This window comes from Luteibacter sp. 621 (assembly GCF_050435445.1).
Classification (GTDB): Bacteria; Pseudomonadota; Gammaproteobacteria; order Xanthomonadales; family Rhodanobacteraceae; genus Luteibacter.
The window spans coordinates 1-54,354 of record NZ_JBNDKI010000003.1; the positions used below are offsets into that span (position 1 = coordinate 1).

Consider the following 54,354-nt stretch of genomic DNA (forward strand, 5'->3'; position numbering starts at 1 on the left):
CGTCATTTTCTAATTCTCCCATTCCACCCGCCCTCCCACGGGCGCGTGGGTTTGGGGGGGGGTGTGGGGGGGGGGGTGGGGGTGCTCCCCCCCCCCCCCCCCCCCCCCCCCCCGCTCCTACGCGTTAAACCACCGGTGTTGAGCGCACGAGGTACTGCACGCTGAAGCGCTTGTCCTCGTCCATCCATACCTTGGCGACGGAAAGTCCGGCCTTGCTCGCCATCTGGGCGAAATCATCCAGCGAATACTTGCAGCTGTACTCCACCTGCATGGCTTCGTCCTCGCGGAACGCGAACACATCGTGGCCCACGTGTACTTCCTGCCGCTTCGTGCTCACCAGTGTCGTTTCGATGCGGCCCGCCAGCGCGTTGTAACGCGCACGGTGGCGGAATGCATCCACGTCAAAGTCGGTGCCGATTTCCCGGTTCAGACGCACCAGCATGTTGAGGGTGAAATCGCGGGTGACGCCCGCGGCATCGTTGTACGCCGCCTCGATCTGGGCCGGGTCCTTCTTGAGGTCCACGCCCACGATGATGCCGCCACCATCACTCATCTCCGCGCGCATCTGGCGGAGGATCTTGATCGCATCCTTCGTTTCGAAGTTGCCAATGGTGGAACCGGGGAAATAAATAACGGTGCGTCGCGGCGAGCGTGCCGCCACCGGCAGGCGTAGCGGTTGCGTAAAATCAGCGCACACCGGCTGCATAGGTACGTTGGGAAATTCCGCAGCCAGGTCCGCCACGCTCTCCATCAATGCGGTGCGAGAGATTTCCACGGGCACATAAGCGACGGGTGACTCAAGGTGCTCGAGCAACATGCGCGTCTTGATGCCACTACCACTACCGTACTCGACAAGGCGCACATCGGGGCCGAGCGTTTCGGCCATATCGCCCGCGTGATCGCGCATGATCGCGATCTCCGTACGGGTGAGGTAGTACTCGGGTTGTTCGCAAATCGCCTCGAACAGCGCCGAACCGCGTTCGTCATAGAACAACCGGGAAGGAAGTTTTTTTGGCTTCGCGGCAAGGCCGCGACGAACCGTATGCAGGGTATCTTCGATATCCGGGTGGCGATCATCCAGGCGGATGTCTTTCGGTTGAGCGCTCATCGATCGTTTCCAAGTCGTAGCCCCGAAAACTGCCAACGGGCGTGGGGCGGAAAAAAGTTGCGATAGGTCGCACGCACATGATCAGCGGGCGTGGCGCAGGAACCTCCGCGGAGGATCCACTGCCCATTCATAAACTTTCCGTTGTATTCACCCAGCGCACCATCGAGCGGACGAAACCCCGGGTAACTGACATAGGGGCTCATTGTCCATTCCCAACAGTCGCCGTACATCTGGCCAAGCTCTGTTTCGAATGATGTGGCACGGGGTTGGAACACCCCGCTGTCCTGAAGGTTCCCGCGTACCGGTAATGCCGCAGCCATGGTTTCCCATTCAGTCTCGGTCGGCAGGCGTGCGCCGGCCCAGCGCGCAAACGCATCTGCTTCGAAATAGCTGATATGGCATACCGGCGCGTGCGGATCGATCGCATGGCGACCCTGCAACGTGAATTCGGTTTCGCATGCGTCATCCCAATACAAGGGCCGCTGCCAGTGTTCGGCTTGCACCGTGGCCCATCCGTCGGAAAGCCAAAGCGTCGGTGAGCGATAGCCGCCATCATCGACAAAAGCACGATACTCCGCGTTCGTGACAGGACGATTAGCGATCGATCCTGACTGCCGGTACGTGCGATGCCGCGGGCCTTCATTATCAAAATGAAATCCGTCACCGTCGTATCCGATTTCGACAATGCCTTCGTCAAACGGAACAAAGCGCAATGCCGGTGCGGCGACAGAAAGTGTGCGTGGTGCATCGGCCGCGTACGCTGGCTCAAGCGGGTTCAGGGCGAACGCATGCTTTATGTCGGTGAGCAACAATTCCTGGTGCTGCTGTTCATGCTGAACACCTAACTCGACCAGGGCAGCCATTGCATCGTCGTCCGCCCGCGCGATACGTTCGACAACTGCGTCATCAATACGCGCCCGGTAGTCGAGTACGTCGTCCAGCGATGGGCGGGTCAACATGCCGCGTCGAGGGCGCGCGTGCATCGGCCCGACAGACTGGTAATAGCTATTGAACAGATAGAACCATTCGGGATGGGGCGATACATATGCATCGTCACGGCCCAGGATGAATTGCTCGAAGAACCACGTCGTATGCGCGAGGTGCCATTTAGTAGGACTGGCATCGGGCATCGACTGGATCACCGTGTCCTCGGGCTGCAGCCGCGCTGCTAGCTCGCTGGTGCGCCGACGGATGCGGAGGAAGCGTTCGGCAAGGGCCACGGCACGTGGCGCGGAGGGGACGATGCCGAGCGATCGTGCGGTCATACGCTTGCTTCCATGGGCAGCCGACGATCCGTCAGCCATGACGCATGACGATGCCCTAGGAAACGTTCAATGGGTGTGAGTGGTTGCGTCCCCGGCCTTAACGGAAGATGGACCAACCCCCTGCCCCCTCTCGTTTTTTACTGCGACTGGGCTTAACGTGGTATTCCCAACCAACGAGGGTTTCGCCATGAATGCCCGTTACCTGACTGCCGCTTGCCTGCTCTTCGTCTCAGTGGCCGCCAGCGCCGCTGATGGCCCGGCCCCCGCCCGGCACGAGCTCGAGTTCAACAGCTGCATGCGCACGGACCGGATCTCGAACTATTCAGTCGTCGATGACCAGACCGTCATCGTTGCCAATGGTCCTAACTTCTTCAAGATCGGTACGGACGTCGCCTGCCCACGCATGGGTATCGGTGGTGGCGTTCGCTTCAAATCGTCACCGGCCAACCAGGCCATGGGCGGGGGGCGTATCTGCGGCAGCATCAGCGAGCAGATCGTTCGTCGCGACGATCCGCCGTGCCAGATCATCTCGGTCGAAGAGATCGACAAGGCGACGTACAAACAGCTGGAAAAGAAGGCGAAGCAGAAGGGCGCCGGCCCAGGGATTAGCGGCGCCGCGAAATAAGCCCTTGCAGGAGCGCGCTTTCGCGTGATGGGCGTGCCGCAAACCCCATCGCGCGCAAGCGCGCTTCTACATAAAGCAAAAAAGCCCGGCTTGAGAGCCGGGCTTTTTCGTGTTCAGGTTACGCCGCGATCAATAACCGTCGTCACGCACGTAGCGGGTCGAATAGCCATCGTCGTACGTGGTGGTCGTGGTGGTGACGCGGCGGGTGACCACCGGGCCATCGTCATAGACCACCGTACGCGGCTGGCTGTAGTAGACCGGGGCGCGATCGACGACGACCGTGCGCGGCTGCGTGGCGTTGTAAACCAGGGCGCCCACCGTGCCGGCGACAATCGCGCCAGCGATCCAACGGCCGCTGTGGTCGTAGTAGCCACCGCGGTGGTAACCACCGTAGTAACCACCACCGTGGTAATAGCCACCACCCCGGTAACCGCCATGGCCCCAGCCACCCGCGAACGAGGCTGGCGCAAACGCCATAAGGCCCACGGCAGCAAGGGCGACGGCGGACTTAACGAACTTGGCTTTCATGACAGTTACCTCCTCAGGTGAGCGCAGATTCGCGCCCGGCCACTGAATCCGGACTGAAGTTTTCTGCACTTCCCATTCACGTTTTCCACGGATTCACGAACGGCTTCCGAAGCAGCCAGCAGCCATGGATGTCGTGGCGGCGGGCGAAGTCGAACGGGATGCTCGGTGCGCTCCAGTCTTCAATAGTGAAATGGGGTTCCAGGGCCGCCCGATCAAGCTGGAAGCGGCGGAAATTGTTTGAGAAAACAATCACCCCTTCAGGCAGCAGACGGTCAGCGCAAAGCTGCAGCAGCTTCACATGGTCGCGCTGGACATCGAAGTCGTCCGCCTTCTTGGAGTTGGAGAAGGTCGGCGGATCGACGTAGATGAGGCCGTACTGCATCGAACGCGTCTCCAGGAACTTCAGCGCGTCTTCCTGGATCAGGCGATGGCGATTGCCCGTGAAGCCGTTCAGGGCCAGGTTCTTCGACGCCCAGTCCAGGTAGGTTCCGGACAGATCCACCGTGGTGGTATCGCGGGCGTCGCCAGCGGCGGCATACACACTGGCCGTGCCGGTGTACGCAAACAGGTTCAGGAAATGCTTGCCGGCGGCAAGTTCCCGGATCTTGGCGCGAACCAGCCGGTGATCAAGGAACAGGCCGGTATCGAGGTAGTCCGTCGGGTTGATCAGGAACTTCAGCCCACCCTCGTGCACCTCGACAAACTGGCCCTGCTGGTCGAACTGGCCGTACTTGGAACCGCCCTTGCCGCGCTCGCGGGTTTTCACCGCGATACGGTCGCGCGGTACCTCGAGGACTTCGGCAGCCACCCGCACCACTTCGCGCAGCCGGTTGCGGGCCACATCGACGGGAATGTCCTGCGGCGCCTTGTATTCCTGGATGTGCAGCCAGCCTTCGTAGACGTCGATGGCCGCCGCGTACTCCGGCAGGTCCTGGTCGTAGGCGCGCCAGCAGGTGATCCCTTCCCGGGCGAGCCGCTTGCGAAGGTGGCGAACGTTCTTCTCCAGCCGGTTCTTCAGCATCTGCGCGCCATCGGAGAGCGGCTTCGGCTCACGGGCCGGCGCTTCGCCCGCGGCACGCAGGCTGAACGTAAGCAGCGGTGTTTCGAGTGCGCCGTTATAGAGCGCATAGCGCTTGTCCGGCGACAGTCGCATGGCCCGGCCCAGCTCTTCATCGCCGGCGAGCACCGCGGCGCGCCAGCCCGGGAAACGATCCTTGAGGGCCTGGCCCAGTGCGCGGTACAGATGCGGCAACTCAGCGCGATCGCCAAGGCGCTCGCCGTACGGCGGGTTGGTGATGACCAGGCCCAGCGGCGTTTCCGGCGGCGGCTCCACGTGCACGGCATCGCGGCGGTCGAGGTGGATGAACCCGGCCACGCCCGCAGTCTGCGCGTTGCGCTTGGCGGTCTGCACCATGTGCGCATCGGTATCGCTGCCGAAGAACACCGGGCGCAGGTTGCGCATGCCCTCGTCCGTAGCGGTCTTGGCCTCTTCCCACAGCTGCTTCCACAGCGAGTAATCGTGTTTGCGCCAGCCCAGGAAGCCGAAGTAACCACGACGCAGGCCCGGCGCGGCGCCCGCTGCCATGAGGGCGCCTTCGATCAACAGGGTGCCGGAGCCGCACATGGGATCCACCAGCGCCCCGCCTTCGGCGTAAATGCGTGGCCACTGCGCACGCACCAGCATCGCGGCGGCGAGGTTTTCCTTAAGCGGCGCCTCGCCCTGGCGCTCGCGCCAGCCACGCCGGTGCAGCGGCGAGCCCGAAAGATCGATCGAGAGCGTGGCGCGGTCACGGCGCACACGCACGTTCACCTGCACATCCGGCTCGTCGGTTTCCACGTCAGGGCGAGCCCCGCTGGCAGCGCGGAACTGATCGACGATCGCGTCCTTGGTCTTCAGCGCGATGAACTGGCTATGGGTGAGCTTGCTCAGCGCCGTGTTGGCATCCACGGCCAGCGTGCCGTGCGGTGCCAGGTGCTCGGCCCAGGCGATGGACTGCACGCCCTGGTACAGGTCTTCCGGCGTCTCGGCAGCGAACTCGGCCAGTGGCAACAGCACGCGACTGGCCATGCGCGACCACAGGCAGGCGCGGTAGGCCGTCTCCATGCCGCCGGAGAAGGCAACACCCGCGAGGGCTTCCTTCACATCGGTGGCGCCGATGGCGATCAGCTCATCCTTGAGCAGGTATTCCAGGCCCTTCGGGCAGGTGGCGAAGAAGTTCATGCCAGGCTATCCAGGAAGCGGCGGAATTCGGCGTCGATGTCGCCAAGGGTGTCGGAAAGGCGGTGGTCATCCTGCACCAGCAGCAGCGGAGCGCCCTGGCCGCGCGCAAACGCGATGGCGCCCTCGACCGGGCACACGTCATCGGCGTAGCCATGGACGAGGAAGGTGGGCACGTCCGCCTTCGCGCTGAACGCACGCGGGTAACCGGGGATCTCCGCTGGCAGGGCCAGCAGGAACAGCCCGGCGACCGGGGCATCGAGCGAGGCCAGGCCGGAGACGAAGGCGCCCATGCTGGAGCCCACCAGCACCGGTGGCACGGGCGAGGCCTTGATCGCGGCGGCCAGCCGGGCCAGCCGCGGCTCGATGGAGCCGGCATGGCCTTTCAGGTCGTCATCCCGGTAATCGGGGCGGTGGGTGGTCCAGCCGAGACGCTCGGCCGTGGCCGCCAGTGCGCTGACCTTGGTGGCGTCAGGGCCGGAATCGGACCCGTGGGAAAGAATGATGTGGCCGCGCATCGCGGTCTCCGTACGCGGATCGACTGGCTATGTTATCAAAGCGGCATGATCGACATCCTGTACGCCCCCCTGCCCTATGAAAACCGGCTGCCCGAGCGCGCGGCCGATACCGTCGACCTGGTGGTCATCCACTGCACCGAGCTGCCCGACCTGGCCATGGCCCGCGAATACGGCGAGCGGGTGCTGTATGAGGACCGCGGCACCGGGGCCAGCGGGCATTACTACATCGACCGCGATGGCTCGATCTTCTGTTACGTCGATCCGAAACGGGTGGCGAACCACACCCGGGGCTACAACCCACGCTCCATCGGCATTGAACTGGTGAACCTGGGCCGTTACCCGGACTGGTTCCACACGGCGAAGCAGGAGATGACCGAGCCGTACCCGGAAGCCCAGATCACCGCACTGCGCGCTCTGCTTGACGACCTGGTCCGGCGTTTCCCCGCCCTGCGCCACATCGCCGGCCATGAGGACCTGGATACCGCCATGGTCCCTTCCAGCGACGACCCGGAAAACGAAGTGCCACGCAAGCGCGACCCCGGCCCCCAGTTTCCCTGGGCGCGGGCCTATGACGACGGGCGGCTGGGCCGGATCAAGGCCTGATTCCCTATAATCGACGGCTAACGCATCACGGTCCGAAAGGGGGACCCATGCAGGACAACCACGTCGGCGAGCTCGTCGATCTGCTCGAACTCGAACGCCTCGAAGACAACCTGTTCCGCGGCCAGAGCCGCGATATCGGCACACGCTTCGTCTTCGGCGGCCAGGTACTGGGCCAGGCGCTCTCTGCCGCCCAGCGCACCGTGCCCGATGACCGCGTCGCCCATTCGTTGCACGCCTATTTCCTGCGCGCCGGCGATATCGACGCGCCGATCGTGTACAGCGTGGAGCGCACCCGCGATGGCGGCTCGTTTTCCGCCCGCCGCGTGGTGGCCATCCAGCACGGCCAGCCGATCCTGAACGGCTCCATCTCGTTCCAGGTGCCCGAGACCGGCTACGAGCACCAGATGTCGATGCCCGAGGTACCGGCGCCGGAAGATGTGGAGACCACGCCTGCCCTTTCGGAAGATCAGCTCGCGCGCCTGCCGGAGAAGACCCAACGCTGGCTCGGCAAGGATGGCCCGTTCGAGTTCCGCCACGTGTGGCCGCGTGATGAGCTGCGCCCGGCCAAGCGCCCGCCCTACCAGCACATCTGGTTCCGCCTGACCGCGCCGATCGCCGATACGCTTTCGCTGCACCAGGCCCTGCTCGCCTACGCCTCGGATTTCCACCTGATCGGCACGGCCACGCTGCCACACGGCATCTCGTACCTGACGCGCAACATGCAGATGGCGAGCCTGGACCACGCCTTGTGGTTCCACCGCGAGTTCCGTATCGACGACTGGCTGCTCTATTCGTTCGATAGCCCGACCTCGCAAGGCGGCCGCGGCCTGGCGCGCGGCATGATCTACACGCGTGATGGCCGGCTTATCGCCAGCACCGCGCAGGAAGGTCTGATCCGCGTGCGCCCCGACTGATGGCATGAACATCGAGCTGCGGCACCTGCGTTACTTCATCGCCGTGGCCGATGAGCTGCACTTCAGCCGTGCCGCCGAGCGGCTGGGGATCTCCCAGCCGCCGCTAAGCCAGCAGATCCGCGACCTGGAAGCACAACTTGGCGTGCGCCTGCTGCGGCGTACCAATCGCCGCGTCGAATTGACTGACGCCGGCCGCGTGTACCTTGATGCGGCCCGCGACATCATTGCGCGTGTGGATGAAGCCGGCGACCTTGCACGCCGTGCCGAACGCGGCGAGATCGGTGAGCTGCATGTGGGCTTCACTCAAAGCACGCCGTTGATCGAGCGTTTTCCGCGAGCGGTGCGTGCGTTCCGCGAGGCGTACCCTGCGGTGCGGCTGGTATTGAAGGAGCACAACACGCTGCAGCAGATCGAGCGTTTGCTGGAAGGCGCGCAGCAGGTGGGGTTGATTCGAGGCACCACCCTGCCGCCTCCGCTGGTCGCACGCAAGCTCGTCGACGATCCGCTCGTCGCCGTGCTACGCGCCGATCATCCCCTGGCGAAAGGCCGCCGCCCGCGTGTTCGCGTGGAACAGCTCGCTGAAGAACCCTTCGTCATCTTTAGCCGCAACGCGGGCACCGGCGTCGCGGCGCAGGTGCAGGCGATGTGCCGCAACGCGGGCTTCGCACCACGCGTGGCGCAGGAGGCTGGTGAATCCGCGACGATGGTTGGCCTCGTCGCCGCCGGGCTTGGCGTAGCCGTACTGCCCGAATCCATGCGTCTCTTGCACGTGGAAGGGGTGGCCTACGTCCCGATCGATTCACCCGATGCCGCAAGTGCGCTGCATCTGGTCCACCGCCGCTCCGACAATTCTCCGCTGGTTGCCGCCTTCATGCAGCTCATGCTGAAGGCCTGAACGTTCCTTTGTGTAGGAGCTCGCTTGCGCGCGATGGAGCCTGCCGCGAGCACCCATCGCGCTCAAGCGCTCTCCTACAGTGTCAGGATGCTGCTGGCTGCGGTTTGAGACCGCGCAGCTTTATCGCGATAGCCAGTCCAACCGTCACCAGCACGGCAACGTAAATGGCCACGCCACGCCAGCCGTCATGCGTCCAGAAAACGCCACCCAGGGAGCCGGCGATGCTGGAACCCATGTAGTACGAAAACAGATACATGGACGACGCATGTGCCTTGGCCTTCTTCGCCCGCATGCCCACCCAGCCGCTGGCGATGGAATGCCCACCGAAGAAGCCGAACGTGATCATGGCGATGCCAAGGACGATGGCCCAGAGCGAACTGCTGGAAGTGAGTGCGGCACCTGCGAGCAGGATGACCAGCGCCGTCCACATTACCTTTCCACGGCCCAGCTTGCCGGCCAGCGCACCCATCCACGCCGATGCACCGACGCCGACCAGGTAGACCATGAAGATGGCGCCCACGTGTGATTGCGACAGCGAAAACGGTGGCGCAAGCAGGCGAAACGATACGTAGTTGTAGATGGTGACGAACGCACCCATGAGCAGGAAGCCTTCGGCGAAAAGCCACGGCAGGCCCTTGTCCTTGAGCAGTTCGCCAAATACAGACACAAGGGCACGCGGATGCGCCTTGCGCTTTTCGAAATGCAGTGACGGCGGAAGGCCCTTCGCCACGAGGAATGCGGCGAGAAGGCCCAGCGCGCCGATCACACCCACGGCAACGCGCCACGAGGCGTGATCGGCCGTAAACCCCGAGATAAGGCGGCCGCTCATGCCACCGATGGCGTTACCACCGATGTACAGGCCCATCGCAAAGCCCAGCGATTCGCCGTGCACCTCCTCGCTGAGGTAGGTCATGGCAACCGCGGGCAGGCCCGCGAGGGTCACACCCAGCAACGCACGCGCCGCGAGCAACAGGCCCCAGCTCGGCGTTACAGCCGTAAGCAGCACCAGGATCGACGAGGACAGCAGCGACGCCAGCATGATCGGCTTACGCCCGAACGCATCGGAGATAGCGCCAGCGAACAACATGCCGACGGCCATCACCGCCGTCGTCAACGAAAGCGACAACGAACTGGTCGCGGCATCCACGCCGAAGTCGCGCGAGAACGCGGGCATGAGCGGCTGTACGCAATACAGCAGGCCGAAGGTAGCGAAACCCGACGAGAACAACGCAAGGTTGGTGCGCCGGAAAGCCGGCGTGCCATGGCGGATGCGCCGATCAACAACCGCCGGCGCAGCGGGGGACGAGCCGTCCACGGGAACCTCCAGGGGATAACCTGATGCTTAAGCTAAACCCTGAATTGAGTCGAATCGATATCGCAAAACCTCCGGTTCGATACGCCTAACGACTCAATCGGCCGAACGCCCTGTAGGAGCGCGCTTGCGCGCGATCCGGGGTTGCGGCAAGCACCCATCGCGCGCAAGCGCGCTCCTACAGGGGCCGTGTCAGCGGACGGCGGTGCCGGCCTGCTGCCCATCCCATTGCACTGCCTGCGCCAGTTCGTCGTCCGTCAGGGCCAGGTCGCCCGAATCCGTCGCCGCATGCACGGCCACGATGTGGCCGTCGTGGCGCGACAGTTCCCGGTTGCCGGCATCGGTCACCGCTTTTGCCCGTTCATCATCCGAAGCCAGCAGCACCAGCAAGGTCTTCGTACCAGCGACGAACTTCACCCCGCTGGTGGCACCCGACTTCGCGAGTTCAGCCGAAGCCAGTGGCACGGCTTTCACCTTCCCCGCCCAGCGAGGTGGCGCCACGAAGGTGTACCCCGCAGCTTCGTCGCGCCACTGGAAGCGCTTCATCGGCTCAGCGGCCGGGGCTTTTTGCCCATGGGTAACCGGCGGCGGCTCGGCCATGGCGGTGAGTGGCAAGGCGAGAAGCAGCAGCGCAGCGGCGGTTTTCATAGCAAGGGCTCCGTTATGCGGGCCAGCCTACGCGGTCCGCCTGTTGGCATGGCGTCAAGCCCCACGGTCACCCGCGTCCTCGGAAACCCCTTCCCGCCCGCTCACCCACGCAAACAACACGATGCCCACGATGATCCCGACGGCACCCAGGCCCGATACCGCATCCGGAAAGGATTCGTGCAGGAACAACACCCCGATGACGGTGGCGAACAGGAGCTCAGCTGCCTGCATCGCCTCCACCGCGGCCAATGCGGTGGGCTGGCGCCCGACCAGCTCCGTGGCGTGGAAGAACAAAATGGTGGCGATGGCGCCGGACGAAAGCGCCGTACCGGCGGCGAGCAGCGCCTCACGCGGCGTCGGTGGCCCTATGGTCGCGAGTGTGGCCGCAGCCAGCACCAGCCACAGCGGCCAACTGGCCAGTGTCATGCCGAACACCCGTTGCACCGGACCGAGCTTCGTGCCGGTACGTTCCAGGTGCAGGAGGATCTTCCGGTTACCCAAAGGGTACGCGAACGCGGCGAAGGCGACCGCACCCACCGCCAGCCAGGCCGAGGCATCCAGGCCACCATGGGCGTGGCCGAACTGCAGCAGCATCACCCCGCCAACGATCAGCGCGCCGATCGCCAGCGAACCGACGTGCCAACGGGCACGTTCATCGCGGTAGATAAAGGGCGCCATCAGCGGCCCGGCCAGCACGGTGAGCTGGAAGCTGCCTGCCACCAGCCACGATGGCCCGCTGGTGGCGGCCCAGGTCAGCGGCACGCCGAAAAGCACGAAGCCCACCGAACTCCAGGTGAGCCACGTGCGCGGATGCGTGCGAAGTTCGAAGGGAAGCTTGCCCAAGCCGCCCTTGAAAGGCAGCACCACCGCCAGCAGGGGCAGCGTAAACAGATAGCGCAGGATCACCGCCCATTGCCAGTGGCCGCCGCCACTGACGACGGCACGGTTGAGCACATAGGTAAACGTGAAGAACAGCGCCGACAACAGCGCGATCGCCACGGCCTTCAGGGCGGTGGAACGCATGGATGGCCTTACGGGGAAAACGAACCCCGACTATGCCAGCCATGCAGGGCGTCGTCAGCCCGCCTCGTTGAGCTCCAGGAAAAGCTCCTGCAATTCGCCACCGATCGGCCTGCCGTTGACCACAAGCCCGACCGAACCCTTCACCCCAGCCACCGGGCAACAGCCATCGGCAATACCGAGCAGGTTGGCCGTGGTCTCGACCATCACCTGGCAAACGATATCCAACAGCGTGGCCTTGCCCGCGTCATCCAGGTTTTGGAACAGCGATAGCGCCCGCACCCAGTGCGGGTCCACGGCCTTTTCGGGCGGCATGCTGAACAGGTTCGCGTAGACCGCGAGGTTGTCGCGAACCACGGCATCCTGCAGGGCCTGAACGAAGCGTTCGGCATTCATGGGGTGTTACCAGGGAAAGGGGACTGACCGCTATATAGGTACCCCGCCCGCCGGACTCAACGGATGGCATGTGAAGGCCGTTCAGTCTCCCCCTCAATGATTCTCCCGCGCCATCCGCCGCGGCCGCCGGTGCGCGGGCACGTACCCCGGCCAGATCGCATCGTAGAAATAACGTTCCTGGGCCGAAGGCGGCTCGTACGGCTTGCTCGCCGCCGGAATGCGCTGGCGCAGCGCGGCCTCATTGTGCTCCGCCCAGCGCATCACCATTCGCTGCATCAGTGAGACACCCTTGAGCATCGCCCCCTGCCCGGCCTTGGGCCCATACCGCCAGCGCACCACCCAACGATCACCCTGCGGGCTGACACGCGCAAACGCCCGCGTCGTCCCTTCCAGGATCGCGTACTGACGTTCCCCCATTTGCACCCAGTGCACGATTGCCATGGGGTCGACAGTACGCCGGGGCAGTCTCAAATTCGTGGATAGGGAAAAGTTCGTATGGCACACGGCTTGCCAATCGGTATGATCCGCGCCGATGACAACCGAAAAGACTGTCCCTAAGAGACAGATTCGCGCCGTCTACGACGACGCCACCATAAGGGTCTACCAGGCCTACTCCCACCCGATTGCTGATGCTGCCATCGCCGCGCAGACCTTCGTCTCCCCGCCCTTCAAAATGGCGCGAATGACGTGGATAAAGCCCTCCTTCCTCTGGATGATGTATCGAGCCGGATGGGGTCTTAAAGATGCTGGCCAGCACCGCATTCTTGCCATTGATATCGGCCGCGACGGCTTTGAATGGGCGTTGTCCCACAGCTGTGCCAGCCACGCCAGCGAAGGCACGCCGCATGCCGAATGGGAAAAGCTGAAAGCCGCATCGCCCGTGCGGATCCAGTGGGATCCTGAGCGCGACCTGCATCACAATCCACTCGAGCATCGATCGATCCAGATTGGCCTCGGGGGCGAGGCGGTCCATCGTTACGTGAATGAGTGGATTCACGCGATCACCGACGTTACCGCCGAAGCACAAGCTATCAAGGCACTGGTGGATGCTGACCACCTCGACGCCGCCCGCGAACGACTTCCTCAGGAGCGCCCTTACCACGCCGCTTCCTACGATGCAGGAACCATGGAATGAACAAGCATCTTGTAGACACCAGTAAATTCCTCAGCCTCGTCCTTCGTCACCAGCCGGAATTGATCGGCATCGCGCTGGACAACGAAGGTTGGGCGCATATGGATGAGCTCATAGCGGGTGCGCGGCGAAAAGGCCATGCCATAGATCGCGCCACCATCGCCACGATCGTTGCTGACAACGACAAGAAGCGCTTCGCGATGTCGCCGGATGGCTCGCGTATTCGTGCTGTGCAAGGGCATTCCACAGCCGACGTCACGATCGCTTATGAGCCGCGCATTCCGCCGGACCTGCTATTCCATGGCACGGCGACGCGCTTTCTCAGCGCGATTCTTGCCGAAGGGCTGGTTTCGGGAAGCCGCCACCATGTGCATTTGTCCGCGACGACCGATACTGCCATAGCCGTTGGGCAGCGGCACGGCAAGCCGGCCGTGCTACGCGTGGATGCTAAAGCGATGCACAGCGAAGGCATAGCGTTCTACCAATCCGAAAACGGCGTTTGGCTCACGAAGCATGTGCCGGTGCGATTTCTGGCGGAACTCGAAGTGTAAGCCTCCGGCATCACCGGCACTGCTTCAGCAAGGTGGATCGGCAGCACTGAACGTGGCGCATAACCAATGCACGCTAGGGAAACGTCGCGCCCAGGTGCTCCTCGATCGCTCGCTCAAGCTTACCGTCGGGGTTATCGCCCGAGGGGTGGTAATACATCCCCAATGTGCGCGTCGTGTCACCGTCTTTCAGCAGGATGGCACTGAACCCATGCGGCGATGCTGGGTACGGCGGGGCGGCTTCGATCATCGTGCCCTCCGCATCGAACGCGGGCACCTGGCCCCAGCGCCCCGCCCCCCACGCATCATTCGCAAGGCAAACGAGCTCTTCGATCGCGGCCGCGGGAAGCCGCCCTTCCTTAACCGCCTCGCGGGCAGGTTGCCGGTTGAAATTGGTGTAGCTACCGATATGCGCGCCCGCCCAGGAACTCATACCCACGTCGCGATCAAACGCATCTTCGGATGCGCAGCGCAACCGCTTCCACACGCGGCCCGAATCCAGATCGACCGAGAGACTTGTTCCACAACCCCAGTTTTCGAACGATACGGCGACGATGTGCGCAGGCATGGCGACGCCTGCGGGGACACCGGCGTAGAAGAGGTTCGCGGGCTCGCGATCAATAAACCGTTTTGTTGTGGCACCGAAAGCCTGGCCGTGGCAGCCGATCGCCGCATGGGCGGCAAGCGGCGTGAGGATAAGCAGGGCAAACAGAAAACGTCCGTTCAACATGAGTTCCCTTGGGTGAGGGGCGAAGCGTCCGGCCCGCCCGTCCGCGCGCCATATCGCGTAGTGGCGTGACGCGAGTCAACTCGGCTCAGCGACTGCCCTCACCGATGTAGTACACCTTGGCCAGGTTCTGCGGCTGTTTCTTCGCGTCTGCCGTCCGTTCAAAGCAAGTGCGCCCTTTACCATGCTGCCGGAAAGGCAACTCGGGTCGAGCGGATGCATCGCTCGCCAACGCGAATACGGCGCACAGCTGATAGTCCAGCCCCTTGTGCGTGTAGCCAAAGACCTCGTGCGTGAGCGGATCCACCCGTTCAGCCTCGGTCCCGATCTCGATCAAGCTATCCGGCAGGTAGCCATAGCGTGAGGCATGGACTTCGAGACGAGTGCCCAACCCCGTAAGCAGAGCCGCCCGACGCTCATCCTGCGCAAGCATTCGTTGATAGCCAGGCGTCCCGTTGATCCACAGGCCTGCGCCAACCGCGGCAAACATGACAGCCGACACAACGATGCCAAGCACACCGCGCCCCGTCATGGCTCAACCTCATCACGGCGCAGATCGCGCAGGTAATAGGTGAATGCCACGATGGCGATCACCGCCGCCACGATGACCTTGAGCACGAAACGCATCGTGAGTTCGCCGCCAAGGAACCGGTCGACCAGCGTGGTGAAGTCACAGATCAACGCCACCGCAGCGACAAACAACGTGAGGTAGGTCAGCCAACGACGTACCGCGGATTGCCGCTTCACCGGCTGCTTCGCCAGCACCCGCTCGTTGCGCCACGAAAGGACCAGGAACACCGGGAAGGCGATGATGACCGACGCAAGCGACCAGCGGAGATCCGGCCCAAGCCGGAAATACTCCACTGTCTGGATTGTATCCGGGTAGGCACGATCAATAAGGTTGAACAGTAGCGACCCGAGGTGGAACGCACTCAGGTACAACGTGGTGAAGATCACCAGATAGATAAAGGCCTCGCGGGCGGAGAGATACGGGCGTGGCCGGGGCACGGGAATCGGAAACGCCGAATCCGCATAGGCGGCGAGCGCCGGGCGTACCTGCTCAGGCGCCCATCCGGCCTGCGTCAGGGCCTCCTCTATCGCTGCCCGCGATTGCCCCCGCTCCAGCGCGGCGTGGACGAAACGTTCCAGTTCCTGCGTGCTGCCTGCCATTTGCCATCTCCCTGGGTCCATGTGGACCGGAGCATAGCCGGAGACGAGTGCGGCCGCGCGGGCTACATGGGTTCGAGATGGGTGATAAGCAAACGGACGCTTTCCCTGCCCTGCCAGTCGTTCACCGTGAGCTCGTAAGCGGCACGGAAACGCTGGGGCGGCGGCGTGCCGTCGTAGCAGCTGAACATGACCGCATCCAGCGGCGCGCCGCCTTGTTCGTGGCGGAGCTGGAAGCGTAGGTGCTTGGTACCCATGGGCTTCCATGAGGCGCATTCAAAGACGTTCTCGAATACTGGCGAAGGAAACGCCTGGCCCCAAGGACCGGCGAAGCGGAGCTGCTTCGCAAGATCCAGGGTGTGGTCGCGGTAATCGAGTTCACCATCGGTCTGGACCACGGCCTGCAAGCGGTCGTCGTCCAGGTGCGCGCGGGCCGTGGCATCGAAAATTGCAGCGAAGCGCTCGAACTCGGCCGCTTGCATGCTGAGGCCCGCCGCCATGGCGTGGCCGCCGAAGCGCAGGATCAAGCCGGGATGCTTCGCGTCGATCTCGGCGAGCGCATCGCGGATGTGGAAGCCGGGAATGGAACGTGCGGAGCCGCGCAGTTCGTCGCTATCATCGCCCGCCGGCGCGAAGGCAAGCACGGGGCGATGCAGCTTCTCTTTCAGCTTGGACGCAACCAGGCCCACGATGCCTGCATGCCAGCCCGGGTCGAACAAAGCCACGCCCACGGCATCGATGTGCGCCGCACGCGACACCATAGCCTCGGCTTCCTCAACCATGCCCGCCTGCATCTCACGGCGCTCCTGGTTGATGGCACTGAGTTGCTCGGCGTAGCGGCGTGCAATGCCGGTGTCATCGGTGAGCAAACAGGCAACACCAAGCGACATATCCTCAAGGCGGCCCGCTGCATTCAGGCGCGGACCGATGGCAAACGCAAGATCGGTGGCGGTGACGGCGGACACCGAGCGATTCGATGCCTCGATCAATGCCGTGATACCCGCGCACGCCTTGCCCGCGCGCATGCGCTTCAGGCCAGCATCGACGAACACGCGATTGTTGAAATCGAGCGGCACCAGATCGGCCACCGTGCCAAGGGCGACCAGATCCAGCAGCGCGCCGAGGTCCGGCTCATTGCCCTCGGCGAAACGCCCCGCGTCGCGCATGGCCGCACGCACCGCGAGCAGCAGATAGAACATGACGCCGACGCCCGCAAGCGCCTTGCTGGGAAAGCCGTCGCCGTCGAGATTCGGATTCACCATCGCATCGGCGGCAGGCAACGTATCGCCCGGCAGGTGGTGATCGGTGATGAGTACGCGAATGCCGCGGGCGTGTGCCGCGGCGACGCCCGCAACACTGGCCACACCGTTATCCACGGTGACGATCAGATCGGGTGTGGGTTCCAGCGATGCGACCAGCGCTTCGCTCAGGCCATACCCGTGGACGAAGCGATTGGGCACGACATGGCTGACGTGTTTTGCACCGAGCAGGCGCATGCCACGTTCGGCAACGGCGGCACCGGTCGCGCCATCGCAATCGTAGTCACCCGCGATCACGATGCGCTGGTTGCTATCGATCGCCTCGATGAGCAGCGCGACCGCGCGGTCCATGCCGCCCAGCAACGTGGGCGAATGCAAACGCGCAAGGCGGTGTTCGGCGCCATCGGGCGTCGTGACGCCGCGTGCAGCGTAAATACGCTGGATCACCGGGTGCACATGGCCGGGCCAGCCGCTCGGGGCGACCTCGGCAACGCGCTTGCGCCAGGTCTTCATACCTTCGCCTTGCGCCAGAAGCGCAGGCGGTGGGTTTTCTTGAGCATGATGCGGCGGCCGTCGGCGAAGGCCAGGCGCAGTTCGCTGCCGGATTCGAGGCGGGCTTCCAGGAAGGGCCACCAATCGCGGGCGAATTCCGAGGGCTGAACATCCTGCAGGTCCAGGAGTTCGGCGTGGCTGGCCCCGCCACCGGCGGGGATCGCGCGCGAGCGCGCTCCTACAAGGGCAGAGCGGGGTTGTACTTCGACGCCGGCTTTGTGGCCTAGCGCCCAGATCAGCAGGTCGTCGCTGTGGATGAGGGCCTGGCCGCACTCGACCCATTCGGGGAGCGTGCCGGCACCCCACAACCACACGCTGTTGATCGGCGGGAGGCTGTTGTACGCGCGCTGGGCATTGGCGGGATGGTTGTGCAGCACCACCTGCGCTTCGTTGAGCAGCGCGCGCCAGCGACGGCCGTGCTCGCCCTTGGGCAGCTGCTCGAACAGGTCCGCACCGAGCGCCTCTTCAGGCTCCGGGAACGTCGGCACCTGCACGTAGTTCGGCACCTTGAGCTGCCAATGCTGTGGGTCGCCTACCAGCAGGCTCATGCCCTCTTCCGCGAACGTATTGCTGAGTGCATCCACCATGCTCGTCGCATCGGCAGGGCTCACCGCCAGGTTGCCGCAGCCGAGCAGGCGTGCGCCGCTCAGTTCGGGCTGTACCCAGGCAGGATCCGCACACACCCACAACGCCGTGCCGGCATCCCCCGCCACGCTCTGCCGGATCAACGCGGCGGCGGGCAGCGGGCCATCCGGCCAGCGGAAAAACTCGGAGACCGCGTGCATGTAGCCGGGCAATGCCGTCGGCAACGCCGTGCCGCGCGCAAGCCACTGGTTGAAGGCCTCCACGAAGCTAAGCTTGTCGCGGCCGGGCAGCAGCACGTTCAACACGGACGCCATGGTCAGGCCTCAATCTGTTCGAGCAGTTCCATCCATTCGAACTCGAGCGATTCCTTCTCGCCACGCAGTTCGGCCTGGCGCTGGCCAAGACGTGCCAGCTCCGACGTGGGGCCACCGTAAACAGCCGGGTCGGCGAGTTTCGTTTCGATCGCCAGCAGTTCCTTGTCCATGCCCTCCACCAGCGATTCGATCTTCTTCACCCGGGCACGTACCGTTTTCTCTTTCTCGCGATCTTCCGGGGAAAGTTTGCGCTTCTCCTTCGCGTTGTTTTCCTTTACCGGTGCATCGGCGGGCGCGGAAGCGACAGCGGCGGTCTTGCGCGTCGTGGCGCGGGTGCGCAGCCACTTGGCGTAATCGTCCAGGTCACCATCGAACGGGCCGACATCGCCATCGGCCACGCGCCAGAATTCATCGCACACCATGCCGAGCAGGTGGCGATCATGCGAGACCAGCACCAGCGCGCCGTCGAAATCGGAGAGCGCATCGGCCAGCGCTTCGCGCATGTCCAGGTCAAGGTGGTTGGTCGGTTCGTCGAGCAGCAACAGGTTGGGCTTGTCCCATGCGATCAGCGCCAGGGCAAGGCGGGCACGCTCGCCACCGGAGAACGCATCCACGTGCTCGAAGACGCGATCGGCCGGGAAATTCCACGTGCCGAGGTAATCGCGCAGGACCTGCTGGCCGGCGTTGGGCGCCTTGTCCTGCAAGTGGTCGAACGCGCTCCAGCCATCGTGCAGGCTTTCCACGGTGTGCTGGGCGAAGTAGCCGATCTTCAGGTCTTTATGGAACGGACGCTCGCCAGCCATGGGCTCAAGTTCGCCGACCAGGGCTTTCACCATGGTGGACTTACCGGCACCGTTTGGACCGAGCAGACCAATGCGGTCACCGGCTTCAAGGCCGAAGGCAATGTCCTTCAGCACCACGCGATCGCCATAACCGGCGTCCACGTGATCGAGCCGCAGCATGGAGGTCGGCAGGCGCTCGGGCTTCGGGAAGCTGAAGCTGAAGGGGCGCTCGGCGCGCACGGCCTCGGTGCCACTCATCTTTTCCAGGCGCTTCATGCGCGACTGCGCCTGCTTGGCCTTGCTGGCCTTGGCCTTGAAACGATCGATGAAGGACTGCAGGTGCGCGCGCTCGGCCTGTTCGCGCACGTGCGCGATCTGCTGCTGGCGCAGGTGCTCGGCGCGCTGGCGCTCGAACTGCGAATAGTTGCCCGTGTACAGCTTGGCCGTGCCGTCGTGCAGGTGCAGGGTGTGCGTGGTAACCGCATCCAGGAACTCGCGGTCATGCGAAATGATCAACAGCGTGCCCTGGTAGCGGCGTAGCCACTCCTCGAGCCACAGCACCGCATCCAGGTCCAGATGGTTGGTCGGCTCATCGAGCAGCAACAGGTCCGACGGTGCCATGAGCGCGCGGGCCAGGTTCAGGCGAACACGCCAGCCACCCGAGAACGAGGCAACCGCCTGCTCGTGGGTTTCCGGCGAGAACCCAAGGCCGTGCAGCAGGCGCCCGGCGCGGGCGCGGCCGTCATAGCCATTGACCTCCTCGATGCGCAGGTGGGCCATGGCCACCGCCTCGAGATCCCCCGCGTCGTACGCATCCTGCTCGGCCTTCAGCGCGGCCGCTACGTCCACGTCCCCGCCCAGCACATAGTCGATCGCGGCATCGGGCAGCGCCGGGGTTTCCTGGGCCACGGAAGCCATGCGCACCTTCGACGGCATGTCGAGGTCGCCCTTTTCCGGCTCCAGCTCGCCCTTGAGTGCGGCGAACAGGGTGGATTTGCCACACCCGTTGCGGCCGATGACGGCCAGGCTCCATCCGGTCTGGATGGTCAGGTCCATCTTATCGAGCAGGGTACGGGTGCCCCGGCGCAGGGCGAGGTTACGGAACGAGATCATGGCGGGCCAGAAGAAGGCGAAAGGCGACTGCGCATGATAGCTGGCCTGCCCTCCCGCGTCGCCCGAATGCGACCTGGGCCACAGCCGTGAAGGCCGCGACGCGCCGCCCATGGCGCCGCATCGGGCGATCTGTTAAAACGCTGTCCTGCGCCGCATGGGGAGCGCGACGGAGCCATCATGAATACCTTCAAGCCTGTTTTCACCGCGATCGCACTGGCCCTCGTGGCCGTTGCCGCGGCTCCGACCGCCCGCGCGGGCGATACCCTCCTGATGCAGCGCGTGCAGCAGGAAAAGGGCATGAGCCTGCCTGCCAAGGGCATGAGCATGGCCGAGGTGGAGCGCCGTTTCGGTGCACCGACCTCCAAACTTGACTCCCGTGGCGGCGGGAGTGCAAAGCAGCCGGTGATCAACCGCTGGATGTATCCGGGCTATATCGTGTACTTCGAGCGCAGCCACGTGATCCACACGGTGCTGAACACCCCGGCAGGCAACAACACCAACCCGCAAAGCCCGAAGTAACCGGTCGGGCAACGGTCATCGCGAAGCCTTACAATAGCGGGCTTCCCTTCCCCGATCCCGCCCGCCATGACGAACTCCGCCTCTTACCGCCTGCCCGCCGAATGGGAGCCGCAGGCCGGTGTACTCATTGCCTGGCCGCACGCCGGTACCGACTGGGCCGAGCGCCTGGCTGGCGTGGAGACCACCTACGTGGCACTGGCGGCGGCGGTCACCCGCTTTGAACCGCTGCACATTATCGTGGCCGATGCCGAGCTGCGCGAACGCGCCCGCCTGGCCATCGAAGAAGCCGGCGCCGACATGTCGCGCGTGCATTTCATCGAACTGCCCTACGACGACACCTGGCTGCGCGACTCCGGCCCGATCACGCTGACCGGTCCCGAGGGCGTGCTGCTCAATGATTACCGCTTCACCGGCTGGGGCGGCAAGTTCGGCGCCGAGCAGGATGACGCGATCATCGCCGGCCTGCTCCAGCGCGGCGTGCTGAGCGGGCTGCCGCACAAGCGCATTGACTGGGCGCTGGAAGGCGGCGGCATCGAGAGCGATGGGCAAGGCACCATCCTGACCACGTGGAAGTGCCTGGTGCAGCGCCACCCGGATCTCTCCCGCGAATCCATGACCGATACCCTGGCCACCACCCTGCACGCCGATCGCGTGCTGTGGCTGGAGCACGGCTACCTTGAAGGCGACGACACCGACGCCCATATCGATACGCTCGCGCGCTTCAGCCCGGATGGCGGCATCGTCTACCAGGCCTGCGACGACGCCAGCGATCCGCACTTCGAGGAACTGGGCCAGATGGCCGCCGAACTCGCCGAGCTGCGTTCGCCGGAAGGTAAGCCGTACCCGTTGCACCCGCTACCGTGGGCCCAGCCGATCATCGACGAAGGCCGCCGCCTGGCAGCGTCCTACGCCAACTACCTGATCGTGAATGGCGCGGTGTTGGTGCCGGCCTATGGCGACCGCGTCGATGCGGAAGCGGCCCGGATCATCGGGCTGGCCCACCCCGGTCGCGAGGTAGTGCAGGTGCCGTGCCGCCCGCTCATCTGGCAGAACGGCAGCCTGCACTGCATCACCATGCAGTTGCCCGCCGATATCGCCAAGTAATCCGATCCCGAGGACAGACAACCATGACCCGCAAGACCCTCAAGGTCGCCCTCCTCCAGGAAACCGATCGCGGCAGCCGCGATGCGAACCTCGATGCCATCGAGTCGGCGTTGCGCGAAGCGGCGAAGGCCGGCGTCGAGCTGGTGCTGCTGCAGGAATTGCACAACGGCCCGTACTTCTGCCAGCACGAAAGCGTTGCCGAGTTCGACCGCGCCGAGACCATTCCCGGCCCGGGCACCGATCGCATCGGCAAGCTGGCCGAGGAGCTGAAGCTCGTCGTCGTCGCCTCCATCTTCGAGAAGCGCGCCACCGGCCTGTACCACAACACCGCCGTGGTGTTCGATCGCTCGGCCGCCATCGCGGGCAAGTACCGCAAGATGCACATCCCCGATGACCCGGCGTTCTACGAGAAGTTCTACTTCACTCCGGGCGATATCGGCTTCGAGCCGATCCAGACCTCGGTGGGCAAGCTTGGCGTGCTCGTGTGCTGGGACCAGTGGTACCCGGAAGCCGCGCGCCTGATGGCGCTGGCCGGTGCCGACCTGCTCTTCTACCCCACCGCCATCGGCTGGGAACCGAACGATGACGATGCCGAAAAGGGCCGCCAGCGCGAAGCCTGGATCACAGTGCAGCGCGGCCACGCCGTCGCCAACGGCCTGCCGCTGCTGTCGTGCAACCGCACCGGTTACGAAGCGGACCCCTCGGGCGTGGGCAGCGGCATCCAGTTCTGGGGCTCCAGCTTCGTCGCTGGCCCGCAAGGCGAATTCCTGGCCCAGGCCGGCACCGATGGCCGCGAGCTGCTCATTGTCGATATCGACATGGAGCGCAGCGAGCACGTTCGCCGCATCTGGCCGTTCCTGCGCGATCGCCGCATCGATGCCTACGGCGACCTCACCAAGCGCTACCGCGATTAACCCTTAAGGACACCCGACGCGCATGCAGCCCGCCGAGCACGACGCCACCCTCCCCGCGGCACTGGAAGGCCAGCCCATCGAGCGCATGACGCGCGACGGGGTCGACTACGTCATCCTCGGTACTGCGCACGTATCGCGGGCCAGCGTCGAGGCAGTGAATGCCCTGCTCGATACCGAGCATTTCGATGCCGTGGCCGTGGAGTTGTGCGCCAGCCGTGCGCATGGCATCCGCGATCCGGAAGCGTTCAAGCAGATGGACCTGTTCCAGGTCATCCGCCAGGGCAAGGCCGGCATGGTCGCCGCCAGCCTCGTGCTCGGCTCGTTCCAGAAGCGCCTTGCCGCGCAGTACGGCATTGAGCCGGGCGCGGAAATGAAGGCGGCGATGGATGGCGCTGATGCGCGCGGTATTCCGGTGTGGCTGGTGGATCGCGAAGTAGGCACCACCCTCAAGCGCGCATGGCGCAGCGTCGGCTTCTTCCAGCGCTTTGGCCTGATGGCCGGCATGCTCGGCAGCGTGTTCGAGCGCGAAGATATTGCCGAGGAAGATATCGAGAAGCTCAAGCAGGCCGACCTGCTCGAGAGCGCCTTCAGCGATTTCGCCAAGGGTTCCGCACCGCTTTATCGCGCACTTATCGCCGAGCGAGATGAGTTCATGGCGGCGAAGCTGCGCGAAGACGGCGACCGCATGGATCCCGCCGCCCCGAGCCGCAAAGTACTGGTCGTGATCGGTGCCGGCCACCTGAAGGGCATGAGCGCGGAGCTGGCCAATCAGCATGGCAATCCGCAGGCCATCTCCGATGAGCTGGCGGTCACGCCGCCGGCCGCGAAGTGGCCCAAGTTTCTGGCCGTGGGCATCGTGCTCGCCATCTTTGCCGTCATCGGCTTCGCGTTCTATCGCAACCCCAGCCTGGGCAAGGAAGCGCTGCTCAACTGGGTGCTGCTTACGGGCGGCCTGTCCGCACTGGGTGCGCTCATCGCCGGCGCCCACCCGCTCAGCATCATCGCGGCCTTTGTCGCGGGGCCGGTCAAGCCGTTCCGCCCAGGCATACCCTCCGGCGCCGTCAGCGCCATGGTCGAAGCCTGGATCCGCAAGCCGCGCGTGGTGGATTTCGAGCAGCTGCGCGATGACATCACGCACTGGACCGGCTGGTGGAAGAACCGCGTGGCGCGCACGCTGCTGAACTTCTTCCTGGTGTGCATCGGCACCATCGCCGGCGAGTACATCGCCGGGATCCATATCATCCGCAGCCTGCTCTAAACACCTGGCGCATCGGCCAGACCCATCGCGCGCAAGCGCGCTCCTACACCAGGCCTGCGCAGGCCATGTAGGAGCGCGCTTGCGCGCGATCCAACGTGCGACACCCTGACCGGGCCCGCAGCACACCCGCACCGGGGCGGCAGCGCCATGCTGCGCCGCCGGTTGTCGCCCGCGCGAGGCCGCCTCTATACTCCAAGGGCTGCTTTCACCCCCGGCCCCGCCCGGCACCCAGGGAATCATTGATGAAGCGTCTGTATCTGTACGGTCTGATCGCTGTAGCTATGTGTGCCACGACGGCGCACGCCGAAGGGGACAAAACCAGGGGGCGCCAGCTCATCTATACGTGCCAGGGCTGCCACGGCGTGCCGGGCTATGGCAACGTTTACCCCTCGTACCATGTGCCGCATATCGCCGGCCAGAACGAGCAGTACATCGTCAATGCGCTGAAGGACTACCGGAAAGGCTTTGTCGCACCGGGCACGGGCCGCTCGCATCCGACCATGGGTGCGCAGGCCGAAAGCCTGTCGGATAAAGACATTGCCGACATCGCCGCCTACCTTTCCAGTCTCGCCAAGTAAGCTGCCGAGGACGCATGATGATCCGTGGGTTCACCCTGACTCTCATCGGCGCCGCGCTGGCGCTGACCGCTTCGACATCCATGGCCGCCGGTGATCCGGCCGCCGGCGCCAAAAAGGTCGCCACCTGCGTGGCCTGCCACGGCAAGGATGGCAACTCGATCGATCCTCAGTACCCGCGCCTTGCTGGCCAGTACGCCGATTACCTCGCACAGGCATTGCACGAGTACAAGAACGGCAAGCGCGATAACCTCGTCATGAAGGGTTTCGCCGCCACGCTGTCCGACACCGACATCGAAGATATCTCCGCCTACTTCCACACGATGCCGACCAAGCTGAGCGGCCTCGAGGGGCATGTGCAGGGCGATTGACCCGCCCCCCCCGTTACGCGTAACAAAAAAGCCCGCTATCGCGGGCTTTTCGCTTTGTGTAGGAGCGGGGGGGGGGGGGGGGGGGGGGGGGGGGGGGGGGGCCCCCCCCCACCCCCCCCCCCCCCCCCCCCCCGCTCCTACAAGGGCCGGGGCATCAGCCCGCTTTGCGCTCGAAATACGGCTTCTCGCCCGTCGCGTGGTCGGTGGCGTCGCGCACTTCGGTCACTTCGGGAATGCGCTCGCGCAGGGTCTTCTCCACGCCGTTCTTCAGCGTGACATCCACCATGCCGCAACCGTGGCAGCCGCCACCGAAGCGGAGCACCACCACACCTTCCGACGTAACCTCCACCAGCGAAATGCGGCCGCCGTGCGAAGCGATGCCCGGGGCGACCTCAGTCTCGAGCACGTACTTCACGCGCTCCACCAGGCCGGCGCCCTCACCAGGGGCCTCGCCCTTGATCCGCGGCGCGCGGATATTGAGCTGGCTACCCGTGGGGGTCATTTCATAATCGATGTTGGCCGGATCGAGCCAGGCCATGCTCTCGCCATCCACATACAGGTTGAAACCCTGGCACTCGATGGTCCACTCATCGCCGGTGAGCTCGGTGGTGGAGCAGAACTCCAGCTCACACTGTGCGGCGGGGGTGCCCGCGGCAACAACGCGCAGGCGAACGCCAAGGCTATCCTCGCCCTGCTGGGCGATCAGGCGCTGGAAATGCGCCTGGGCGCGTTCCGAGATATCGATCATGGTGGCTCCGCAAAGACATGCCCGGCGTGGGGACCACCGGGAAACAAGACCATTTTAGTACGGTTTCGATCTGGGCGCGCCCTTTTGACAATTCAACCGCGACCACGGACGCTTCCGTTCTTTCCCCGGATGGACCTTTCGCCATGTCGCTTTCCCCGCTCGCCACCCAGCACTGCCAGCCGCGCAAGGGCGCCGAACACGCGCTGGACCGCGCCGCCATCGATGGCTACCTGAAGGACCTGCCCGGCTGGGCGCTGAGCGCGGACGGCAAGGCGATCGTGAAGGACTTCCCGTTCAAGGACTTCCACCACACCCTGGGCTTCATCAATGCGGTGGGCTTCATGGCCAACCAGGAAGACCACCACCCCGACCTGGAAGCTGGCTACGGGCATTGCCACATCCTTTGGTCCACCCATGATGTGGGCGGATTGTCGCTGAACGATTTTATCTGCGCCGCGCGCGTCGAGGCCCTGCTCGACCGCTGACGTGCCCTCACGCCGTTACCGCCTGCTCGCGCTGGCGATGGCCGCCCTGGCCATCGCCACGTTGTTTGTGCTCCCCCTCCTGGCCGCCCGCATCGTAAGGGGCGCACTGGAGGCGGGCGGCGCTGCGGATCGCACGGCCTACGCCGACGGCGCATCCCCCTGGTCGTGGCGCTTCCGTGGCGCCGATGACATCGTCGCGGGAAAGGTATTTGGCGACGGCACGCTAAAGGTCGAGAAAGTCGGCCTCATCGTGCTGCCAACACGCAGCGGCCGTGGCGAAATCGGCTTTCCACTGACCCGGCAGGCCGATCTGCGCCGACTCAACCTGCTGAGGCTGGATGCCGCCTCGCAAGGGGGCGACTTTGGCCTCGTCGTACGCCCCACCCTCGCTGATCCCCTGGTGCGCGCCGACATCCCCGGCCTCGCCGGGCCCGTTCGGCTCGATCAGCTGGCCTGGCGCGATGCGACGGGCCAACCGGTGCCTGCTCCCACGCGCGCTGCCATGCTGCGGCTTGCCTTTACCCTTCCGCCGGCGTCGACCCTCGCATTGCGTGGGGCTGGCCTCGCGCGCGCGGGCGGGGCCCTGCCCGAAAACGGCATCCCCATCCCTGCCGGCCTCACCGCTGAGGAACTGCTGCGCTGGCGCGACAGACAGCGAGACCTCGATCCGTTGGTCACGCTCGGCGTGGCGCCCGCCGCCGCCGCCCCGTGGGCCCCGTGGATCGCCCCGGCCACGTATCTGGCATTACTGGCGGTGGGCATGGTCGTCACCCGCCGCCGCAAGGACCATCCAGGCCCGCTAACGGACCTGGCCAACGCAGCCCTTAGCCTGGCAGGCCCCGCCTGGTTCATCGCAGGCATGCAACTCGGCCCCAGGCCAGCCGCGCACGCACTGATGATGTTCGCGGGCGGCGTGGGCTACGCCATTTACCTCGCCTGGATTCGAGCCCTGCCTCGCTGGCATTGGCGCGGCGGATGGGCGATGTCAGGCTGGCCACTGCTTGCCATTCCGGTTGCCCTTGCCATCGCCACGGCCGCCGGCCACGCGCCGGTGTGGCCACCCACCCCGCGGATACTGCTCTATCTCGGCTGGGCCCTGTTCCAGCAATGGCTCATGCTGGCGGTGGTTGCAGGCTTACTGGCCCGAGCCCTGCCCAGGCCGATGGCCGTGCTATTGACCGCCATCGCCTTTGCGCTGCTGCACACACCCAACGGCTTGCTCATGCAGCTGTGTTTTGTCGCCGAACTCGGCTGGGCCTGGTGGTATCTGCACCAGCGGGCATTACTTCCCGTTGCACTGGCGCACGCGGCCAGCGCCGTGATCATGCAGGCCTGCATGGCGGGAGGGGTGCTGCGATCCCTCGAGGTGAGCGCCCGCTTCCTGTCGTGATCAGCTGCGCAGATTGTCCAGGAACGTCTTCAGATCGTCGGGCAACGGCGCAGAAAAATCGTAGTTCTTGCCGTCAAGATCGAAACTCATCCGCGTGGCATGCAGGAACATTCGCTTCAGGCCCTTGGCGCGGAAGCGCTTGTTGGCCTCCTCGTCGCCGTACTTCGGGTCACCGGCAAGGGGGTGGCCGACGTACTGGGCGTGCACGCGAATCTGGTGGGTACGGCCGGTGCCCAGGGTGGCGCGCATCAGGCGGCAACCCGGGTACTGCTCCACTTCCTGGAAGAAGGTGAGCGAGGGCTTGCCCGCATCATCCACCCGGACCATGCGCTCGCCGCCGTGCATTACGGACTTGAGCAGCGGGGCGTTTACGTCGAACTTCGCCTTCCGCGGGGTGCCGGTCATCAGGCACAGGTACTGCTTCACCACGGTGTTCTCGCGAATCAGCGCTTGCAGCCCGGTGAGCCCGGCGCGGCTCTTGGCCAGAACGAGGACGCCACTGGTATCACGGTCAAGGCGGTGGACCAACTCCAGGTGCTCGTTGGGGCGAGCCGCGCGGAGGAGTTCGATCGCGCCATGGCTCACGCCGCTGCCGCCGTGGGCGGCAATCCCCACCGGCTTATCGATGACCAGGAAGTGCTTGTCTTCGAAAATCACCGAATCGCTGACCGCCTTCACCATGCCGGAAGGCGCAACCGTCTCATCGCGCTCTGCGATTCGCACCGGCGGAATACGCAGCATGTCGCCGGCGGCCAGCCGGGTTTCCGGCTTGGCACGCTTGCCATTAATACGTACCTGTCCCGTTCTCAGGATCCGGTAGATCAGGCTACGGGGGACGCCCTTGCACAGGGTCATTAGCGCGTTATCCACACGCTGCCCGTCCCTCTCGGGGCCGATTTCGACCAGCCGTACACCTTGGCCGCCGTCGAGGGAAGTTGCCGTCTGCATTGATAAAACTCGAAATTGATAGGATACTCGGCCAGCGCCAGGCTCCGCTGAAGACTTATTCTCTCGCGGGGTGCCGGTTCCGTCACGTAAGGCGAGTGTCGCGCTATCCCATCCGAGGGGTTGGGAGGCGAAAGACACCCTATATCGTAACGGTTCGGGTTGCGGTTGTCCGGTTATCCGTAAGGAAACGGGCCGGTTGCAAGGCGCTTATTAACGAATCACGCCGGGACCAGGCATCGGCCCCGGATACCAAGCCGCTTAAAGCCTCATCGCAGCGGCGCGATCCCCGGCAGGCCGCCACACGGGCGCCACCGCGGCGCGCGGCCGCGCGGCAAGGCCGAGGAATCTACAATGAAGCGTATGTTGATCAACGCGACTCAGCGCGAAGAGTTGCGCGTGGCCATCGTCGATGGCCAGAACCTTTACGATCTCGACATCGAAATCCCGTCCCGGGAACAGAAAAAGGCCAATATTTACAAAGGCCGCATCACTCGCGTCGAACCTTCCCTTGAAGCCTGCTTCGTCGATTACGGCGCAGAGCGGCACGGCTTCCTTCCGCTGAAGGAAATCTCCCGCGATTACTTCAACCCGAACGCGGAAGGTAAATCGAACATCCGCGAGCTCCTGAAGGAAGGCCAGGAGATCATCGTCCAGGTCGAAAAGGAAGAACGCGGCAACAAGGGCGCTGCCCTCACCACGTTCATCAGCCTGGCCGGCCGTTACATGGTGCTGATGCCGAACAACCCGCGTGCGGGTGGTGTTTCGCGTCGCATCGAAGGCGAAGATCGCCAGGCCCTGAAAGAAGCCCTCGAGCACCTCTCGGTGCCGGATGAGATGGGGCTTATCGTGCGTACCGCCGGCATGGGCCGCGACGCCGAAGAACTGCAGTGGGACCTGGATTATCTGCTCCAGCTGTGGAAGTCGATCTCGGCCGCCGCCACCTCGCAGAAAGCACCGTTCCTGATCTACCAGGAATCGAAGCTGTTCATCCGCGCGCTGCGCGATTACCTGCGCAACGATATCGGCGAAATCCTCATCGACGAGGAATCCCTGTTCAAGGACGCGCGTGATTTCGTCCAGCAGGTCATGCCGAACAACCTGCGCAAGCTCAAGCTGTACCAGGACCCCACCCCGCTCTTCTCGCGCTACCAGATCGAGACCCAGATCGAATCGATCTTCGAGCGCAACGTACGCCTTCCCTCGGGCGGCTCCATCGTTATCGACCAGACCGAAGCCCTCACCGCCATCGACATCAACTCGTCGAAGGCCACCAAGGGCAGCGATATCGAAGAGACGGCGTTCAACACCAACCTCGAAGCCGCTACCGAGATCGCCCGCCAGCTGCGCATCCGCGATGCCGGCGGCCTCATCGTCATCGACTTCATCGACATGGACAGCCCGCGCCACCAGCGCGAGGTGGAAGAGCGCCTGAAGGACGCCCTCAAGGCGGACCGCGCCCGTGTCCAGATCGGCCGCATCAGCCGCTTCGGCCTGCTTGAGATGTCGCGCCAGCGCCTACGCCCGAGCCTGGGCGAGGCCACGCAGAACGTGTGCCCGCGTTGTGAAGGCCACGGCCACATCCGCAGCGTGGAGTCGCTGGGCCTGTCGACCCTGCGCCTGATCGAAGAGCACGCCATGAAGGAGAACACCGGGCAGGTCCTGGTGCAGGCGCCGCCTTCGGTCGCCAACTTCATGCTCAACGAAAAGCGCGCCAGCGTGGTCGAGATCGAGCTGCGCCACAGCGTGCACGTGGTGGTGGTGGCCGACGACAAGCTGGAAACCCCGCACCTCGAAATCACCCGTATCCGTGAAGCGGACATGGGCGAGCACAGCAAGCCGAGCTACGAGCGGACCACCCCGGTGGTCGCCACGGCCCTGCCGAAGATGGGCCAGATGCTGGGCAGCGGCGAGCAGCCGCTGGTGACGGGTGTCGTTCCGTCGTCGCCCGCCCCCATTCGCGAGGACGAGCCGGAAACCGTCGCCGCGCCGGCCCAGGCCGCGCGCAGCGCCGCACCCGCCGCGCCCACCGGCGGCTTCTTCTCGCGCCTGTTCAGCGGCCTGTTCGGCGGTGGCGCCAAGCCCGCACCGGCGGCCGCCGCTACCCCGGCCCCGGCATCGGGCCGCCGCGAGGAATCGCGCTCGGGTGGCCGTAGCGACCGCAACGATCGCAACCGCCGTGATGAGCGCCGCGGCGAAGGTCGCGGCGAAGGTCGTGGCAAGGGCGAGCAGCGCCAGGGCCAGCGCAAGGACAAGGACAACGCCCAGGGCCGCCAGGCCCAGCAGCAGCCGAAGCCCAAGCAGGAAAAGGGCCAGCAGCCGCGCCAGGGTGAGGAGAAGGCCGCCCGCCAGAAGGATGGCCAGCAGGGCCAGGGTGGTCGCCAGGGCGGCCGTCAGGACCCGCAGGAAAAGAACCCTAACAACGAGAACCGCCGCCAGCAGCAGCCGCGCAACGAGCGCCAGCCGCAGGGCGAGAAGGCCGATAAGGGCGAGAAGATCGAGAAAGTCGCCGCACAGGCTCAGGCGCCGCGTAACCAGGCTGAGAAGCCGACCGTGGCTGCGGCCGCTGTGGCTGATGAAGCGCTGCTGACGAGCGCGGCCGCCGAGCTGCCGCTCGCCACGGGCGAAACCGCCGAGGGCGATATCGCGGACGGTTCGGCCCAGGGCGAAGGCAACCGCGAAGCCGGTGAAGGCGGCCAGCGCCGCCGCCGCGGCCGTCGTGGTGGCCGCCGCCGCCGCCGTCAGGAAGATGGTGCGCAGGCCGGCGCCATCGAGGGTGGTGCCGAAGGTGCCGACCTTGATGACGAAGAGGGTGATGATGAGATCGGCAGCGGTCGCGACAGTGCCAGCGTCCCGCCCGTGCTCGATACGCCGGAAGCCGCCGCCCATGCCGTGAAGGCTGAAGCCCCGCGCAGCGAGGCCACGCGCCCCGCAGAACCGGGCGATGAAGAGCACGTGCCTTCCGCGCTCACCCTGCCCTCGCTGCCCAAGCTGCCGCCCATCCCCGGCAATGCCGTGCCTGCCACTCCCGTGGCTACGTCGCACGAACCGGTCTCGCCCGCGGACTCGGTGGAGGTTCGCACGAGCGAGCGCCGCCAGACTGAATCGGATGCACCGCTCAAGACGGCACCGGTCGCCTCGTCGCATACGCCGGTTCCGGCCGCTGCCGCGCCTTCGGAATCGGTGCTCGATGCACCGGCCCGTGGCGTCGCTTCGGACGAGTTGGCAGTTCCCGCGCCGACCATCGACGCGGTGAAGACCGAAGCTGCGGCACCCGCCGCTCCGATCGCCGAGGCAGCCGCCCCGGTCGTCGAACAGGCTGCACCGGTCATCGAGCCCGCAAAGCCCGCCGAGGCACCGAAGAGCAACGGTATCGCGCCGGATGACGCCGCCGTGGCCCCAGTGGCTGATGCCGAGGAAGCAGCAAAGGCGGCGGAAGCCGAGACGCCGGTCGTGGCCGCTCCGGCGGTCGCTGAAGCGCCGAAGCCTGCCCCTGCCCCCGTGACGGCGCCCTCGCCGGCCGCTACGGCACCGACGCCCGCACCGGCACCGACGCCCGCACCGACGCCTGCGGCAGCACCGGCCGAGCCGGTCACGCCGAAGTCGCCGGAAGCATCGAACGTCTCGCACGTTTCGCACGCGCCCGCCGCACCGACCGACCAGCCCGTATGGACGCCGCCCACCCAGGGCGAGTTGCTCACGCGGCCGCGCCAGGAACCGCACGACGGCCAGGCGTAAGCACGACACGGTGGGGAGGCCACGTGCCTCCCCACCGCATTCGGTAAACAAAAACGCCGGGCTAGCCCGGCGTTTTTGTTTACCTGCCCCACGGAAAAACGCTAGTTGCCAACCTGGTGGTTATGCGTATCCAGCAAGCCGTGAACCGTCATCAGGTGGGCGAGCCCCACCACATGATCCACGTGCAGCTTTTCCATCAAACGCTGTTTGTAAGTGGAGACCGTTTTCGGGCTCAGGTTCAGGCGCTCGCCGATGGACGTGAGCGGCATGCCACGCACAAGCATCATCGATACTTCCATCTCCCGCGTGGATAGCGAATCGAACGGCGAATCCGAGCCATCCAGCGTCGCCAGCGCCAACTGCTGCGCCACGGTGGGCGCCAGGTAACGGCGGCCGCCAGCGACAGAACGTACGGCCGTCAGCAGCTCATCCGCCGAGCACCCCTTGGTCAGGTAACCGAGGGCACCGGCATCGAGCAGGCGCTTGGGAAAACGGGCATCGTCAACCACGGTGAGGATCACGATATTCGTACGTAGCTTGGCGCGGATAACGCGCTCAGTGAGCTCCACGCCACTCATGCCCGGCATGTGTACGTCCACCAGGGCGATATCCGGCGACTGCGCGCGGATGAGGCGCAGGCCCTCCTCCGCGGTACCGGCCTCTCCCCTGATCCGGAGGTCAGCCTGCTGTTGCAGGATCATCCGGAAGCCGGTCCTGACCAGTTCGTGGTCATCGACCAAAACAACACTAATCATTCATTGCCCTCCCTGGGCCGACTGTACTTCTTTGCGCGCTTTCGGCGCGCGGCCTGCGAATACATACAATGCCAGATGTGCAGGCGTGACAACCAGCGCACCCCTATGATTGAGCGCGGCCGGTACCCGCTGTAGCGGCGTTTGCCGATCGTTGCGAGGTGACACCACCTGATGTTCGTGTCATCGTCCGGCGCGAAAGCCTGTAGGCATTGGGAAGCATCATGGACGATCGACCGTTCCTGCTCGGCAAGCTTGCCGCGCTAGAGTCCGCACTGGAAGCGGCCATTTCGAGCCACCCTGAATCAGGCATGCTCACGCTGGCTCTTTGCGAGGCCATGGCCCGGCGCCAGCCTGCCGGGGATATCCCCGACGTACGGGGCTTTGCCGAAGGATGGCTCGCGATCGTGACACCTTTATTGACCTCACACGCGAATGCGCGGCGCGCGGGGCCCGCCGCATCACCCGACGGCCGCCGCCACTGATCTAGCTTGAGAGCGTTCTCATTCGTCTGCCTCAAGCCATGCCTGGCTCCGCGCCTTTCTCGCCGCATGGGCTGCTGCACCGCGCCGCAGCAGCACAATGCCCGCGAGAATGAGGATCGTAGGCCACAGGCGTCCGCCCGTCGCCTTGGCCAGCAGTTTGCCTGCCGCCATGGCCCCAATGGTGCTCGCATGGCTAGTGGTCTGCGCGACGGCCATGGCCCTTCTCCCCATCGTGATGCGAGGATGCCAGCGTTACCGCAGGCGCATTTGGCTGGTGTGAAGCTCACGATTAGGCAACCTTCGCAGGTATCACCAGATCCGAACGCGCTCCGCCTTCGGCAGATACAGGCGCATACCAGGGCCGACGTCAAACGCGGCGTTCCAGCTATCCAGGTTACGCATCGTCCATACCCGCTGCGCACCGGGTGAGTGGCCATTGGTAAGCAGCCGACGACGCAGATCCGCATCGCGGTAGCGGTAACGCCATAACTGCGCCCACCCCAGGAAGAAGCGCTGGTCGCCCGTAAAGCCATCCAGCACGGCTGCCGCGCGCCCATCGGGCGAACCCTTATATGCATCGTAGGCGACCGTCAGGCCGGCGAGATCCGCGATGTTCTCGCCCAGGGTCAGCCTGCCGTTGACGTGCAGCCCCGGCAGCGGCTCGTACTGGTCGAATTGGCGCACCAATGCATTAGTACGTGATCTGAACGCCGCGATATCGCCTGGCGTCCACCAGGTCGCAAGACGGCCATGTTCATCGTACTTCGCTCCCTGGTCATCGAACTGATGGCTTAGCTCGTGTCCGATAACGGCCCCGATGCCACCGTAGTTCACTGCGGCATCCGCGTGGGGATCGAAGAAAGGTGGTTGCAGGATCGCGGCGGGAAAGGTGATCGCAACCGTCGGGTAGTTAGCGAAGGCATCCACAGTCATGGGCGTGGTCGTCCACTCCCATCGATAGACGGACTTGCCGATACGTCCCAGGTCCCAGTCGTGCCGCCATTGACGGGCGCGCATCGCGTTACCCACCAGATCATCCGGGCGCATCACCAGTTCACGATAGTCATGCCAGCGATCGGGATAACCGATACGCGGGGTGAAGTTGCGCAGCTTCGCGTGGGCGCGCAGCTTCGTGGCAGGCGCCATCCAGTCGAGCGCGTCAATCCGTCGATCCATGGCAGCGATGATCCCCTTCACCATGTCGAGTGCAGCAGCCTTCGTTTCGGGCGTGAACCAACGCGCCACGTACGCCCTGCCGACGTCATCAGGCACTGAGTCCACCGCGAACCCCACTGCCCGTTGCTCGCGCGGTTCGCGCCGTTCGCTACCGTCGATCACTTTGCCGAAGAACGCAAAGTCTGCATCGGCGACGGCGTCTGGTAATTCATCGGCATACGCATGCACAGACTGGATAAGCAACGCATCACGCAATACGGCGACGGGCGTGTCGGCAGTGAGCTTGTCGATGGCGGCTACGGCATCCGGCTGCATGACGACAACGCGCGTTGCATCGTTCGTCGTGTGACCCAACAGGGTTGCGACGCCAAGGTGGGGCAATGCGGCGTCCAGCGCACCGAGCGTCGTGGGGTTGTAGGTGCGGGCGGCATCACGGTTCTGCACGGGCGTCCAGCTTATCTTCGCCACAGCGGTTTCGAAGGCCATCACCGCATGAGCACGCTTGGCAGCACCACGCTGCCCGGCCAGTTCCAGCGTGCGCGCCATCCAGGCCTCATAGTGCGCGCGTGTGTCTGGCAGCGGTTTGTCATCACTCAAGTAGTACGAACGATCGGGCATCCCGAGGCCAGCCTGGGACACGATGGCAACGTAACTATCCGGATCCCCATCATCTGGCTGAACATCGATGCCCACGGGCAGCGCGATACCTAGCCGAAGCGCATCGGGTAACAACGCCCGGTACGCCGCGAGATCCTGTACGGCAAATACGCGACGCAGCCACGGCTGGAGCGGTGCCATGCCCAGATGCTCGACGCGATCGTGGTCAAGGTAGCTCGCGTACGCGGCGCCCATGCGGCTCGATGGATCACGGCGCGCCGAGTCCAGGATGTCGCGCACGCGTGCTGAATTCGTATCCGCCATGCGGGTGAAGAGTGAGACCGTGGAGTGATCCGGCGCAATGGGCGTGGTCTTCGCCCAGGTGCCGTTGGCGTAGGCATAAAAGTCGTCGCCCGGCCGCACCGAGCGATCCATGCCCGCTTCGTCAAAGCCGAAGTGGCCGGCTTGACGGGCTTGCCCGAACATCGCCCCGGGAACGCACAGGACTGCGCCGACGAACGCCAGCACACGGAAATGCCTTAACCACACCATGCGATTGCCCTCCTGTTGGCCAGTGTAACGGGTGAGGACCGTGCTTTTTCGATATCACCTTTTCGGCTTCCGTGCCATCCAACCGCCCTTTCATCGGATAGACCACCACCTGCCCTCGCTGCGCTGGAAGACTCCGGCCACCATCCACACGGCGATCTGCGAGGGAATCATGGCAATCAGCAAAGCTGTTCGGCTCGCCCTTCTTGTCGTACCCCTGAGCGCCTTTGTCGCTACACCCGTCACCGCTGCCAATGGCCGCGCGAAGAGCGATATTGGCCTGTATGTACGCCAATGCGCCAAGGCGTACGAATGCAACGGCATCTATCTCGTCGCGCAATCGGGCCAGATCATCTACCAGGGCGCTGTCGGCAGGGTATCGGCCAGCAGCCGCGAACGCCTCACGATCCATTCGGCATTCGACATCGGCTCCATCAGCAAGCAGTTCACGGCAGCGGCGATCATCCGGCTCGCGGAACAACACCAGCTCGATATCGACGATCCCGTATCGAAGCACCTTGCCGGGTTCCCCTACCCGCAGGTGACGATTCGCCAATTACTCAACCAGACATCGGGCGTACCCGATGTCATGCCGCATTACACGGCGATGATCCTGGGTGGTCGCACCAGTGGACCGGTTGAACTCGATGACATCGTGGATGTGCTCAAGGCATCCCGGCTACCTCTCACAGCGCCACCCGGCAGCGCATTCGCCTACAGCAACACGGGCTACACGCTGCTCGGCAGGATCATCGTGAACGCCTCCGGAAAGAGCTACGCGGATTTTCTTCGCGATGAGTTCTTCGTGCCGCTAGGCATGCAGCACACGTGGGTGCGGACGCCTGCGATGGAATCGCCCGTTGGCGTGAACCGCGCCTACGGCATGCGGGTAACACGGAACGGGTCCATCAAGCCGTTCGACCAGGTGCCTGGCCTGTACCTCTACGGCGGTGGCGGCATTTATGCCACGGCGGGTGATTTATTGTTGTGGTCGGACGCACTTCACCACGGAAAGGTGATGTCGCCTGCGCATTGGCGGGAGGCGACGGCACCGGTGACGCTGGCCGATGGATCCATGAGTCCGTACGGATTCGGTCTAAGCCTGAAACGCAGTTATCTGGGCGAGCGAGCCGTAACCCACGGCGGCCACTGGCGTGGCTTCAAGAGTGACCTCACCGCACTGCCCGACCGCGATGCGACCATCATCATTCTCACGAATAACGGTGAAGACGAAGAGGTCGAGCGGGCCCGCGATGCTTTCGAAGGGATCCTGCACAAAGATGGCTAGCGACAGCGCGATGCGCGCCGCCAGCCCCAAAAACAAAACCCCGGCCAGAAGGCCGGGGTTTCGTAAGATATGGAGCGGGAAACGAGACTCGAACTCGCGACCCCGACCTTGGCAAGGTCGTGCTCTACCAACTGAGCTATTCCCGCGTCGTGAGCCGGCCATTATAGGGATTTGCGCCGGGTGTGCAACCCCCTCTTTACGCCATGCCGCGGGCCAGTTTCATGACCAGCAAGAGAGCCCCCACGCCAATCACCACGGACGCCGCCACGTAGGCCACGGCAAGCCCCAGCTGACCACGTTCGTACAGCAGAACCGTTTCCAGGGAGAACGTGGAGAAGGTCGTAAAACCACCCAGGATGCCGGTAGCAATGAACAGGCGCAGCGACTGCGGCGCGTTGCCCTGCACGGCCAGCCAGCCGGTAAGTGCGCCCATCAGCGCCGAGCCCAGGATATTGATGATCAGGGTGGCCCAGGGGAAACCCTGGCCCAGCAGGCGCATGCCAAACATGCTTAGGCCATAACGGGCCATGGAGCCCAGACCACCACCGATAAATACGAGCAGATAACCCACGAATACCTCGCGTCTTCGACTAAGGGCGACGCGCGTGGGGCAGACATAGGCCTACCGTGGCACCGCGTCGCGGCCACTACGGTAGGAGCTATCAGCCAGTCGGCGGTTATCGGGAAGCCCCATTCCCATCAGGCATGAGCCTAATAGGCCGATGGTGCGACGCGCAAGCGATCAGGTAGCGAACACTTGCGCGATCGCATCGACCGGCTTGCGCAGGATCGTTTCGTTGAACGTGAGGTGCAGGCGGCCGTTATCGGGCTTGCCTACGACGATATCGACCCGGCGAGCGCGCTCCTGCAAGCCATCGGCCACCTTGGGATCGAGCACCGCGATGGCGATGTTGCTGCCGCGATCCACGCGCTCGATGCGGATGCCGGGCATGTTCGCGACCTTCGCCAGCAAGGCTTCGCCTGCGGCGCGTACACGAGCGAATCGCTCTCCGAAATGATCCAGGCCGTGTAGTGCAAGCACCGCTGCCGGGAAACCCCTGAAGATGGTGCCACCGAAGATATGCCGCACGTGGCGTGCGCGATCGATGTGCGCTTTATCACCGGCGAGCATCGCGCCGAAGGGAGCGCCCAGGTACTTGTAAAGCGAGACGTACACAGTATCGAACGGTGCCGCGTAGGTTTTGGGATCGAAGCCTTCCATGCCCGACATCAACAACAGGCGTGCGCCGTCCAGGTGCATACCCGTGCCGTTCTTCTTCGCGATCTCGGCGATGCGCAGGATCGTATCGAGGGCGATGGTTGAGCCATCCAGACGGCGCACCGGGCTTTCCAGTGAGATGGCGCCGATCTCCAGCGGATAGGGATCTTCCGAGCGCTGGTTATAGGCCGCCTGGATCGAGGTGACCAATGCCTCGCTCGTACCACCCTCGATCGGCACGGGGTTGATGCCGCTAAGCACCGGCGTGGCATCCTCCTCGTCGCGGTAGACGTGGCTCTCCTTTTGCAGGAGCAGGTGCCGGCGGTCGCCGCAAAGAATGCGTATGGCGATCTGGTTGGCCATGGTGCCGGTCGGCATGAACGCGGCATCTTCCTTGCCAAGCAGTTCGGCGAAGCGCCTTTCCAGCTTCTCCACGGAACCCTCGTGCAAATAGATATCGCCGATATCCGTATCCGCGCCCATCGCATCCTTGAACCGCTGGGCGAAGTAAATCGAGCGCGTGGGCACGTCATCACCGACCAGGGCAATGACCTTTTCCACCGGGATGGGCTTGTCGGGTGGCGGCACCGCCGGCGCCGGGGCGGCGGCGAGGCTTAACGACGTGCCCGCGGCCGCGAGCGAAAGGGCGCCCAGCGGCACCGCCTGGAGGAACTCACGACGACTGACCATGGACGGCTTCCTGCGTGGTGGTGCGCGGAGCGTCACACGGAAGGCATCACCCCGGCAATGGCTCACGCAGGGCGGCCGCGTCGCGGCGTGGTGGCGCGCCGAACATACGGGCGTATTCGCGGCTGAACTGCGAGGCGCTCTCGTAGCCCACGCGCCATGCTGCCGTTTCCGCGTTGGCTTCACCCGAGGCGAGCAGGTGGCGAGCCTCCAGCAGGCGTAGCTGCTTCTGGAACTGCAGCGGCGTCATGGAGGTAAGCGCCTTGAACTGGCGGTGGAATGCGGAGGGGCTGAGCTGGGCGATGGCGGCAAGGTCATCGATGCTCATGGCCTCGGTGAACTTCGCCCGCAGCGTATGCACGGCCGTGAGCACGCGGTGGGTACGGTTATCGGCCAGCGCCACCTTGGCGATATCCGCCGCATGCGGGCCGCTGAGTAGCCAATAGGCAATCTCGCGCAGCACCAGCGGCGCCACGTGCGGGATCGCCTGCGGGGTATCGAGCAGCCGCAACAGGCGGATCACGCCATCGGCCAGCGGCCCGTCGTAATCGGTGACGAACACGCCACGCGGCACATGCGATGACACCTTTACCGGGGTCGGCAAGGTCTCCATCACCTCGGTGATGAGCTTCGGATCCAGCCCGATCACCACGCCCAGGAACGGTTCGTCGGGACTGGCCGCGGCGACCCGGGAAAAGGCCGGCATTTCCACGCTGACCACCAGCGCTTGCCCTGCGCCGTATTCATAGCGGCGGTTGCCGAACGTGCTCCATTTGGTGCCCTGCGCCACCACGCACAACGAGGGCTGGAACAGCAGCGGCGACGGACGCCGTGGCAGATCGGAACGCAGGATGCCCACGTTATCGATGGCGGTCATCCACGGGTTACCGCCCGGGTGCGTATCGGTATAGCGGCGGACGAGCTCTAGAAGGGCCTGGGACATGGTCAGGGGCTCCGCGGGACATGGCCGGATCGTAACCAGCCTACGCCCCTTCCATGGGGCCATGAGCAGGATCAGGCAAGAAGTGGCCGAGTTCCGGCATTCGGGCCAGGCGCCGCCAGCCCTACCTTTCAGGTACCCCTTTCTAAGCCGGAGTACGCCATGTCCACCCACGCATCGCCCACCCGCCGCATCGCCATCGTGACCGGCGGCAGTCGCGGCCTCGGCCGCAATACCGTCATCCACCTCGCCCGCCGCGGCGTCGATAGCGTGTTCACGTACCACGCCAACGAAGCCGAGGCCCGCGCCACGGTCGAAGCCGTGGCCGCCGAGGGCGCGCGTGCCATCGCCCTGCGCCTGGATACCGGTGACATCAGCACGTTCGATCACTTCGTGGAACAGCTGCACCCTGCCCTTGCCAGCCTCGGCGCGGTGCGTTTCGATTACCTGGTAAACAACGCCGGCACATCGCACCACACGCCGATCGCGGAAAGCACCGAGGCGCAGGTCGACGCGCTATACAACGTGCACTTCAAGGGCGTGTTCTTCCTTACCCAGAAGCTGTTGCCGCTGATCAACGATGGCGGCCGCATCATCAACGTCTCCAGCGGCCTCACCCGCTTCGCCATGCCGGGCAGCGCGCCTTACGCCGCCATGAAGGGGGCGATCGAGGTGCTCACACGCTACTTCGCCAAGGAATTCGGCGCACGCGGCATCACTGCCAACTGCGTGGCGCCGGGTGCCGTGGCCACCGATTTCAGCGGCGGCATGGTGCGCGATAACCCCGAAGTGAACCGCCGCGTGGCGGAATTCACGGCACTGGGCCGCGTGGGGCAACCCGACGATATCGGTCCGATGATCGCTTCGCTGCTGTCCGACGATAACCGTTGGGTCAACGGGCAGCGCATCGAAGTGTCGGGTGGCATGCTGCTCTGATAACGCGAAGCGAGCCCGCGCCGGCCAACGGCGCGGGCTCTTCACAGGTTACGGGCAACCGGGCACGGGGGCTCCCACACGCGGGCTCACCACGATGCGGTCCAGATCGGGCGCGAAGCCCGTCGCATTACCCAACTGGATCGTGTTTGCACCCGCGCGAAGCGGCACTTCCAGCACGCGTGCCACCGGGTCATCGAAGCTGCTGCCATCCAGGTCCAGCTGCGTCGGCGCCTGCCCATTGATCGACAGGTACAGCGAACGCGGCCCCTTCGTCGCGTAGTCGATTTCCAGCTGGTACACACCGGTGCGCGGCACGCTGACATTCGAGAACGTCACGCCATTCGCCGCACCGCCGCCGATGTTTCCCGCCTTGGCCAGACCTGAGAAATAGTTGCTAAAGCCAGCGGTAACCGTGCCGCCCAGTGTCGCGGACTCGGCTTCGTACACATCGGACGATGGCGCAGGCACCCCCATGCCATCACGGATGACGATGCGATCCAGATCCGGCGGGTAACTCACGTCGTTGCCGAAGCGGATGCGGTTGGCGCCCGCCTTCAGGCACACCGGCAAGGTGCTCGACGATGGCAATTGGAAGCTTCCGCCACCGGAATTGAACGTGTGGTACGGACCATCGTTCACCCGGTACAGGTAGGAACGCAGACCCTGGGTCAACGAATCGACCTGCATGAGGTACACACCATCGCGCGGCACGGTGACGTCGGTGAACGTCACGGTGTTATTCGTTCCGAGGCCGAGGCCACCGACCTTGTTTCCGCCGGCACAGCCGTTGCACTGGAACACCTGGGCCGTTCCCGCCAGCGTCGCGGCTTCCGCCTCGTACGCTTTCGACGGCGGTGCCAACACGAGCCCGGGGAGCCGGTCGACCATCAGTAGCTGCGTACCGTGCGCCGGCAGCACGACGTCGTGCTTGCCTGCCGAAGGACCGAGTTCGCGATGGGTCCACAGATCGCGCACACGCAGCGCACCCGGAATGCCCAGCAGCCGCCATGGCAGCGTCACGGTCGCCGGCGCGCCGGTCATGTTGAACAGCGCCACGTAGTAGCGACCACCACCCAGATCGCTCACCCACACCTGCTTGTCACCGCCAAGCACCTGGCGTGCGGGGTGGCCGGACTGATCCACCGCCAACACATCATCGTTGGTTGCGAGCTTCAGCCCATCCGGATCCACCTTGGTCAGGTCGCCGCCGAGGTACAGCGGCGCATTGGCCATGGCCCAGATCGTCATCGCCGAGCGCTTCTCATCCAGGCTCAAACCATCGAGCTCACCATCGGCGATATCCAGCGTATCGAGGTCGTTCCAGCCGTTGGTCGGGCCTGCCGCATCCTGCCACCCGGGCAGATCACGGAAGCGCTTCTCGATGCGTGGCCAGTTGGTCAACGTGGCACACCGGCCCTCGCATTCCACGTCATCATCGATACGGCGTGCGTTCGCATAGCCAGCCCAGATGTCGTTGTAATCCTTGTCCACCTGCCACGACACCGTGAACCACATGGGCCGCCCGCTGCGCGCAATGGCCTTGGACCATGCGACGACATCCTCGCGGTTGTCGATGCTGAGGTCATCGCTATAGGAACCTGGGGTGACGCCATCGAGCTTGATGAAGTCGACGCCCCATGAAGCGAACAAGGCCACGACGGAATCCATGTATTCCTGCGCACCCGCCTTGGAGAAATCGATCTTGTAGTGGTACGGCGACTCGCCGGGGCCGCCAAACGCGTTACCCGCGCGGTGCGGCAACACCAGGATGTCCTGGATGCGCCGGTCGCTGCCAAGGATCGGCGAGTTCGCCTGCACCGCCGGTTCTTCCACGCCGGGAATCCAGTAAATGCCGGCCTTCTGCCCATTGGCATGGATGTGGTCGATCAACGCCTTGATATCGGGAAACGTGTTCGGATCGGGAATGGGCCTGCCGTTCGCATCGAACGCGCCCATCCAGCCCGAATCAAGGTTGATGTAGGTATAGCCATGCGCTTGCAACCCCGATGCGGCCAACGCATCGGATTGCTTCAGCATGTTGGCCTGCGTAAGAAACGCAGGGTCGATCGTCTGCTGGCTGAAACTGCTCCAGCCCAGATAGGGGCGTTGGGCCACCCCATTGACCTGCGCGGTAGCGGTACTGGCCAGGGCGGCGAGGCCGCAGGCCAGGGCGAGGCGGGACAAGGTCGGAACATGACGAACAGGCACGGCGCGACTCCTTGCGGGGGAAAGCCTAGCGCTTGTCGAACACGACTCCTGCGGCGTCGAAATCTCCCTTGATCTGCAGGTCTATGCCGTGTTGCATCCAGTACGCACCGCTCGCGACCTCGGGGGTACCGGGCGCCGCCGTGCCATGGATAAAGCGAACGTGGTAACGCGCCGCCGCATCAAGCCCCTGCAAATGCAGCGTCGGGAAGCCATGCGCCTCTTCGCCCTGGCGCTGGAACGCGAACAGCACGGCCTGGCGGCGATCCGCCGCCACGGAGAACGTGGCCGACCAGGGCGCGCGGTTTTGCGGGGAAAGCAGGCGGTAGAGATCGCCCTTCTGCACCGTGGCGCGGATGGCCTTGTATTCGGCGATGTAGTGGCGTGCCGTGGCGTTGTCCGTCTCGTTCCATTCAAGCAGGTTGGCGCCAATACCCAGGCCGCCCTGCATGGACGAGAGGAAGCGGAAATCCAGCGACGTGGCGCGCTTGTTCACCCAATTCGGCGAACCGGTGACCCACGCCATCATCGTGGCAGGCGTATACGCCTGGCTAAAGCCATCCTGGATCGACAGGCGATCGGAGGGATCGGTGTTGTCAGAGGGCCACACCTCGTCGGTGAGTGCCATGATGCCCAGATCGACGCGCGCACCACCGCCCGAGCACGATTCGATCTCCACGCCCGGGTGCTTCTCACGCAAGCGGCGCAGGATGTCGTACAGGTTGCGGGTGTACGCCACGTACACCTTCTGCTGTTCGTCAGGCGACATCTGCGGCCAGCCCGGCTCGGACCAGTTACGGTTGTAGTCCCACTTAAGGAACTGGATATCGTTCTCGGCGAGCAACTTATCCAGCACGTCGAACACGTGGGCTTTTACATCCTCGCGCGCCAGGTTCAGCACGAGCTGGTTACGGCCTTCGCTGCGCTGGCGGTCGGTGAAGTTGAGCACCCAGTCGGGGTGCGCACGGTACAGGTCGCTGTCCGGGTTCACCATCTCCGGCTCCACCCACAGGCCGAAGCTCATCTTCAGGCCGTGCACCTTGTCGATCAGCGGCTTCAGTCCGTTAGGGAACTTGGTGCGGTTGACCACCCAATCGCCCAGCCCGGCGTGGTCGGTATTGCGTGCACCGAACCAGCCGTCGTCGATGACGAAGCGCTCGACGCCCAACGCCGCCGCGCGCTCAGCCAGCTTCTCCTGGCCTTCCTCGTTCACCTTGAATTCGGTGGCTTCCCACGAGTTGTAGAGCACAGGGCGCAGCTTGGCGGCATCGCCATTTGGCAGGATGCGGTTCTTTTCGAAGCGGTGCAGCAAGCGTGATGCCTCGCCCATGCCGTCGCTCGTGTAGCCACCGTAGAACACCGGCGTATCCAGCGCTTCGCCCGGCCTCAACCGGTAGCCGAAATCGAATGGGTTATAGCCGCCCGTCACGCGCACCTGGCCCAGGATGTCCTCGTCGACCCGGATGCTCCATGAGCCGCTCCAGCCAAGCGCGCCGAACCACACATCGCCCTGCTGTTCGTTCCACGCGCCGCCGCGGTTGATCGCGAACCACGGGTTGTTTTCATCGCCCGTCGAGCCGCGGCGGCTTTCCAGCACCGTGGAACCGGGCGTGATCGCCCGCGTCTGCAAGTGCCACTCACCCGCCCACGTACCGGTGAGGTAGCGCAAGGAATAGTCACTGCCGGCGGGCAGGCTCCAGGTCGCCGCGGCGGCGCTATCGATCGTCAGCGCCTGCTTGCTCGTGTTCTCGATGCGCGCGGAGCGGCCAATCACGCCCGTTGCTTCATCGGCCGTGTAGCGCAGTGTCACATCCACCCCGGCCTGGGCATCGCGCAGCAGGATCGCCAGTGCACCGTGGTCGATGCGGTAGCTGTCGTAGCGCAGGATCAGGTCACGGTTGCCATCGTCGAAGCGCACCTTGAGCGCGGGAATCGCCGTGAGGTTGCCACCCCACCCTGCGTACTCCTGGCGCGAGAGCGCTCCCTTGGGATCGAACGATGAGCGCTCTACTGCCGGTACGGCCGGCCCCAGCGGGTCATCGGCTGCAAGGCGCGCACCCCAGTACAACGTTTGCAGCTTGCCATCGGGATCCACCCCCATGGCGTAGGTGACCTTGCCGGCATCCAGGCGAAACACATGCGTCGAGGCGTCGTAGCGTGGCGTGGCATCGCGCGGCGCCGGTGCGGCGGCCAGCGGCATGGCAAGCGTGGCGGCAAGCGCCAGGGAAAGCCGGGAGATGGTGGCGTGCTGCTTCAACGGTCTTACCCCTCTTGGGAAACACGGAATGCAAAGGATCGTGCCAGCACCTGCCCCGGCGCCAGCACCGTCATGCCGTTGGCGGCGGCACCACCGGCGAGGTGCACAGCATTGGCCGGGTGGTCGACCGGCTCGAAGCAGAAGAAGTCTTCGCCTTCGGGAACGTAGAGGATGTAGGTGTCCACATCCGCCGTGATATGCAGGCTTAACCGTTCGCGCGGCCAGGTGATCCGTGCGGACCCGGGCCACCCCTGGAACGCATTGTTGAGGCCACCTTCGGGGAGGCCTGGATCGGAAGAAAAATCCCACGCCGGCGGGACCGTGTGACGAGCGAGGGGGATGAGGTTTCGCTCGTCGTTACGCCACACGGACCGCGCCGGGGCGTACAGCTGCACGCTACCGTGGCGGGGAAAGAAAGGGTGCAGGCCAAGCCCGAACGGCAACGCCGCGGCTCCTGCATTGGTGACGGAGAGTTCGACGCGTAGCGCGTCGCCTTCGAGGATGTAGGCCATGCGCGCGCGATAGTCGTAGCCGCCCTCGACGCCATCGTGCAGCGTGAGCACGGCCTGGTCGGCATCATGCCGCTCTACCTGCCATCGGCGCTGCCAGCCCGTGCCGTGGATGGCATAAGCCTCATCTGCGCGGTTCAGCGGCAAGCGGACATGCACGCCTTCGTGCGCGAACCCGCCCTCGGTGATCCGGTTGCTCCAGGGTACGAGCGGATAGCACGCCAACAGGTTGGGTTCGTAGCGTCCCGGTCCGGCCACGGGCACGTGCTCGCACGGCCGCATCAACGGCAACGGGTCGGCGCCACCCAGCCAATCGAACCTTGCGATGCCGCCACCCACCTCGGGCAGCAGCGTTACGCCAAGGCGCTCGTTGGCGAGTTCCAGCATTTATTGGTCTCCCCCACGCCATGGCGAGTCCAATTGTAGTATTTAATTATTATCGGACAGCAAGCTGCGGCGCAGCATCCCCGCAGGATCGGTGGCTTAGCGCCGGCGGCGAATGTTTCGGCGGGATGCGTCGACCATGTCGAACATGGCGGTGCGGGCTACCTCGGGCTGCTTGCGGCGGATCGCCTCGAGCACCTTGGCGTGCTGCGGCAGGGCCGCCTTGAAATCCACGGCCTTGCGCGCCGACAGCAGGAAATACTGGCCCAACGCCGTCTCGATGACGGTGAAAAGCGACACCATGAGTTCGTTGTTCGTGGCCATCAGCATGGTTTCGTGGAAGGCAAGGTCCGCCTCGGCCCAGGCATCGAGATCTTCCGCGGCGGCCATGGCTTCGTAGGCGGCCTTCAGCGCCGCCAGCTGGTCCGTGGTACGGCGTTTGGCCGCGGCTGCAGCCGCGCCCGGCTCGATAAGCTCGCGCATTTCCACAAGCTTATCGACGAAATCATTGGTGGGCATGGAAGCGCAACGCCAGGCCAGCACGTCCTGGTCGAGCTGCTTCCAGTGAACGGCCTCGCGCACCCGCGCACCCGTGCGCTGGCGCGATTCGATGAGGCCCTTGGCCACCAGCACCTTCATGGCCTCGCGCAGCGCCGTACGGCTCACATTGAGCTTTTCCGCGAGCAGATCCTCGCGCGGCAAACCCTCGCCAGGCGCCAGCTTGCCGCTCACGATGAGCTGGCCAAGCTGCTGTACGACCTGGCTGTGCAGGTTGCGTGCTGACACGGGCTTCAAGTGGGGGCGCTCCTTGTCTGGACGCCCACACGGTATTCGTCAGCTCGCGAAGTGGCAAGGTGGTTGCACCTGCAACCGCTGGAACCTGCGTGTTCGCAGGTTCCAGACCCAGGTCAAAACTCGATCCACACCGCTTCGTCCGTGACCGCCTTGCGCGGGGCCTGCCCCGACGCGTGGGCCGCAGTGGGGGCCGGTGCGGCGGCGCGCACGGCGTGTGCCGGCTCCGCATCGTCGGCGCCAGCGATGCTGAAGAACGCGACCTGGCGCATCAGCTCCTCGGCCAGTTCCAGCATCTGCTTGGCCGCCGCACTGGCTTCTTCCACCAGGGCGGCATTCTGCTGCGTCACCTCGTCGAGCGCGGTCACGGCGCCATTCACCTGCTCAATGCCGGCCGATTGCTGGAGCGATGCCGCAGCGATATTGCCGACGATACCCGATACCTTGGTCGCACCGTTCCCGATAAGCGCGAGTGCTTCGCCGGTGCGGCCGACGAGCACAGCGCCCGTATCGACCCGCTCGGAGGCGTCGGCGATCAGCTTCTTGATGTCGCGTGCCGCCGAAGCACTGCGCTGGGCCAGCGAGCGCACTTCGCTGGCCACCACGGCAAAGCCCCTGCCCTGTTCACCGGCCCGCGCCGCTTCCACTGCCGCGTTAAGCGCAAGCAGGTTCGTCTGGAAGGCAATTTCGTCGATGAGCACGGCGATCTCACCCACGCTGCGGCTACTACGGGTGATTTCCCCCATGGCCGCCACGGCTTCTTCAGCCACCGATTTACCTGCTTCCGCATCGCCATGCAGCGACGTGGTCAGGTCGCGGGCCATCTCAGCGCCTTCGGAGTTCTCGCGTACGGTCGCGGTCATTTCTTCCATGGACGCGGCGGTTTCCTCCAGCGAGGAAGCCTGCTCCTGCGTGCGGCTCGAAAGATCGTCAGTACCCGCGGAAATATCACGCGCGGCATAGGTGACCTGCTGCGCGTTGCTGCGCACCTGGCTGACGATGCGCGTCAGCTGCTCGTCCATCGTGCCAAGTGCACGCAGTGTTTCGCTGAGTTCGTCGCTCCCCTGCACGTCGAGGTGGTGGTTGAGCTCGCCCTGACTGATGCGGGCCGCCAGATCGCGGGCACGCAACAGCGGGCGGACCACCGCGCGGGCCAGCAGGAAACCGAGTAGCGCGACGAGTCCGGCGGAGACGACGAGCACGCCAATGGTGATGAACACCGTGCGGCGTTCACGCGCCGCCGCGGCGACGTAGTCGCCATCGGCCTGCTGCTCGTTGATAGTGATGAGCTGGGAGATCTGGCCGGTCGCCGAATCCATCGCCGGCCCCACGTCCTTGATCAGGTAAGGCACCACATCCTTGTCGCCCTTCTCGAGTTTCTCGAGCAGGGTTTTGACGTGGTCATCGGATTCCTCGCGTGCCGCGATGAATGCCTTGGCGGATGCGCGCTCCGAGTCGCTGCTCAGCAGGTCCGGGTAATAGCCGGACCAGTCCTTGGCCAGTTTTACCTGGCTCGCCGCCACCGCCTGCTTCGCGTCCAGGACAGCATCGGGCGTACCGCGCGCAATAGCGCGGTTCACCGCGTTGCGTTCGTTCATGAGTGAGGCGCGGACCTCGCTGACGCGCACGATCGGGATCAGGGAGGTGCGGTACATGCCCTCCAGACTGGTCTGCGTGTGGTCGAGGGCGACGAGGCCCGTAATGCCAATAACGATAGCGGCGATGAGTGCTGCCGCCATGGTCGAGATGATGCGCCACCTGATGGTCATGTTACCTAACTGCCCTAGGAAAAATTCCTAGGTGTTAACGGCAGCTATTGTCATGGCTTTAGTCTCACGGTTTGGTGCAACTCACTGATTTTGCTTACTTTGCAACATACGGTTACGAATTAGTGACAACTTGCGATCGATCTTCACAACCTGCCGAACTTTCATAGTGTTCGCGCGTTACGAGCCAAAACCACTCCGGTATAAGGATCCGTAATTGTTTACGTAGTAGCAGTATGCTTCGCCAGCACCATCGCCGTCAGAACCTCTCGCTCATCCTCTCGACCCTCGAACTCGCTGGCATCACCTGCCGCCAGGCGCAGTCAGAAGCTTTTGGAAGCGTTGTCACCCCCCGCAAGCTCACCCGGATGATGCTGGGCGGCAACGTGCCGTCCATGTTCGCCCGCGGCGCAGAACACGCCTTCGGGCTGAAACGGGGGTGGATGGACCTTCCCAACAACTCGCCACCCGTATTGCCGAAGCGGCTGGCACGGCCGGTGTACGCGCAAGCGTTCGTGCCGGAGCAGACGTCGCCGGACCCGGAGATCGCCGGCGACGTACCCGCCTGAGGTTCGAGCGGGACCGCCGAAGAATGGCCACGGCTTAGCCATGAAAAAGCCAGCCCCATTGAGCACAGTAGGCTCTTACCATGCCTGCGGGGAGCAGAAGCCATGAGCAAGGGACAATGGATGGGGCTGCTGGCGGCGCTGCTGCTTCCCGCCGCCGCCTGGGCTGGCACCAGCGGGTTGGAGCCCCTGCGCGACCAGCAAAACAAACCCTGGCAACCACCCGCGGGTATCGAACAGGTTCCGCTGTGGCCTGCGGACCTCCGCATCGCCGCGCCAGCAGCGACCGGGCCTGAAAGGTTTGGGTTTGCCAACGGAAAGATCGCTGACCGCCCGATCACCATGGTCGAGCTGGTGTCGCGCCCTACCGTGAGTATATTCCCGGCCAAGGGGAAGAACACCGGCGCCGCCATGCTGGTGCTTCCGGGAGGCGGCTACCGTGTATTGGCTATCGACCTGGAGGGCACGGAGATTTGCGACTGGCTTACCGCCAAGGGCATCACCTGCGCCGTGCTGAAGTATCGCGTGCCCGGCTCGGGACCGTATTGGGCCGATGAGTGCAATTGCCGGCGGGAGCCTAAGGAGCCCATGGCCTTGCAGGATGCGCAGCGCGCCATGGTGCTGTTGCGCCAGCGCGCGTCATCCCTGGGCATCGATCCGCACAAGGTCGGCGTGGTGGGCTTCTCCGCAGGCGGCCGCATGGTGGCCGATATCAGCACTCACACACGGTTGGCTTACAAGCCGGTAGACGATGCCGACAAACTCAACTTCCGGCCGGACTTCGCGATCGCAGGTTATCCCGGGCACCTGTGGGTAGGACCCGGGATCAAGCTGACCCATGAGGTACGAATCGATCCGAAGGGACCACCCACCTTCATCGTCCAGGCTGAAGACGACGCCACGGACGATATCCGCGAATCGCTTACCTATTACGTCGCCTTACAGCAGGCAGGTGTGCCGGTGGAAATGCATCTCTATGCCAAGGGCGGCCACGCCTTTGGCGTGCGCCAGACGGCGAACCCGATCACCCGCTGGACCGAACTCGCCGAAACCTGGATGCATACGATCGGGATGATTTAGCCCTGCTGAGCGACACAACCCCAACCATCGTTTTCACCGCCGAGTTCGTCGGCATCCTCAGCCAGCGCATCTTCATAGCCTGAGATGTTCTCGTAGCTCGGCTCCATGAACGGGTGGGCGAGGACCTGCCACGGCATGTCCTCGCCTTCTTCGTACTCGGAGAACGAAACCTTCTGCCCCTTGCGCAGAAGGATCACTGCGAACTTCAGTGCGGCCTCCTCGGTTGGGAATACCACCGCGAAATCGATCTCGCGGGGAATCGAGAGGTTGTCGCCCTGCTCGGCCATGTACTGCAGTACCTGGCCGTTTTCATCGTCCGGGAAGGTTGCTTCGCTATTCATCGGTATGGCCTTTCATTGAAAGATGCGTTCTTCGCCGCGGCCTGCATGGCCGCATCGACACCGATGGTGGCAGCACAGTTCGCCGTCCCCTGGTGGTTAACGGGGTCGATCATGCGCCTGAAATGCAACGTGTGTCTGTAGGTCTTGGGCCACCATGCCTGGCGGCCCCGTCGAAGGCGACCCACAAGGCGGTCATCGCCCGAACCGAGCGACAGGAATGCCCGGTGCTAGTCTTTCTGAACAGCTTTGATGACCGCGCTTACCGCAATGGTCGCCGCGCAGGCCACGGTCTGGCCATTCTGGCCCGATGAACATGATGGGCCGGTTTGCGCTTGATTGGATGGCGCCGTGGCGCACCCTGCCAACAGGATGCATCCGCAAATGATCAGGCTAATCGAAACGCGCATGGCGGGGTCTTCTTGATTGAGGACATGGTGCAGATTGTCGGCCATCGTAAGTGGCGGGTCTGTAGGGTTTCGCCTACATATACCCATCATGCGCCCGACAGGCCGCCGATGTCTTTACCGCCGATGTCTTTAGCGCTACGGACGCCAAGGGCTAAATCCCCTTCTCATCCAGGTAGGACGAACAGTGGGTGCAGTAGCGGATGCCGCGAATGCGGCTCTTTCGACGATTCGAGAAGCGGCGATGGCAGCTGAAGCATGTCCTCTTGCGCCATAAGGTCTGCTTGCTCAGCGAACGTTCGCCACAACAGGGACACCACTCGCCCTCAGGCCTGTCAACGGGCTTCTGGCACCCAGGGCAAATGAGCCTGGGTGCCACGAACAACGCCGATACGACAGTGAGCCAGCCAGCGATCGCCGTCATGGCAAAAAATGTGGGCATATGCCCGAGCGTGGACGCCAAGGCGATACTGAGAAAGAAAAGGACCGTGCCGCCGGCAGCGATTCGCTCAATGCGCCGATAGCGCTCTGCCACCGGGCTGAATGTGTCCCTAAGATCGGCCATGATCGCTTGCTTCCGTTTAGTCGCTTGGCAGCTGTGAGATGCTGAACTCTACATCCTTCACCCGCCGACCCAAGGGCACGCATGGCAACCTTCACCTTTCAGTCAAAATGGAAAGAAGAATTAGTTTGTGCCGGCCCAGGCGGTACGTTCGTGCTGGATTTCACTATGGGCACGCCATTTGTCTATTTGCCCACCGAACAAGCGTGGGAGCAGAAGGCGCCGCCGTGGGCGAAGCCCCTGTGGCCGGCGCTTCGTGACGAATTGCAAAACTGGTGTCGAAGCAATGACGTCGGGCTCGTCGTCGACGATGGTGCATCGGTGTACTGTTAAGCGCCGATATCCGCACTCAGAACAGCGCGATGTGATACCCGCTCTTCTCAACCGATAAGTAGACCATCGACTCGTCCGGACCCCTTGCCGTGAGAGCTAAGCCGCCAGTCATCCGTCGATAACACGCAAGAAAAGCAATGATGTATTCGAGTAGGAATGTCGCGTCGCGCGTCGCTCGCGTAACCCGCTGATGCTTCTGGTGCCCGGAGTGGGACTCGAACCCACATACCCTTTCGGATGAGGGATTTTAAGTCCCATAGTGAAAGCAGCTAAATCATTGATTTATCTCACTGCAAATTACGGTGCTCTTGCGGTTAACCCCCTGACGAACCTAGGATCGCTTCGGCATTTTTACGGGGGAAATTCGAATGGAAACGAGGCCGGTCAAGTTCCGGGAGTGGTCGCTTTGGCTAATCGCCTGGCTACCATTCGCCGGTGTGAGCGTCGAGAGTGTCCGCGATTGGATCAAGGCTCGGCTGCCCAGTCTGACATGGCTGGTCGGAACCATCTCAGTCCCATGGTTGGCAATCCTCTTTGGGACCGTCCTGATTGCTCTGGCGGCGTATCACGTTGGACGACGGGTGGGTCACACGGCAGCCAATGCGGCCGCGGACGCCGTCGCGGCACAGGTTAGGACAGGCACGAAGACACCCTCGGCGCCATTTGAACCAGATGAGATCCAGGCCGAGATCGTGAGGGTCCTGCGGTTCTTAGACCGTCAAGTTCTTCGCGGGCATCTGCTCGATACCTTGACGAAATTGAACAAAGAAATGTCATCCCGAGAGATCGAGCTGGCCATCGACGGGCTTTTACGCCAAGGCTGGCTGCGGCCAGTCCAACTTTGGAACGTAGTCGAGTATGAAACCGGCTATGAGCTCGAAGAGCCGGCGATGGCGTATGCGAAGGCCATGAAATTTCCGCATATCCGTTCGACCCCTAACTGTTAATCAGGGGGACGTTAGTTCGAGTGCAGCTTAGTGACTGGGGAGTACGCTTCCCATATGGCCGCAGCAGATCGTCCGATTCGATTTCTTCGCCTGCCCGAGGTTATGGCGGTGACTGGGTTGAGCCGATCGCAGGTCTACAAGCTGATTGCCGATAGAGCCTTCCCTCGTCAGGTAAAGCTGACACTGTCTACCTCGGCCTGGGTGGAGGCCGAGGTTCAGGAGTGGTGCCAAGCGCGCGTAGCCGAACGTGAAGCAACGGCCGGGCCGCCCGCCCTTCAACGTAGGTCGCCGCCCATCCCCTCAAGGGGCAGGGCTGGTTCTCAGCGCCTTACCAGGGCCAGGACGGCGGCCAAGCACTATTGTAGTTTTCGAGCTGCCTGACCCAGCTCCCATGGGGGATCCGATCCTTCAAAATGTTCGGAATTCGATAGGACCGGCCTGCCCGATCGACTAGCACCTGCTCGACGTACCACTGGCCGGAGCCAGCAGGAAACCGCTTGAGCCAGCAACATCCCACAAGGTCGGTGCGCTGCACTTTCCACGAACGGAATAGCGTTTTCAACGCGAAAGAGTCTTGATCCATCAACGCTCGTGTCACCGCCATGTTGAACGCGAGCAAGCTGTAGAACATTCCAAGGGAAAAGAGCCCAATGCCGGCAGTACTGAACGCGCGCCCGGGCGAGTGCCACCACCAATGAGCAATGAGCCCCGCTATCGCGAGGCAGCCCAGACCGGAGAGCCAAGCAAAGAGGCGGGCCATCGGGTGCGGCAAGATTAGTTCCTGACCATTGGCATCCGCACCAGGCGGCAGCGTGCCGCCCCGTTGCCGAGCGCGGGCGATGGCAAGCTCCATCGGGGAGTCGTCATCCCGGTATCTACGACGCTGCTGAAACTGCAGAACGCTGGTAAACCCCACAATGACCATGAGGCCAACGACGAGGAATAATTCCACGGTGCGCGTCATGCCAGCCTTCCCTGACCAAAATTAGATTCGCAGTTTCTCGCGATCTTAGCTGCGGCCGAGTCGGCCGTCGAGCCAGACGCTCGAACTAGCTGACAGAGACCACTTGACTGTTAATCAGGGGTACGTTGGTTCGAGTGCAGCTTATTGGCTTGGGAGTACGCTTCCGATATGGCCGCAGCAGAACTTCGGCGACCACATAGTCAGGACTTGGCTTTATAGATGTCGGGATGCGCCTCAATCTCGGCTTGAACGAGCTGCGCCTCCGGTCCGACGGCATCGACCGCCGTTAAGATACCCTCTACTGGGACACCGAGGACCAAGCCCCATAGAACCAGGCCG

Annotated in this window: 57 protein-coding genes, 1 tRNA gene and 1 riboswitch (1 of these 59 only partly in view); of the genes, 23 read left to right on the plus strand and 35 right to left on the minus strand. The window is 64.2% G+C overall.

Features of this window, described 5'->3' with window-relative positions; translation table 11 throughout:
• Positions 1–124: 124 nt before the first annotated feature.
• Positions 125–1,108 carry an L-histidine N(alpha)-methyltransferase gene (egtD, locus tag ABIE56_RS04320; protein ID WP_429242608.1) on the minus strand — a complete coding sequence of 328 codons (984 nt, stop codon included), beginning with the start codon at positions 1,106–1,108 and terminating at the stop codon, positions 125–127.
• A complete protein-coding gene (egtB, locus tag ABIE56_RS04325; protein ID WP_429242609.1) occupies positions 1,105–2,373 on the minus strand; it encodes an ergothioneine biosynthesis protein EgtB in 1,269 nt (422 codons plus the stop codon). Before egtB ends, egtD begins: the two co-directional genes overlap by 4 nt.
• Before the next feature lie 187 nt (positions 2,374–2,560).
• On the opposite strand from egtB, the gene ABIE56_RS04330 reads away from it, so the two are divergent.
• The gene (locus ABIE56_RS04330) at positions 2,561–2,998 is read left to right on the plus strand and encodes a DUF6491 family protein (protein WP_429242610.1); all 438 of its coding nucleotides are present in this window, start codon (positions 2,561–2,563) and stop codon (positions 2,996–2,998) included.
• Positions 2,999–3,127: 129 nt separating this feature from the next.
• Here ABIE56_RS04330 and ABIE56_RS04335 read toward each other — a convergent pair whose 3' ends face one another.
• The 3 genes from ABIE56_RS04335 to ABIE56_RS04345 form a co-directional block, all read right to left on the minus strand.
• Positions 3,128–3,526 carry a hypothetical protein gene (locus ABIE56_RS04335; protein ID WP_429242611.1) on the minus strand — a complete coding sequence of 133 codons (399 nt, stop codon included), beginning with the start codon at positions 3,524–3,526 and terminating at the stop codon, positions 3,128–3,130.
• Between the two features lie 76 nt (positions 3,527–3,602).
• Positions 3,603–5,747, minus strand: a complete 2,145-nt coding sequence (gene rlmKL, locus ABIE56_RS04340; protein WP_429242612.1) for a bifunctional 23S rRNA (guanine(2069)-N(7))-methyltransferase RlmK/23S rRNA (guanine(2445)-N(2))-methyltransferase RlmL — start codon at positions 5,745–5,747, stop codon at positions 3,603–3,605.
• Positions 5,744–6,262 carry an alpha/beta hydrolase gene (locus ABIE56_RS04345; RefSeq protein WP_429242613.1) on the minus strand — a complete coding sequence of 173 codons (519 nt, stop codon included), beginning with the start codon at positions 6,260–6,262 and terminating at the stop codon, positions 5,744–5,746. The genes rlmKL and ABIE56_RS04345 overlap by 4 nt, the downstream gene beginning before the upstream one ends.
• Before the next feature lie 45 nt (positions 6,263–6,307).
• Here ABIE56_RS04345 and ABIE56_RS04350 point away from each other — a divergent pair, with 45 nt between their 5' ends.
• Genes ABIE56_RS04350 through ABIE56_RS04360 form a run of 3 tightly spaced genes read left to right on the plus strand, consistent with a single transcriptional unit; the run spans position 6,308 to position 8,674 of the window.
• Positions 6,308–6,865, plus strand: a complete 558-nt coding sequence (locus ABIE56_RS04350; protein ID WP_429242614.1) for an N-acetylmuramoyl-L-alanine amidase — start codon at positions 6,308–6,310, stop codon at positions 6,863–6,865.
• A 47-nt stretch (positions 6,866–6,912) separates the two neighbouring features.
• A complete protein-coding gene (gene tesB, locus ABIE56_RS04355) occupies positions 6,913–7,779 on the plus strand; it encodes an acyl-CoA thioesterase II (RefSeq protein WP_429242615.1) in 867 nt (288 codons plus the stop codon).
• 4 nt (positions 7,780–7,783) lie between these two features.
• Complete coding sequence (locus ABIE56_RS04360) at positions 7,784–8,674, plus strand: LysR family transcriptional regulator (RefSeq protein WP_429242616.1); 891 nt, start codon at positions 7,784–7,786, stop codon at positions 8,672–8,674.
• Positions 8,675–8,756: 82 nt separating this feature from the next.
• Here the strand turns inward: ABIE56_RS04360 and ABIE56_RS04365 are convergent, their stop codons facing one another.
• The 5 genes from ABIE56_RS04365 to ABIE56_RS04385 form a co-directional block, all read right to left on the minus strand.
• Complete coding sequence (locus ABIE56_RS04365) at positions 8,757–9,989, minus strand: MFS transporter (RefSeq protein ID WP_429242617.1); 1,233 nt, start codon at positions 9,987–9,989, stop codon at positions 8,757–8,759.
• A gap of 189 nt (positions 9,990–10,178) precedes the next feature.
• The gene (locus ABIE56_RS04370) at positions 10,179–10,634 is read right to left on the minus strand and encodes a hypothetical protein (protein WP_429242618.1); all 456 of its coding nucleotides are present in this window, start codon (positions 10,632–10,634) and stop codon (positions 10,179–10,181) included.
• Positions 10,635–10,688: 54 nt separating this feature from the next.
• Positions 10,689–11,657: a multidrug resistance efflux transporter family protein gene (locus ABIE56_RS04375; RefSeq protein ID WP_429242619.1), complete on the minus strand. Its 969-nt coding sequence runs from the start codon at positions 11,655–11,657 to the stop codon at positions 10,689–10,691.
• A gap of 54 nt (positions 11,658–11,711) precedes the next feature.
• Complete coding sequence (locus ABIE56_RS04380) at positions 11,712–12,050, minus strand: hypothetical protein (RefSeq protein WP_429242620.1); 339 nt, start codon at positions 12,048–12,050, stop codon at positions 11,712–11,714.
• A 93-nt stretch (positions 12,051–12,143) separates the two neighbouring features.
• The gene (locus tag ABIE56_RS04385; RefSeq protein ID WP_429242621.1) at positions 12,144–12,491 is read right to left on the minus strand and encodes a hypothetical protein; all 348 of its coding nucleotides are present in this window, start codon (positions 12,489–12,491) and stop codon (positions 12,144–12,146) included.
• A 91-nt stretch (positions 12,492–12,582) separates the two neighbouring features.
• Here ABIE56_RS04385 and ABIE56_RS04390 point away from each other — a divergent pair, with 91 nt between their 5' ends.
• Together ABIE56_RS04390 and ABIE56_RS04395 are read left to right on the plus strand one after the other, a co-directional pair.
• The gene (locus ABIE56_RS04390) at positions 12,583–13,185 is read left to right on the plus strand and encodes a DUF4291 domain-containing protein (RefSeq protein ID WP_429242622.1); all 603 of its coding nucleotides are present in this window, start codon (positions 12,583–12,585) and stop codon (positions 13,183–13,185) included.
• Complete coding sequence (locus ABIE56_RS04395) at positions 13,182–13,733, plus strand: RNA 2'-phosphotransferase (RefSeq protein ID WP_429242623.1); 552 nt, start codon at positions 13,182–13,184, stop codon at positions 13,731–13,733. Before ABIE56_RS04390 ends, ABIE56_RS04395 begins: the two co-directional genes overlap by 4 nt.
• A 73-nt stretch (positions 13,734–13,806) precedes the next feature.
• Here the strand turns inward: ABIE56_RS04395 and ABIE56_RS04400 are convergent, their stop codons facing one another.
• The 6 genes from ABIE56_RS04400 to ABIE56_RS04425 all read right to left on the minus strand — a co-directional run bounded on the left by ABIE56_RS04400 (position 13,807) and on the right by ABIE56_RS04425 (position 20,229).
• Positions 13,807–14,457 (minus strand): hypothetical protein, encoded by a 651-nt coding sequence (locus ABIE56_RS04400; RefSeq protein ID WP_429242624.1) that lies wholly within the window; start codon positions 14,455–14,457, stop codon positions 13,807–13,809.
• A gap of 88 nt (positions 14,458–14,545) precedes the next feature.
• Positions 14,546–14,974 carry a hypothetical protein gene (locus tag ABIE56_RS04405; RefSeq protein ID WP_429242625.1) on the minus strand — a complete coding sequence of 143 codons (429 nt, stop codon included), beginning with the start codon at positions 14,972–14,974 and terminating at the stop codon, positions 14,546–14,548.
• Positions 14,975–14,985: 11 nt separating this feature from the next.
• Positions 14,986–15,627 carry a DUF5671 domain-containing protein gene (locus tag ABIE56_RS04410; protein WP_429242626.1) on the minus strand — a complete coding sequence of 214 codons (642 nt, stop codon included), beginning with the start codon at positions 15,625–15,627 and terminating at the stop codon, positions 14,986–14,988.
• Positions 15,628–15,689: 62 nt separating this feature from the next.
• Positions 15,690–17,396, minus strand: a complete 1,707-nt coding sequence (gene recJ, locus ABIE56_RS04415; protein ID WP_429242627.1) for a single-stranded-DNA-specific exonuclease RecJ — start codon at positions 17,394–17,396, stop codon at positions 15,690–15,692.
• On the minus strand, positions 17,393–18,334 hold the full coding sequence (locus ABIE56_RS04420; protein WP_429242628.1) for a phosphoglycerate mutase: 942 nt from the start codon (positions 18,332–18,334) through the stop codon (positions 17,393–17,395). Before ABIE56_RS04420 ends, recJ begins: the two co-directional genes overlap by 4 nt.
• 2 nt (positions 18,335–18,336) lie before the next feature.
• On the minus strand, positions 18,337–20,229 hold the full coding sequence (locus ABIE56_RS04425) for an ABC-F family ATP-binding cassette domain-containing protein (RefSeq protein ID WP_429242629.1): 1,893 nt from the start codon (positions 20,227–20,229) through the stop codon (positions 18,337–18,339).
• 177 nt (positions 20,230–20,406) lie between these two features.
• On the opposite strand from ABIE56_RS04425, the gene ABIE56_RS04430 reads away from it, so the two are divergent.
• The 6 genes from ABIE56_RS04430 (at position 20,407) to ABIE56_RS04455 (ending at position 24,970) form a co-directional block, all read left to right on the plus strand.
• Positions 20,407–20,748, plus strand: coding sequence for a hypothetical protein (locus ABIE56_RS04430; RefSeq protein WP_429242630.1), 342 nt, complete (start codon positions 20,407–20,409; stop codon positions 20,746–20,748).
• 66 nt (positions 20,749–20,814) lie between these two features.
• A complete protein-coding gene (locus tag ABIE56_RS04435) occupies positions 20,815–21,852 on the plus strand; it encodes an agmatine deiminase family protein (protein ID WP_429242631.1) in 1,038 nt (345 codons plus the stop codon).
• A gap of 23 nt (positions 21,853–21,875) precedes the next feature.
• Positions 21,876–22,766 (plus strand): carbon-nitrogen hydrolase, encoded by an 891-nt coding sequence (locus tag ABIE56_RS04440; RefSeq protein ID WP_429242632.1) that lies wholly within the window; start codon positions 21,876–21,878, stop codon positions 22,764–22,766.
• A gap of 22 nt (positions 22,767–22,788) precedes the next feature.
• A complete protein-coding gene (locus ABIE56_RS04445; protein ID WP_429242633.1) occupies positions 22,789–24,024 on the plus strand; it encodes a TraB/GumN family protein in 1,236 nt (411 codons plus the stop codon).
• Positions 24,025–24,266: 242 nt separating this feature from the next.
• The gene (locus tag ABIE56_RS04450) at positions 24,267–24,602 is read left to right on the plus strand and encodes a c-type cytochrome (RefSeq protein WP_429242634.1); all 336 of its coding nucleotides are present in this window, start codon (positions 24,267–24,269) and stop codon (positions 24,600–24,602) included.
• Between the two features lie 14 nt (positions 24,603–24,616).
• Positions 24,617–24,970 carry a c-type cytochrome gene (locus ABIE56_RS04455; protein WP_429242635.1) on the plus strand — a complete coding sequence of 118 codons (354 nt, stop codon included), beginning with the start codon at positions 24,617–24,619 and terminating at the stop codon, positions 24,968–24,970.
• A 154-nt stretch (positions 24,971–25,124) separates the two neighbouring features.
• On the opposite strand, the gene ABIE56_RS04460 is transcribed toward ABIE56_RS04455, so the two are convergent.
• Entirely contained in the window at positions 25,125–25,718 is a 594-nt protein-coding gene (locus ABIE56_RS04460) for an NfuA family Fe-S biogenesis protein (protein ID WP_429242636.1), read from the minus strand.
• A 143-nt stretch (positions 25,719–25,861) separates the two neighbouring features.
• Here ABIE56_RS04460 and ABIE56_RS04465 point away from each other — a divergent pair, with 143 nt between their 5' ends.
• Both ABIE56_RS04465 and ABIE56_RS04470 read left to right on the plus strand, forming a co-directional pair.
• The gene (locus ABIE56_RS04465; protein ID WP_429242637.1) at positions 25,862–26,203 is read left to right on the plus strand and encodes a 4a-hydroxytetrahydrobiopterin dehydratase; all 342 of its coding nucleotides are present in this window, start codon (positions 25,862–25,864) and stop codon (positions 26,201–26,203) included.
• A gap of 1 nt (position 26,204) precedes the next feature.
• Positions 26,205–27,593 carry a CPBP family intramembrane glutamic endopeptidase gene (locus ABIE56_RS04470; RefSeq protein ID WP_429242638.1) on the plus strand — a complete coding sequence of 463 codons (1,389 nt, stop codon included), beginning with the start codon at positions 26,205–26,207 and terminating at the stop codon, positions 27,591–27,593.
• On the opposite strand, the gene ABIE56_RS04475 is transcribed toward ABIE56_RS04470, so the two are convergent.
• On the minus strand, positions 27,594–28,541 hold the full coding sequence (locus ABIE56_RS04475) for an RluA family pseudouridine synthase (protein WP_429242639.1): 948 nt from the start codon (positions 28,539–28,541) through the stop codon (positions 27,594–27,596).
• 351 nt (positions 28,542–28,892) lie between these two features.
• Here ABIE56_RS04475 and rne point away from each other — a divergent pair, with 351 nt between their 5' ends.
• Positions 28,893–32,276: a ribonuclease E gene (gene rne, locus ABIE56_RS04480; RefSeq protein WP_429242640.1), complete on the plus strand. Its 3,384-nt coding sequence runs from the start codon at positions 28,893–28,895 to the stop codon at positions 32,274–32,276.
• Between the two features lie 101 nt (positions 32,277–32,377).
• Here rne and ABIE56_RS04485 read toward each other — a convergent pair whose 3' ends face one another.
• The gene (locus ABIE56_RS04485; protein ID WP_247434994.1) at positions 32,378–33,031 is read right to left on the minus strand and encodes a response regulator; all 654 of its coding nucleotides are present in this window, start codon (positions 33,029–33,031) and stop codon (positions 32,378–32,380) included.
• 221 nt (positions 33,032–33,252) lie between these two features.
• On the opposite strand from ABIE56_RS04485, the gene ABIE56_RS04490 reads away from it, so the two are divergent.
• Complete coding sequence (locus ABIE56_RS04490; protein ID WP_429242641.1) at positions 33,253–33,513, plus strand: hypothetical protein; 261 nt, start codon at positions 33,253–33,255, stop codon at positions 33,511–33,513.
• An 18-nt stretch (positions 33,514–33,531) separates the two neighbouring features.
• Here the strand turns inward: ABIE56_RS04490 and ABIE56_RS04495 are convergent, their stop codons facing one another.
• Both ABIE56_RS04495 and ABIE56_RS04500 read right to left on the minus strand, forming a co-directional pair.
• On the minus strand, positions 33,532–33,729 hold the full coding sequence (locus ABIE56_RS04495) for a hypothetical protein (protein WP_429242642.1): 198 nt from the start codon (positions 33,727–33,729) through the stop codon (positions 33,532–33,534).
• 93 nt (positions 33,730–33,822) lie between these two features.
• Positions 33,823–35,838, minus strand: coding sequence for a M13 family metallopeptidase (locus tag ABIE56_RS04500; protein ID WP_429242643.1), 2,016 nt, complete (start codon positions 35,836–35,838; stop codon positions 33,823–33,825).
• Positions 35,839–36,007: 169 nt separating this feature from the next.
• Here ABIE56_RS04500 and ABIE56_RS04505 point away from each other — a divergent pair, with 169 nt between their 5' ends.
• Positions 36,008–37,123, plus strand: a complete 1,116-nt coding sequence (locus ABIE56_RS04505) for a serine hydrolase domain-containing protein (RefSeq protein ID WP_429242644.1) — start codon at positions 36,008–36,010, stop codon at positions 37,121–37,123.
• A 70-nt stretch (positions 37,124–37,193) separates the two neighbouring features.
• On the opposite strand, the gene ABIE56_RS04510 is transcribed toward ABIE56_RS04505, so the two are convergent.
• From ABIE56_RS04510 to ABIE56_RS04525, 4 genes are all read right to left on the minus strand, one after another.
• Positions 37,194–37,269 (minus strand) — tRNA-Gly (locus ABIE56_RS04510).
• Positions 37,270–37,319: 50 nt separating this feature from the next.
• Positions 37,320–37,694 carry a fluoride efflux transporter CrcB gene (gene crcB, locus ABIE56_RS04515; RefSeq protein WP_429242645.1) on the minus strand — a complete coding sequence of 125 codons (375 nt, stop codon included), beginning with the start codon at positions 37,692–37,694 and terminating at the stop codon, positions 37,320–37,322.
• 75 nt (positions 37,695–37,769) lie between these two features.
• Positions 37,770–37,830, minus strand: a riboswitch (Fluoride riboswitch).
• 35 nt (positions 37,831–37,865) lie between these two features.
• Positions 37,866–39,032 carry a threonine aldolase family protein gene (locus ABIE56_RS04520; RefSeq protein WP_429242646.1) on the minus strand — a complete coding sequence of 389 codons (1,167 nt, stop codon included), beginning with the start codon at positions 39,030–39,032 and terminating at the stop codon, positions 37,866–37,868.
• Between the two features lie 46 nt (positions 39,033–39,078).
• Complete coding sequence (locus ABIE56_RS04525; RefSeq protein WP_429242647.1) at positions 39,079–39,972, minus strand: AraC family transcriptional regulator N-terminal domain-containing protein; 894 nt, start codon at positions 39,970–39,972, stop codon at positions 39,079–39,081.
• Between the two features lie 159 nt (positions 39,973–40,131).
• Between ABIE56_RS04525 and ABIE56_RS04530 the strand changes: the two genes are divergently transcribed.
• The gene (locus ABIE56_RS04530; protein ID WP_429242648.1) at positions 40,132–40,905 is read left to right on the plus strand and encodes an SDR family NAD(P)-dependent oxidoreductase; all 774 of its coding nucleotides are present in this window, start codon (positions 40,132–40,134) and stop codon (positions 40,903–40,905) included.
• A 48-nt stretch (positions 40,906–40,953) separates the two neighbouring features.
• Here the strand turns inward: ABIE56_RS04530 and ABIE56_RS04535 are convergent, their stop codons facing one another.
• From ABIE56_RS04535 to ABIE56_RS04555, 5 genes are all read right to left on the minus strand, one after another.
• Positions 40,954–43,113 (minus strand): alpha-galactosidase D, encoded by a 2,160-nt coding sequence (locus ABIE56_RS04535; RefSeq protein ID WP_429242649.1) that lies wholly within the window; start codon positions 43,111–43,113, stop codon positions 40,954–40,956.
• Between the two features lie 25 nt (positions 43,114–43,138).
• Entirely contained in the window at positions 43,139–45,367 is a 2,229-nt protein-coding gene (locus ABIE56_RS04540) for an alpha-galactosidase (RefSeq protein ID WP_429242650.1), read from the minus strand.
• 5 nt (positions 45,368–45,372) lie between these two features.
• Entirely contained in the window at positions 45,373–46,263 is an 891-nt protein-coding gene (locus tag ABIE56_RS04545) for an aldose 1-epimerase (protein WP_429242651.1), read from the minus strand.
• Between the two features lie 96 nt (positions 46,264–46,359).
• Positions 46,360–47,046, minus strand: coding sequence for a FadR/GntR family transcriptional regulator (locus ABIE56_RS04550; protein ID WP_429242940.1), 687 nt, complete (start codon positions 47,044–47,046; stop codon positions 46,360–46,362).
• A 122-nt stretch (positions 47,047–47,168) separates the two neighbouring features.
• Positions 47,169–48,821 carry a methyl-accepting chemotaxis protein gene (locus tag ABIE56_RS04555; protein WP_429242652.1) on the minus strand — a complete coding sequence of 551 codons (1,653 nt, stop codon included), beginning with the start codon at positions 48,819–48,821 and terminating at the stop codon, positions 47,169–47,171.
• 233 nt (positions 48,822–49,054) lie between these two features.
• Between ABIE56_RS04555 and ABIE56_RS04560 the strand changes: the two genes are divergently transcribed.
• Both ABIE56_RS04560 and ABIE56_RS04565 read left to right on the plus strand, forming a co-directional pair.
• Complete coding sequence (locus tag ABIE56_RS04560) at positions 49,055–49,387, plus strand: hypothetical protein (RefSeq protein WP_429242653.1); 333 nt, start codon at positions 49,055–49,057, stop codon at positions 49,385–49,387.
• Positions 49,388–49,489: 102 nt separating this feature from the next.
• On the plus strand, positions 49,490–50,464 hold the full coding sequence (locus tag ABIE56_RS04565) for an alpha/beta hydrolase (protein ID WP_429242654.1): 975 nt from the start codon (positions 49,490–49,492) through the stop codon (positions 50,462–50,464).
• On the opposite strand, the gene ABIE56_RS04570 is transcribed toward ABIE56_RS04565, so the two are convergent.
• The 3 genes from ABIE56_RS04570 to ABIE56_RS04580 all read right to left on the minus strand — a co-directional run bounded on the left by ABIE56_RS04570 (position 50,461) and on the right by ABIE56_RS04580 (position 51,774).
• Positions 50,461–50,805: a ribonuclease E inhibitor RraB gene (locus ABIE56_RS04570; RefSeq protein WP_429242655.1), complete on the minus strand. Its 345-nt coding sequence runs from the start codon at positions 50,803–50,805 to the stop codon at positions 50,461–50,463. The genes ABIE56_RS04565 and ABIE56_RS04570 overlap by 4 nt on opposite strands.
• Before the next feature lie 227 nt (positions 50,806–51,032).
• Positions 51,033–51,257: a hypothetical protein gene (locus ABIE56_RS04575; RefSeq protein ID WP_429242656.1), complete on the minus strand. Its 225-nt coding sequence runs from the start codon at positions 51,255–51,257 to the stop codon at positions 51,033–51,035.
• A gap of 106 nt (positions 51,258–51,363) precedes the next feature.
• Positions 51,364–51,774 carry a hypothetical protein gene (locus ABIE56_RS04580; RefSeq protein ID WP_429242657.1) on the minus strand — a complete coding sequence of 137 codons (411 nt, stop codon included), beginning with the start codon at positions 51,772–51,774 and terminating at the stop codon, positions 51,364–51,366.
• An 81-nt stretch (positions 51,775–51,855) separates the two neighbouring features.
• On the opposite strand from ABIE56_RS04580, the gene ABIE56_RS04585 reads away from it, so the two are divergent.
• From ABIE56_RS04585 to ABIE56_RS04595, 3 genes are all read left to right on the plus strand, one after another.
• Entirely contained in the window at positions 51,856–52,104 is a 249-nt protein-coding gene (locus tag ABIE56_RS04585) for a hypothetical protein (protein ID WP_429242658.1), read from the plus strand.
• 368 nt (positions 52,105–52,472) lie between these two features.
• On the plus strand, positions 52,473–53,051 hold the full coding sequence (locus ABIE56_RS04590; protein ID WP_429242659.1) for a hypothetical protein: 579 nt from the start codon (positions 52,473–52,475) through the stop codon (positions 53,049–53,051).
• 54 nt (positions 53,052–53,105) lie between these two features.
• A complete protein-coding gene (locus ABIE56_RS04595; protein WP_429242660.1) occupies positions 53,106–53,432 on the plus strand; it encodes an AlpA family phage regulatory protein in 327 nt (108 codons plus the stop codon).
• Here ABIE56_RS04595 and ABIE56_RS04600 read toward each other — a convergent pair.
• Positions 53,380–54,015 carry a hypothetical protein gene (locus ABIE56_RS04600; protein WP_429242661.1) on the minus strand — a complete coding sequence of 212 codons (636 nt, stop codon included), beginning with the start codon at positions 54,013–54,015 and terminating at the stop codon, positions 53,380–53,382. The two genes, ABIE56_RS04595 and ABIE56_RS04600, sit on opposite strands and share 53 nt — an antisense overlap.
• Positions 54,016–54,215: 200 nt before the next feature.
• Positions 54,216–54,354, minus strand: the 3' portion of a protein-coding gene (locus tag ABIE56_RS04605) for a hypothetical protein (protein ID WP_429242662.1). The gene runs 65 nt beyond the window's last position; only the last 139 of its 204 coding nucleotides appear in the window; its start codon lies off the right edge, out of view — the gene reads right to left on this strand; it ends in the stop codon at positions 54,216–54,218.

Excerpts from the sequence above, each read along its gene's own strand:
- tesB (WP_429242615.1), top strand. The coding sequence starts at position 6,913 with ATGCAGGACAACCACGTCGGCGAGCTCGTCGATCTGCTCGAACTCGAA.
- ABIE56_RS04525 (WP_429242647.1), bottom strand. The coding sequence starts at position 39,972 with ATGTCCCAGGCCCTTCTAGAGCTCGTCCGCCGCTATACCGATACGCAC.
- ABIE56_RS04500 (WP_429242643.1), bottom strand. The coding sequence starts at position 35,838 with ATGGTGTGGTTAAGGCATTTCCGTGTGCTGGCGTTCGTCGGCGCAGTC.
- ABIE56_RS04495 (WP_429242642.1), bottom strand. The coding sequence starts at position 33,729 with ATGGCCGTCGCGCAGACCACTAGCCATGCGAGCACCATTGGGGCCATG.
- ABIE56_RS04440 (WP_429242632.1), top strand. The coding sequence starts at position 21,876 with ATGACCCGCAAGACCCTCAAGGTCGCCCTCCTCCAGGAAACCGATCGC.
- egtB (WP_429242609.1), bottom strand. The coding sequence starts at position 2,373 with ATGACCGCACGATCGCTCGGCATCGTCCCCTCCGCGCCACGTGCCGTG.
- ABIE56_RS04590 (WP_429242659.1), top strand. The coding sequence starts at position 52,473 with ATGGAAACGAGGCCGGTCAAGTTCCGGGAGTGGTCGCTTTGGCTAATC.
- rlmKL (WP_429242612.1), bottom strand. The coding sequence starts at position 5,747 with ATGAACTTCTTCGCCACCTGCCCGAAGGGCCTGGAATACCTGCTCAAG.
- ABIE56_RS04335 (WP_429242611.1), bottom strand. The coding sequence starts at position 3,526 with ATGAAAGCCAAGTTCGTTAAGTCCGCCGTCGCCCTTGCTGCCGTGGGC.
- ABIE56_RS04570 (WP_429242655.1), bottom strand. The coding sequence starts at position 50,805 with ATGAATAGCGAAGCAACCTTCCCGGACGATGAAAACGGCCAGGTACTG.
- ABIE56_RS04545 (WP_429242651.1), bottom strand. The coding sequence starts at position 46,263 with ATGCTGGAACTCGCCAACGAGCGCCTTGGCGTAACGCTGCTGCCCGAG.
- ABIE56_RS04375 (WP_429242619.1), bottom strand. The coding sequence starts at position 11,657 with ATGCGTTCCACCGCCCTGAAGGCCGTGGCGATCGCGCTGTTGTCGGCG.
- ABIE56_RS04490 (WP_429242641.1), top strand. The coding sequence starts at position 33,253 with ATGGACGATCGACCGTTCCTGCTCGGCAAGCTTGCCGCGCTAGAGTCC.
- ABIE56_RS04595 (WP_429242660.1), top strand. The coding sequence starts at position 53,106 with ATGGCCGCAGCAGATCGTCCGATTCGATTTCTTCGCCTGCCCGAGGTT.
- ABIE56_RS04530 (WP_429242648.1), top strand. The coding sequence starts at position 40,132 with ATGTCCACCCACGCATCGCCCACCCGCCGCATCGCCATCGTGACCGGC.
- ABIE56_RS04425 (WP_429242629.1), bottom strand. The coding sequence starts at position 20,229 with ATGATCTCGTTCCGTAACCTCGCCCTGCGCCGGGGCACCCGTACCCTG.
- ABIE56_RS04455 (WP_429242635.1), top strand. The coding sequence starts at position 24,617 with ATGATGATCCGTGGGTTCACCCTGACTCTCATCGGCGCCGCGCTGGCG.
- ABIE56_RS04580 (WP_429242657.1), bottom strand. The coding sequence starts at position 51,774 with ATGGCCGATCTTAGGGACACATTCAGCCCGGTGGCAGAGCGCTATCGG.
- ABIE56_RS04330 (WP_429242610.1), top strand. The coding sequence starts at position 2,561 with ATGAATGCCCGTTACCTGACTGCCGCTTGCCTGCTCTTCGTCTCAGTG.
- ABIE56_RS04420 (WP_429242628.1), bottom strand. The coding sequence starts at position 18,334 with ATGGCGTCCGTGTTGAACGTGCTGCTGCCCGGCCGCGACAAGCTTAGC.
- ABIE56_RS04600 (WP_429242661.1), bottom strand. The coding sequence starts at position 54,015 with ATGACGCGCACCGTGGAATTATTCCTCGTCGTTGGCCTCATGGTCATT.
- ABIE56_RS04385 (WP_429242621.1), bottom strand. The coding sequence starts at position 12,491 with ATGGCAATCGTGCACTGGGTGCAAATGGGGGAACGTCAGTACGCGATC.
- ABIE56_RS04465 (WP_429242637.1), top strand. The coding sequence starts at position 25,862 with ATGTCGCTTTCCCCGCTCGCCACCCAGCACTGCCAGCCGCGCAAGGGC.
- ABIE56_RS04350 (WP_429242614.1), top strand. The coding sequence starts at position 6,308 with ATGATCGACATCCTGTACGCCCCCCTGCCCTATGAAAACCGGCTGCCC.
- recJ (WP_429242627.1), bottom strand. The coding sequence starts at position 17,396 with ATGAAGACCTGGCGCAAGCGCGTTGCCGAGGTCGCCCCGAGCGGCTGG.
- ABIE56_RS04430 (WP_429242630.1), top strand. The coding sequence starts at position 20,407 with ATGAATACCTTCAAGCCTGTTTTCACCGCGATCGCACTGGCCCTCGTG.
- ABIE56_RS04575 (WP_429242656.1), bottom strand. The coding sequence starts at position 51,257 with ATGGCCGACAATCTGCACCATGTCCTCAATCAAGAAGACCCCGCCATG.
- ABIE56_RS04475 (WP_429242639.1), bottom strand. The coding sequence starts at position 28,541 with ATGCAGACGGCAACTTCCCTCGACGGCGGCCAAGGTGTACGGCTGGTC.
- ABIE56_RS04380 (WP_429242620.1), bottom strand. The coding sequence starts at position 12,050 with ATGAATGCCGAACGCTTCGTTCAGGCCCTGCAGGATGCCGTGGTTCGC.
- ABIE56_RS04360 (WP_429242616.1), top strand. The coding sequence starts at position 7,784 with ATGAACATCGAGCTGCGGCACCTGCGTTACTTCATCGCCGTGGCCGAT.
- ABIE56_RS04565 (WP_429242654.1), top strand. The coding sequence starts at position 49,490 with ATGAGCAAGGGACAATGGATGGGGCTGCTGGCGGCGCTGCTGCTTCCC.
- ABIE56_RS04445 (WP_429242633.1), top strand. The coding sequence starts at position 22,789 with ATGCAGCCCGCCGAGCACGACGCCACCCTCCCCGCGGCACTGGAAGGC.
- ABIE56_RS04370 (WP_429242618.1), bottom strand. The coding sequence starts at position 10,634 with ATGAAAACCGCCGCTGCGCTGCTGCTTCTCGCCTTGCCACTCACCGCC.
- ABIE56_RS04435 (WP_429242631.1), top strand. The coding sequence starts at position 20,815 with ATGACGAACTCCGCCTCTTACCGCCTGCCCGCCGAATGGGAGCCGCAG.
- ABIE56_RS04390 (WP_429242622.1), top strand. The coding sequence starts at position 12,583 with ATGACAACCGAAAAGACTGTCCCTAAGAGACAGATTCGCGCCGTCTAC.
- ABIE56_RS04460 (WP_429242636.1), bottom strand. The coding sequence starts at position 25,718 with ATGATCGATATCTCGGAACGCGCCCAGGCGCATTTCCAGCGCCTGATC.
- ABIE56_RS04520 (WP_429242646.1), bottom strand. The coding sequence starts at position 39,032 with ATGGTCAGTCGTCGTGAGTTCCTCCAGGCGGTGCCGCTGGGCGCCCTT.
- rne (WP_429242640.1), top strand. The coding sequence starts at position 28,893 with ATGAAGCGTATGTTGATCAACGCGACTCAGCGCGAAGAGTTGCGCGTG.
- ABIE56_RS04585 (WP_429242658.1), top strand. The coding sequence starts at position 51,856 with ATGGCAACCTTCACCTTTCAGTCAAAATGGAAAGAAGAATTAGTTTGT.
- ABIE56_RS04395 (WP_429242623.1), top strand. The coding sequence starts at position 13,182 with ATGAACAAGCATCTTGTAGACACCAGTAAATTCCTCAGCCTCGTCCTT.
- ABIE56_RS04410 (WP_429242626.1), bottom strand. The coding sequence starts at position 15,627 with ATGGCAGGCAGCACGCAGGAACTGGAACGTTTCGTCCACGCCGCGCTG.
- ABIE56_RS04505 (WP_429242644.1), top strand. The coding sequence starts at position 36,008 with ATGGCAATCAGCAAAGCTGTTCGGCTCGCCCTTCTTGTCGTACCCCTG.
- ABIE56_RS04485 (WP_247434994.1), bottom strand. The coding sequence starts at position 33,031 with ATGATTAGTGTTGTTTTGGTCGATGACCACGAACTGGTCAGGACCGGC.
- ABIE56_RS04560 (WP_429242653.1), top strand. The coding sequence starts at position 49,055 with ATGCTTCGCCAGCACCATCGCCGTCAGAACCTCTCGCTCATCCTCTCG.
- ABIE56_RS04555 (WP_429242652.1), bottom strand. The coding sequence starts at position 48,821 with ATGACCATCAGGTGGCGCATCATCTCGACCATGGCGGCAGCACTCATC.
- ABIE56_RS04345 (WP_429242613.1), bottom strand. The coding sequence starts at position 6,262 with ATGCGCGGCCACATCATTCTTTCCCACGGGTCCGATTCCGGCCCTGAC.
- egtD (WP_429242608.1), bottom strand. The coding sequence starts at position 1,108 with ATGAGCGCTCAACCGAAAGACATCCGCCTGGATGATCGCCACCCGGAT.
- ABIE56_RS04450 (WP_429242634.1), top strand. The coding sequence starts at position 24,267 with ATGAAGCGTCTGTATCTGTACGGTCTGATCGCTGTAGCTATGTGTGCC.